The organism is Caldisericum insulae (assembly GCF_047785965.1).
GTDB lineage: Bacteria > Caldisericota > Caldisericia > Caldisericales > Caldisericaceae > Caldisericum > Caldisericum exile_A.
In genome coordinates, this window is record NZ_JBLOBF010000004.1 from 56,371 (window position 1) to 113,859 (window position 57,489).

The following is a 57,489-nucleotide window of genomic DNA, read 5'->3' on the forward strand; positions in this document are numbered from 1 at the left end:
CTATACATGTCTTTACAACATCGTTAAATTCTGCAATGCAAACTTTAAGTTCAACTGCTCATACCTCAACTGGTTCAGGTGGAGGATTTTCTGGTGGAGGTGGTGGCGGTGGTGGAGGATCAGGTGGAGGAGCAGGTTAAGCACAGAGTTTTTATTGCTCTCGGCTCAAATTTAGGCGACAAGCATAAGAATATTTTGGATGCAGTAAATTATCTTATTGAAGAGGGTGTGGATATAAGAAAAATTTCATCCATAATTGAAACTGCTCCTTACGGATTAACTGAGCAACCATCATTTTTAAACTGTGTTATTGAAGGCTATACGGAATTGTCTCCAAGAAAACTTCTTTTACTTCTTCTTGATATAGAAAAACGTCTTGGAAGAGTCCGCACAATTAAATGGGGACCCAGAACAATTGACCTTGATATAATATTTTACGATGATTTGGTTATTGATGAACCGGATTTGAAAGTTCCTCATCCAGATATGAAAAATAGGATTTTTGTCTTAAAGCCTTTGGTTGAAATTGAACCAGATTTTGTTCATCCTATTTTCAAGAAAAGTGTAAAACAACTCTTGGAAGATTTGGAGGGAAAATCAAAATGAGAATTGCAACATGGAATGTTAATTCAATAAGAAGCCGATTAGAGCATGTTAAAATATTTTTGAAAGATAACAATATTGATATTTTGGGAATGCAGGAGTTAAAAACGGAGGAAAAGCATTTTCCATTTGAGGATTTTAAATCACTTAATTATTATGTAGAAGTTTTTGGTCAAAAGGCCTACAATGGTGTCGCACTAATTTCAAGGTTTCAGTTTGAAAAAGTGGATAGAAATGTTCTTGTTGAATCAGAAGCAAGGACAATTTTAGGTGTTGTAAGAGGCATTCATATTCTCAATGTTTATTTTCCACACGGTGGCGAATATGGTTCGGAGAGATTTTTTTATAAACTTGAATTTTATCAAAAGATCAAAAACTACATTCTAAAAAACGATTTCTTAAATACAGATTTTATCCTTATGGGTGATTTTAATGTTGCAAAGGATCCAATTGATGTATGGGACCCTGTAGCGCTTAATGGCACAATAGGTTTTATGAAAGAAGAGCGTGAAGCAATTACTGATCTTATGAGTGTCGGTCTTATTGATGCGTTTAGGTATCTATATCCCGATGTTCAAGAGTTTACCTGGTGGGATTATACAGGTGGGAGTTTTAGAAGAAATTGGGGCATGCGTATTGATTATATTCTTATTTCAAAGAGTTTACTTCCAAAGTTAAAAAATTGCTATATTGAAAAGACATTTAGAAAGTTAGAAAAGCCTTCAGACCACGTACCTGTAGTTTTAGAACTTTTAGATTAGAAAGGAGAGTTCCTTATGTACGAAAAAGATTTTATAGTTGAACTTGCAAAGAAGACTGGTGAAATAATTAGAAATAATTTTAGAAAACACCTGGATGTGGAATATAAAGGGCCAAGGGATCTTGTTACAAATGTCGATAAGTATATTGATAACTTTGTGCGAGATAGTATTTTGAAAGCTTATCCAAGCTATGGAATTATCACCGAGGAAAACAAAGACTTGAATGAATTATCAAATAAAAAATTTATAATTGATCCTCTCGATGGAACTACAAATTTTGTTAAAGGCTATCCTCAGGTTGCAGTTTCTATTGCTTTTATGGAGGATTCTGAAATTACTTTCGGTGTTGTATATAATCCAATCCTTGAGGAATTATTTATAGGAGAGTTAGGACATGGTGCACTATTAAACTATAAACCAATTAAAGTTTCAAAAACTTCTGAATTTGAGGATGCTTTAATTGCAACAGGGTTTGTATATAAAGAGAGAAATGAAAAAACTTACAAGAGTTTTGAAAATATTCTTGAAGGTGCATTGTCTTTACGTTGCGATGGAAGTGCAGCACTTGACCTTTCCCATGTTGCAATGGGTATCTTTGATGGATACTATCAAAAGGGTATTCATATATGGGATATTGCTGCTGGTTCGCTCATTGTCAAGGAAGCAGGCGGAAGAGTTTCGACTTTTGATGGTAATACAAGTTTTCTTGAGGCAGACGAAATTCTTGCAACAAATGGAATTCTTCACGAAAGATTGATTCAATTTATAAACGGAGCTTAAGTCTTACCGAAAATTCCTACTCCTATCCACTCAGGTCCTGCATAAACTCCTATAACTGCACCACAAAGCATTTTCTCAATTGGGACATTAACGCTCTCCTTTAGCTTTTCTTCAAACTCTTTTACATCGCTATTTATTCCGTGAATTATCGCAAGTCTATCAATGCCTTTGGTATCACTGATTTCTTTAACAAATTTGAGAAGCACATCTTTTGCCTTATTCAAGGATCTTGCAACACTTTCTATTTTCACTTCGCCATTTGTAAAAGATAAAATTGGTTTTATATTTAGTATATCTCCGAGCAATCCCCCGGCTTTGCTGAGTCTTCCACCTTCAACAAGATATTTTAAGTGATATAAAACAAATCTATTGTAAATTCTATTTACTGCATTAACTGTTTCCTTATAAACTTCCTCAAATGGAAGGCCTTTTTCAATTAGTGAAAGTGCAAACTCTGCCAAAAATCTAAGAGAAAATGTTGTGCTCATTGAGTCTACAATTCGAATCTTGTTGGTTTTGAGTAATTCTATTGCAACTCTTGCAGAATTTATTGTCCCAGAAATCTTTTGGGAAAGATGAATTGAAATTATTTCGTGCCCTTCATCAATGAGAGGTTTGTATACTTCCATGAAATCCTGTGGGGAGGGTTGTGAAGTTTTGGGAAGCTCAGTTGATGAGGTAAGTCTTCTATAAAATTCCTCTACAGATATATCTGTTTCTTTAAATTCCTCATTTCCAAACCTTACTTTAAGTGGTACAACTTTTATATCGTACTTTTCTATGATTTCCTGTGGTATATAACCTGTTGAGTCAACGACTGTTTTAATCATATTAACCTCCTATGCTCAATTATATAGAAATTCACACTAAATTCACAAAAAACAATAAAATAATTTTATGAAATTTTAAACGTATAAGGATTTGTAAAGTGTTTTTACTACACTTGTTATTTTCTTAGAAATATGCTAAACTAAAGAGTTTAGGAAGGTGATGAGATGAAAATAAAAACATTAAATGGAGCCTTAATGTTTGCAAAAAATGTAATAAAAAAATATTTTGGTGAAAGTGTTTTAAAGGTGGTCCCGATAGAAAAAAATGCAGCAATTTTAGAGACCAAATATTCGTTATTTTTACTCTATTTTGTTGAGGATGTTGATAAAAGTTTTAGGCAAGCTTTTCCAGAAATTGCAAGACAGATTATGTGGGACGAAGGGATAAAAATAAGTAAGAAAGTGATTCTTGATTTTTTAAATAAACCAAACCCTGAGCATAAGAAACTTTCAGTCCTTATTGTTCTCCCAACAAGAGATATGTATCAAATTTCACCGTCATCTTTAGTGAATTTTTGTGAACTTGCGCGCCTTGAGGTTGAGGATAACGGGGTTTATTATTTCTTCCCGACTATTTTCCTCAAGAAGATTGAAGGTAATATTACACAGAAGGAAACGCGAACAAAAAATAAGCTTTCTTTAATTTCGCAAATAAACTCTTTGGATGATTTTGACTCAGAAGATCTTGAGCAAACAGCATCTTTTAAGGATTTTGATGTTGATTTTCTTGGAGAAATTGTAAGAAGTTTGCGAAGCATTGAAGAAAGACTTGAGTCAATTGAAAAATTGCTTAAGGAGAGGAATGGTTATGGTAGAAAAAATAGTTAAAACTTTAATTATAGTAATATTTCTTACTTTTGTCTTCCTATTTTCTTTTGGACATGTTTATACAATAACTGATACAGCAGACTATAAGATTTACCAGGTTCTTTCTTTCAAGGAACTCACCGTATCAGAAGTTTTATCGAAGGCGCATTTGACAACACGCCCCGAAGATATTGTTGTACCCAATTTAAATGAGTCTTTCGATTCCGGGAAAATAACAATTATGCGATCTCGTCCTATTGAAGTTACTATTGATAAGCAAACAAAAATTTATTATACAACTAAGGTAGTTGTTTCTGATTTCCTTGAAAGCATTGGCATTACGTTGGGAGACAAAGATTACATTAGTATTCCTCTTAACTCTGAGCTAAACTCAAACAAACTTATTATTAAGAGGTATCAAGAAAAAGAAAAAATTGTAAAGGTAAACATACCATACAAAACTATTTATGTAAAGGATCCAATGGTTGCAAGTGGTATGATTTATTTAAAGCAAGATGGAGAAAATGGCGTAAAAGAACTCCATTATAAGGAGATTTATTTTGGTGGCGATAAAATAAGAGAAGATTTTATTTATGAAAAAATTACAAAAATGCCTATTACTAAAACCTATGTTGAGGGCACAGCGAATCCGCCCAAAGAATATGTTAAGTCCTTTGATGCTATTGCAACTGCTTACTCACCAACTATTGGAGAAACAGATTCCAACCCTTGGATGACTGCATCAGGCTTACGAAGCAGCTTTGGTATTGTTGCAGTTGACCCTACAGTTATTCCTATGGGAACTCTCCTTTATGTTGAAGGTTATGGCTATGCTATTGCAGGTGATACGGGAGGCGCTATTAAAGGGAATAGAATAGATGTTTTTTTCTATTATCCCTATGAGGCAAGTAGGTGGGGTGTAAGAAAAGTAAGAGTTTATATTCTTGATGGTAAATGGAAATTTCAAGGGAAGTTAAATTACTGATAGATAAGTACAACTTTAAGGCATCAAAAAGATTAGGGCAGAATTTTCTTGTTTCTTCATCTGCCCTTAATTTTATTGTGGAAGCAATTAATCCCTCAAAAGATGAGTCTTATATAGAGATAGGTCCTGGTTTTGCATTTTTAACAAGAAATATTGCTCAATTTTCTAAACACATCTATGCAATAGAGTTGGATAAGAGATTTGTCCAATTTTACGAAGAAAATCCAATTCCAAATGTCTCTTTTATTTTGGCCGATGCACTTACCGTAGATTTTAACCAGTTTGATGCAAGTGAAATTTACGGAAATATTCCTTACTACATTACATCCGAGCTTATCATGAAAGTTGCAAAATCTAAACTTAGTCGAGCAGTGTTCCTTGTTCAGGATGAATTTGCAAAAAGATTAGTTTCAAATATAAAAACAAAAGATTATGGCTCAATAACTGTATTTGCAAAGTTTTTCTTTGAGGTAAAATTCCATAAGCGTTTCCCTCCGAATTTTTTTATTCCAAGGCCTGATGTGTATTCTTCTCTTATTGAGTTAAAAAGAATAAGAGAATTTAGAGAGACTTATCAAGGATTTTTGCAATTTGTTCACAAGGCGTTTAATCGTCGAAGAAAGAAACTTTTAACAACCTTAAGTGAGTTTTATAACTTTGATTTTTCAAAAATTTTTAAAGACCTTGGTTTAAATGAAAATGTCCGCCCAGAAGATGTTAGCGCAGATGAATTTTTTGCAATTTATTCTCTATTTGAGAAATTAAATACAGAACCTTGAATAAGTAATTTCTAATTTTCCATGATTTGTATTATAATTTCTTGACATGGAAGTATATTAATTACACTTCAAGGAGGTAGAATATGGCTTATAAAGTCGTGGAAGGTCTTTACTATTCAAAAAACGATGAGTGGGTTAAGGTAGAAGGGGATATTGCCGTTGTTGGTATCACCGATTATGCGCAAGATAAGTTGGGTGATGTTGTGTATGTAGGTGAAGTAACATTAGGGAAAAAGGTAAAGAAGGAAGATACTGTTACTACGGTTGAATCTGTAAAGGCTGCTTCTGACATTTATGCACCAATCTCTGGGGAAATTGTTGAAGTTAATAAAGCGGTTATCTCTGATCCATCGCTTCTTAATAAAGATCCGTACGGTGAAGGATGGCTTTTTAAGATCAAAATGGAAAATCCAGAAGAGTTAAAAGAGTTAATGGATGCAAAAGCATACGAAGAGTACAGAAGAGAATAGCCTATGAGGTACATTCCTAACACTAAGGAACAACTTGAGGAAATGCTAAAAGAAATTGGCGTTTCCTCATTTGAGGAACTTATTAGTGATATTCCAAAAGATTTAAGATTCAAGGGTGATTTAAAAATAAAAGGTCCTCTTTCTGAAGACGAACTAATAGCTTACATCAGAGGGATAGAGAGAGAAAATGTTGATTTTGCATCCTTAAAGCCTCTTGTAGGGGCAGGTTCTTATAAGCACTTTGTGCCTTCTGTTATTAAGACAATCCTTGCACGAGAAGAATTTTATACTGCATATACTCCATATCAACCTGAACTTGCGCAGGGTACGCTTCAAACTATGTTTGAAGTTCAAACACACCTATCAAGACTTACTGGTTTTGATGCTGTTGTTCCTTCTATATATGATGGCGCATCTGCAACTGCCGAAGCAGTTTTAATGGCAATGAGACTTACAGGAAAGAATAGGATTGTTGTTTCTAAATTGCTTCATCCACAATATATGGAAACAATAAAGACATATGTTGCACCCCACAAAACTGAAATTGTTGAAATTCCATACAAGGATAATCTAACTGATGTTAATGTTGTTAAAGATCTCTTAAATAAAGAAACCGCTGTTATTGTAGTTCAAAATCCAAACTTTTTTGGTGGTATTGAAGATGTCGAAGCGTTTTCAAAATTAGCACATGAGTTTGGCGCGCTCTCTCTACAGGTTGTTGTGGAAAGTTTAAGTCTTGCTCTCCTTAAATCACCAAAGGATTTAGGTGTTGATATTGTCTCTGGTGAAGCGCAGTCTTTTGGTATTGACCTTAATTTTGGTGGTCCTTATAACGGTTACCTTGCAACCAAAATGGATTTTATTAGACAGCTACCAGGAAGAATTGCAGGGGAGACAGTTGATAGAAATGGGAAACGTGCCTTTGTTATGACATTACGCTCAAGAGAACAAGATATAAAGCGTGAAAAGGCAACGTCGAATCTCTGTACGAGCCATAACTTAAATCTCTATGCAATTGATGCATATCTTTCTCTCTTTGGAAAAGAAGGTCTTTATAATTTGGCAACATATAACATAAAAGCCTCTCATTATTTAAGATCAAGACTTCTACAAACAGGACACTTTAAGGGTATTGATTATCCTTTCTTTAATGAATTTGTAGTTGAAACTGACCTTGAAGAACTTGAAATAAAAGAAAGATTGAAAAAAATTAGCGTAATTCCACCGCTTAAACTAAGCATTTTCTTTACTGGGCTTGTGAATTCATATCTTTTTGCTGTAACTGAAATCTTTAGCAAGGATGACCTTGATAGAATTGTAGAAACCTTAGGAAGGTGATACTATGAAACTCATATATGAAAAAAGCGTTAAAGGACGTGTTGGTTATTCGATAAAGAAAGACGAGTTTGATTATGCTGTAGAGGATTTAATTCCAGAATATGCACTATCAAAGGCTAAAAAGGAACTCCCTGAGGTTTCAGAAGTTGATGTTGTAAGACACTTTACAAAACTTTCGAAGTTGAATTACGGAGTTGACGATGGTTTTTATCCTTTGGGAAGTTGTACAATGAAGTACAATCCGAAGGTAAATGAATATCTTGCAAGTCTCAATAATTTTACGCAGGCTCATCCATTTTCTCCGCTTGAATTTGTTCAAGGTAACTTGAGGCTCATGTATGAACTTGAAGAGGCACTCAAGGAAATAACAGGTATGGATAGATTCACTCTTATGCCATCTGCAGGTGCTCATGGTGAACTTGTTGGTGTTCTTATCATGCGAAAGTATTTTGAAGATCAAGGCAAATCTCGAAGCAAAATGCTTGTCCCTGATTCTGCTCATGGCACAAACCCTGCTTCTTCTGCAATGGCTGGGTTTAAGGTTGTTGAGGTGAAGTCAAATGAAGTTGGAAATATTGATCTTGATGACCTTAAGGCTAAGATGGATGAAGATACTGCAGGTTTAATGCTTACTAACCCAAATACTGTTGGACTTTTTGAAAGACAAATTCAAGAAATTGCAGAGGTTGTTCATTCACAAGGTGGTCTTCTTTACTACGATGGTGCAAATCTCAATGCACTTTTGGGGATTGTTCGTCCTGGAGATGCAGGTTTTGATATAGTGCATCTTAACCTTCATAAAACCTTCTCAACTCCTCATGGTTCTGGAGGTCCTGGCTCTGGTGCTGTAGGTGTTAAAAAGAATCTTGCTGAATTTCTACCATCACCTTTGGTTTGTAATTGTGGAAAATACTTTGGGCTTGAGGAACCTCGTAAATCTATTGGCAGAGTAAAAGCCTTCTTTGGCAATTTTACGGTGCTTGTAAAGGCATATGCGTGGATTCTCTCAATGGGTAATGATGGCTTAAAAATGGTTTCAGAAACTTCTGTTATTAATGCAAATTATGTCCTTGCAAAACTCAAAAAGTATTATAGGCCTGCCTACGACAGATTCTGCATGCATGAGTGTGTCCTTACGGGAAGAGACTATAAAGAATACGGAGTTAAGACACTTGATATTGCAAAGAGGCTTATTGATTATGGCTTCCATCCCCCAACAATTTACTTCCCGCATTTCGAACCCTATGCTCAAGAAACAATCATGGTCGAGCCAACCGAATCTGAAGGAAAAGAGACAATTGACGAATTTATTGATGCAATGATAAAGATTTCTAATGAAGCTAAAACAAATCCAGAACTTCTTAAGGAAGCGCCTCATATAACTTATGTTTCAAGACCTGATGAGGTGAAAGCAAACAGAGAACCAATTTTAGTGTATAAAGAAAAATGAACATATATAAACTACAAAATGAAATTTCAGTGGCTCTCTCCGAGCCTCTGAAATATGTTGATTACGATAAAAACTTTAAGTTGCTTATTGCACCTGAAAATTTTGGTGACTTTTCACTGAACATATCCTTCAAGTTAGCAAAGGCATTAAAAAAGTCGCCGAAAGACATTTCAGATGAGCTTATAAAATACCTTAATCTTCCATATTTTGAAAACCTTTCAAATGATGGTGGCTATATAAACATAAAACTTGGAAATACATTTTACAAAGAATTCCTTAAAGAACTTTTAGATAAAAAAAGCAAATATTTCATAAAAGAACCTTTAGATAAAAAAATTCAGGTTGAATTCGTTTCCGCAAATCCCACAGGTCCACTTCATGTAGGAAACGGTCGTGGTGCTGTAATAGGTGATGTTGTTTCGAATGTTTTAAAGAGTCGTGGTTATGAAGTTGAAAAAGAATATTATGTAAATGATGCGGGAAACAAAATGGATCTGTTTGCACAATCTATCCGATACTGGTATCTTAAAAATTTTGGAAAAGAATTAGAGTTTCCCGAAGAAGGTTATGCAGGCGACTACATCAAGCGAATTGCCGATGTGCTTACAGAAATTTTCAAAGATAGATTTTTGCATTATGATTACAAGAAGCAAATTGAGGTTTTTAAAATTCTTGGCGAGTATATCCTTCTTGGAGATGCCAATTCTAATATTGAAGAACTTAAAACTCTTAGGAAAAATTTAAAATTTGACTTTCCAAGTATTTTAGAATCATTAAGGCTATTTGGTGTTTATTACGATAATGTTTTCTTTGAATCTTCACTTTATGAAGGGAAACTCGTAAAAGTAGAAGAAGATTTAGAAATTCCTGAGCGTCTTTCTCAAGTACTCTCTGTGTTAAAGGAAAGAAATCTTCTTTACAAGAAGGATGGTGCTTGGTGGTTTAAGGCGACTCAGTTTAAAGATGACAAGGATAGAGTTCTTGTAAAGGCAACGGGTGAGCCAACATATACCTTGACAGATATTGCATACCATGTTGATAAATTTAAACGTGGACACTCAAAAGCAATTGATGTTTGGGGTGCAGACCACTTTGGGCATGTTATTACGATGAAAGCACTTCTTGAAGGTGTTGGTATTGGCGGTGATTTTCTCGATGTAATCCTGTATCAAATCGTTCATTTCTTTGAAAATGGTGTTGAAGTAATGATGTCAAAGCATACAGGAAAATTTTACCCATTAAGCGATCTTATTGAAAAAGTTGGGAAAGATGCAGCAAGATTCTTTTTCCTTATGAAAAGTGCGGATACCCATCTTAATTTTGACATTGATCTTGCACTTAAACAATCGTTTGATAACCCTGTATTCTATGTACAGTATACCTATGCAAGGTTACACAATATCGTAGAAGAGGCAAAAAAAAGGGGTGTTGAGTTTTTGGATTTTGACTCTGCATTTAACGAACCTATAGATCCAGTTGAAAGAAGAATCTTTAATAGTATTTTCTATCTAAATTCAATACTTGATGATATTTCTTTAGATTACGCTGTTCATAGAATTCCCACTTTTACATTGGATATTGCAAGGGACATAAATTTCTTTTATCAAAATTACAGAGTTTTAGGTGAGGAAAACCCAAAAGTGAGGACAAAGCGTTTCATTTTAGTTAAGGCTTCTTTGATTGTTTTGGGCTTTCTTTTTGACCTAATGGGAATTGAGAAGAAAGAGCATATGTGAATGAAAGTTGCATCAATTGTTATTACTTACAATAGAAAAGAGCTTTTAAAAGAGTGTATTGAGTCAATTTTAGATGGTAAAATTGTCCCAGAAATAATTGTGGTTGATAACGCATCAACTGATGGGACTCAAGATTTAGTTCAAAGATATCCAGTTAAATATTTAAGACTTGATAAAAACTTAGGTCCCGCAGGTGGTGCCGAAACAGGACAGAGGTATGCTTATAAAAATGGATACGATTTTGTATGGATGCTTGATGATGATGTTATTGTTTCAAAGGATGCACTTTCAATGCTAATTGAATTTTACGATAAGTTACACATAGAATTTCAAAAGCTAATTTTAAGCTCAGTAACTTATGGCGATAGAGAGTTTTCAAAGCCATTTTACAATTTATTGCGCTACAACAACACTACAGGTATTACACAGAAAATAAGCGATAGAGAATTCCTCAAGGATTATTTTGAGTATGATATTGCGCCGATGAATGGGTTATTCCTTCCAAGATTTGTATTTGAATCTGTTGGTTTTTTTGATGGCAGATTGTGGGGTTGGTATGATGATACAGAATTTGTTTTAAGAGCAAGGAACGCTGGTTTTAGAGGCTTTGCTATTTCTAAAAGCAAGATTTACCATCCTATAGAATTTCGAAAACAGGTTAAAATGTTTGGAAAAACTTTTACATTGCTATCCAGCAGACCTTATAGAATGTATCTTGGCACAAGAAATAATATCGTTGTTCAGAAAAAGTTCCTCAAACCTGTTAATTTTTATCTGTTATTTCTCCCCTTGTTTATTTTTAAAAGATTTTTATCAATTATTTTCTTTTATGATGACAAAAAAGAATTTCTTAAACACTTTTTCCGTGGTATAATTGACGGATTGAAAGAGCGATTGGAGGTGCAAAGTGTATAAAAAATTTTTAGTATCAATTGTTTTGGTTATTTTTGTGCTTGCAATTCTTCTGGGATTGTACAAGATATTAAATCCTAAAAATAAAGAAATTTTGGCGCAGGGAAACTATATTGAGGCAACATTCCTTGCGGAAGCAATTAGACCTGAAACAGCAGAGATGATTAAAGTTGGAGACACTCTTTATGACTCCCAAGGGAAAAAATGCTTTAAGGTTACAGATGTAAAAGTTGTTCCAAGCGAGGCAAAATATGTTTACTACGATCAGAATCTTCTTTATGTTGAAAATACTTCAAAGCTAAAAGATGTTTATATTACAGCAAAGTCTTTGGACAAAAAATATGCGTGGGCATATCCTTATGGAAAAGATCTCATTATGGCAGGAGCCCATCTTGCACTTTATGGAGAAAACTGGAAGCTTTGGGTTACCGTGCTAACTGTTAAAGATGTAAAATAGTATGGAAAAGGTAAACTCTCTTTTAAGGAAGACATTTCTCTTCCTTATTGCGTTCTATCCTTGGATAAATTATGTTTTTAAAAAAGTTCCTAAACTTGGAAGTTTTTGGGATGACCTTTTGATTTTAACGTTCTTTTTGTTTTCAGTTTTTGTAGGTTATAAGAGGATTAAAGATCTTGTAATTCTACCAAGTGTATTATTTGCGATTCTTTTTGCAAGTGTATCTATTTTAGGTTTTGTATTTAATAATTACCTTTTCCTTGCATTTCAACACCAGTTTAGACTTTTGCTTGAGCCATTTTTTGTCTTTATTGCAGTATTTCTCATTAATCCAAACAAAGATGAAATACATTTTTACCTTAAATCTCTTGTTTTTTCATCAGTTTTGCTTGGTCTTCATGGCATATATCAATATGTAAAGAAAGTGCCAACTCCTGCACAGTGGGTTGATAAAGATCTTGAAGGAACATCTATTTATACAAGGGCTTTTTCTGTTGTAGGATCACCTAACGTCCTTGCAGGTTACCTTGAATTGGGTCTTCCTGTTGCTTTTTACTATGTGTTTGAACATAAAGATTATATAAAGAAAGCGTTATATTTAGTTGCATCTTTTTCAATTTTAGGCGGGTTGCTTTTGACATTTTCACGCGGTGGTTGGCTTGGTGCCTTTGGCTCACTTTTCACAGCGTTTGCAACATTTTCTCCTATAATTGCAATAAGCCTCGTTTTTTTGGGATTTTTTGCGATTTACATTATTCCTGTTTTGAGGCTTAGAATCATTTCTCTTGTTGACCCAAGTTATATTCAGAAGAGTCTTTATTCAGGTGGGCGTCTTTTTAGATGGAAGTATGGGCTTGTAAATGGATTTGAACGCCCTCTTTTTGGTTCAGGTCTTGGTACCTTCGGAAGTTCTGCAGGACAGAAGTACGGCTATTTTTCATATACCTCAATGGACAGCGTTTATGTGAATGTATTTGCTGAAACTGGTTTTTTAGGTATTATATCTTTTGTTCTCTTTATATCTTATGGTTTTGCAAACTTTGTATATAAGTTTTTCTCAGAGAAAAAACTCATTTATCTTTTTCTTGGAACTTCGATTCTTGCGATTTTAATTCATATATTTGTAGAAAACCTATTTGATGTATGGGGAATTACCCTCAATTTTTGGGTTATTTCTGCGCTTTCTGAGGTTTTGAATGACTAAGGATGTGCTTTTTTTATCTTCAAATAGGTATGGTGATTTTCCTTCAAGGAAAACAAGATTTTCGAAATATCTAAGCGAAAATGGCTTTAGAGTAGTTTATGTGGATTCACCACACACATATCTTGCATATCTAAAGAAAGATTTTAAGGTTGAAAAAATTAGGCTTGAAAAGGTTTCAGAGAATTTTTATGTATTAAGAACTTTTCCGATTCTTCCTTTTTTTAAAAAATACCCACTTTTTAATAAACTCGATGAGGAAATTTATTTTAGGATTATAACATCCTATCTAAACGAAATATCTTTTAAGCCGAACTTGGTTTTTACTTATATCCCCTTTTTTCCACAGGCTTTGAAACGTTTTGGCGCAAAGGTTATTTATGACTGCGTTGATGATCATGCAAGTTTTGGGGGACTAATTAATCCACAATTTGTAAATGAACTTGAAAGAAGAACAGTTAAAATTTCAGATGTGGTAATTACAACAGGGAATTCGCTGTTAAAAGAAAAACTTACAGCATTTGGAAAAGCGCCTATTCAAATTCCAAATGGTGTGGATTATGCACTTTTTTCGAAGTGGCTCGAAATAAAAGATGCATTAAAAATTAAAAAACAAATAGTTTATGTTGGAGCAATTTCGAGTTGGTTTGACCTTGAATTGATTAAATTTCTTTCGGAACATCTTTCTGATTTTGAAATATTGCTCATTGGCTTTACATCAGTTGATATATCTGCTCTTCTTACAGGGAAAAATATAAAGTTCCTGGGGAAATTGACACAGGAGAGCTTTGCTCCAATCTTATGGGAATCATCTGTTGCTATCATTCCATTTAAGCTAAACGATTTAACAAAAAAGATTGACCCACTTAAAGCTTATGAATATCTTGCTTCTGGTCTTCCAGTTGTTTCGACTCCTGTTGGAAATGTTAGTAGCCTTCCAATTTATGTGGCACAAACAAAAGAAGAATTTTTGCGCAAAGTAGAACTTGCAATTTCTGAAGATTCGATTGAAAAACGTGTAAAACGAGCGATCTATGCGAAAGAGTTTTCTTGGGAAAATCGAAATAGACAGATTTTGGATATTGTTGAGGAATTGATTCATTGAGGATTCTAAAAAATGGATAAGAGAAGAATTCTCAGAAGCCAAACAATAAAAGAAGCAGCAATTATCACAGCGATTGTGTCCTTGTTAAGTAAAATTGTGGGCTATGTGCGAGATATGCTTACTGCTAAATACTTTGGCACATCCCCACAAATGGATGCCTTTGAGGTTGCGCTTATTATTCCCAATATGATTTTAGGTATTTTTGCCTCTGGTATGCAAACTATTATTGTAAGAATGTATACCGAGAAAAAAGGACAAGGAAATGATAAGGGTAAAATTTTTGTAAGTCAACTCTTCTTCATTTATAGTGTTATCCTATTTTTTATAACACTTCTTCTTGTGATATTTAGTCCTGTATTTGTGAAGATAGTTGCATCAGGTTTAACTTCAGATAGATTTGCTTATGCGTCGGCATTCGTTAAAATGCTTGCTGTTTTTGGATTCCTTAACATTATGACAGGTTTCTTTACAGGAGTTTTTCAGGCAGAAAAACAATTTTTGTATCCTGCTGTTGCAGGTCTTGTTGCTAATTTTGTTATTCCCATTACTCTATTGTTACTTGCACCTAAAATTGGAATTTACAGTAGAGTTCTTGGTCAAGATCTATTTGGTTTGGTTTACTTTTTCTTACTCTTCTCTTTTTTGTATTTTAGATGGAAGTTTTTCAGGCAATACGATGTAAAAGAGATTGATTGGGCTGGTTTTAAGGAGTTTACAAATCTTATGATACCCGCAATGGTTGTTTCAGGAATGAGCGTGTTATATCAGATTGTTGATAAAACTGTTGCATCCTATCTACCATATGGTGCAATTGCCTCTCTTTCATATGCACAAACTGTTTATCTTATACCTTATTCACTTATCGGTGTTTCACTTACAACTGCAGTTTACCCTACACTTTCATCGCATGTGGTAAGTAAAAATAATGAAGAATATGCACGTCTTTTCAAAAAAGCCTTTTATGTCCTTGTTTTTATTATGATTCCATTTACGGTTTATTTTTCAGTCTGGGCACGCCCTATAGTAAGAGTTTTATTCGAAAGAGGTGCATTCAACGAATCTTCAGCGCTGTTAACAACTTCAAACGTTCTTATGTACTCTTTAGGACTCTTGGGTATTACCCTTGCGGATTTGTTTAGGAGGGCATTCTTTACTTATAAAGATACAAAAACTCCAATGTTTATAAGTTGGGTTAGCGTTGGCTTAAACCTTGTGTTAGACATAGTACTTGCAAAGATAATGGGAGCTCCTGGTATTGCTCTTGCAACAACTATTGTAACCTATATTTCCCTTGTGCAATACATCCTTTATAGCATAAATAGGCATTATTTCGATTCAAAATATTTAAGGAATCTTCTTTTAGAACTCTTTAAAGCGTTTTTTGTTGGTGCACTTATGGCAATCCTTGCGTATCTATCTTTGAGATTTATTCCGATAAAGGCACACGCTTTAACTGTATTTTTGAGAAGTATTGGGTTAGGTATAATCTTATTTATAATTTATGTTGGGATTGGTAAACTTGTAAGAAGTGAGATTTTTGATATTGCGTTTTCTTATGCTTTTGGTTTTTTAAAAACTACACTTAAAAGATTTAGGAGGTAATTATGAAAATAGCAATTGGTTCAGACCATGCAGGTTTTAGATTAAAAGAAATTATAAAAAATTTTTTAAAAACAAAGGGAGTTGACGTCGAAGATTTCGGAACTTATACAGAGGAAAGCGTTGATTACCCTGACTATGCCTTTAAAGTTGGAGAAGCAGTTTCAAAAGGCGATTTTGATTTTGGTATTCTTATCTGTGGAACAGGCGTAGGTATGAGTATATCTGCAAACAAGGTAAAGGGAATAAGAGCTTCACTTTGCAATGACCTTTATACAGCTCATGCATCACGTGAACATAATAATGCAAATATCCTCTGTATGGGTGGACGTGTTGTGGGAGATGAAGTTGCAAAAGAAATTGTTGATGTTTGGCTAAGCTCAAAATTTGAGGGCGGCAGACACGAACGAAGGATAAATAAGATTAGAGATTATGAAAACTCGTAAAATCGCAATTGATGGAGTTGCCTCTTCTGGTAAGTCAACCGTTGGGAGAATCCTTGCAGAACGCCTAAATTACGAATTTATTGATAGTGGTCTTCTTTATAGGCTTGCAACTCTTAACGCCGTTCTGAAGGGCCTTAAAAAAGAGGAATATCCTTTGGCAGTATCAGATTTTAACGTGGATATAAAAGAGGGAAAAATTTTTCTTAATGGAAATGAAGTTTCTCTTTCAAAATTGAGAGATAAAAGTATAGATGTACTTGTTTCTCCTGTATCCGAAGATCCGGCAGTACGTGAAGTAATAACTAAAGAACTTCAAAGAATTGCTGATAAGAGTAATGTTGTCATGGTTGGGCGCGATATTGGAACTGTAGTGCTACCAAATGCATTTTTAAAAATATTTCTTACAGCAACACTGGAAGAGCGTGCCTCGAGACGTTTTAAAGAACTTATTCTTAAAGGTGTAGACACAACATATCAAGAGGTTTATGAAAATTTGAAGATGCGTGATATTATCGATTCCTCAAGAAGTGTTGCCCCATTAACTGTGCCTGAAGATGCCTATGTAATTGATACGACAAATTTAACGATTGATGAAGTGATTACTTTAATAATGGAGTTTATAAAGGGTAAGGAATATGCTTTACGGAATTCTCAAAATTATAGCGATTCTCTATTTTAAAATATTTTATAACTTTAAAGTATTAGGAGTAGAACATTTACCAAAGGATAGTGGATATATTGTCTCTCCAAATCATACACATTGGCTTGACATTCCTCTTATTGGTGCTGCCTTACCAAAAAGGATGTATTCATTTGCAAAGAAAGAGCTTTTTGAAACCAAAATTTTTGTGCAAATTTTAAAATCACTTGGTGGTATTCCTGTAAATCGTGAAAAACCAGAATTATCTTCGATAAGGCTTTCATTAGAAGTACTTAAAAAAGGCTATCCATTGCTTCTTTTCCCAGAGGGGACAAGGTCTAAAACAGGAGAGCTTCTCAAAGGAAAAAGAGGTGCAGTTTATTTCTCAACTATTGCAAAAGTTCCTATAGTGCCTGCTTCCATTGTGGGGCTTGGAAGAAGGTTTATCCATGTAAAGCGGACAAAACTTGCCGTATATTTTGGAGAACCTATAAAACCTTACGAAATATTTAATCCCAATGATGAGGATTATTACGAAAAGGCGACAGATTATCTTATGGAGAAAATTCAGGAATGCATAATAAAGGCAGAAGAACTATCATAGTTGCAAAGTCGGTTGGTTTTTGTTCAGGTGTTGAGCGTGCAGTTAGCATTGTCGAAAACTTAACAAGACAATCAAAAGGCATTTTTACTGTAGACTCAATTCTCCATAATGAAAGAGAAATGGCACGTCTTAAGGCGCTAGGGGTGAAAGTAGCAAAGCCAAATGATTCAGGTGAATTTGTCGTTCTCCCAGCACATGGCGCAACAGATGAAGAAGTAGGAAATTTAAAGAAAAGATTTGAGAAAATTATCGATGTAACATGTCCCTTTGTTATAAGGACTATTAATATTATTAAGAAGCTTAAAAGTGAAGATTATAAAATTGTTGTTGTTGGTGAAAAAGGACATAGAGAAACAAAAGTACTTAAGGAAACCGCAGGAGAAAATCTTTTTGCTGTAATTTCGGATTTACACGAACTTAATCAATTTGAAAATGAACACTTACCAAAAATTGCCCTTGTATCCCAATCAACTGTTTCAAGATTCCTTGTGTTTAATGTCTCTCAATTTTTCCTAAAGCACTCTTTTGAATTTAGGTTCTTTGATACAATTTGCCCCGAAACAGTTAATAGGCAACAAGAAACAGAAGCTTTAGCACAATCAGTTGATTGCGTTATTGTAGTTGGTGGCAAACACTCTGCAAATACAAACAGGCTTTATGAAATTGCAATAAGGATAAATAAAAATACTTTCTTTGTAGAAGACGCAGAGGAATTAAAAAAATACGAGTTATCCAAATGCCTGAAAATTGGCATCGTTTCTGGTACATCAACGCCTGAATACATTATAAAGGAAATTGTAGAATTTCTTGAAGATCTTCCTTAGGATTTATGTTCTTGGAAGCTTCTTAAGCGTTTTTTCAATCTCGTTTATAGCAACAAGCGGGTCTTCAATATTTAATACTGCATTTTCAAAGGGGCATAATCCTGTTTTGTCACGATTTATGATATAGTCCGTTAATGTGCCAAATTCAAAATTAATTTTGTATCTTTCAAGAATCTCTTTACCACTTTTACTTAAAACATGTGCATAAATATAATGGGGTTTTAACAATACTGTAAGCATTGCTCCTGCTTTACCGACTATTCTATCCCCTATGTATAAGTTTTTTAAATTATCAACTTTGTTGAGGTTTTCTTTTACAAAGTTAAATATAGGAGAAATCCCTGACTTTGCATCCGAGTATATAAGTTCATTTTCCTCGAAAATAGCAAGATTAAGTTTTGCCTCAATAATTGCCTTTTTAACAAGGTTTTGAGGAGAGCAATTTTTCATTTATGCACCAGTAGTAAATTCCCTATGCACTTTCTTAAGAAGTTGTATAATTGGAAGACCTTGTGGACATTGCGCTTCACAATTCCCACATTCGATACACTCTGTTGCCTTAACTTTCTCAAATGAATATCTTTTTTCGCTCGTTCCATATTTTGAAAAAGATAGCCTTTATTGTATATGTCAAAGATACCAGGTATGTTAATTCCTACTGTACAAGGTTGACAGTATCCACACCCCGTGCATCCAATTGGACGCAATTCACTTATTAAATTTGCAGCTTTTTTATATGCCTCAAGTTCTGAATCTGTAAGCATTCCGATATAGGCTCTTTTTGCATATTCGATATTTTCTTTTACTTGTTCCATCGTGCTCATTCCACTTAGAACAAGTGAGACTTCTTGCATATTCCACAAAAAGTCAAAACCCCATTCAACAATTGGGCGATTAGGATTAACGCTTTTAAAAACTTCCTCAACTCTTGGTGGTAGGTTTGCAAGTTCGCCACCTCTTAAAGGCTCCATTATAATTACTGCAAGTCCTTTTTCGTGTGCATATTTCAATCCTTTTAGCCCCGCTTGGTATTCTGTATCAAGGTAGTTTAACTGAATTTGAGCAAAAGTCCAGTTTGGATAATAATCAACAATACTTTTAAAGACTGGAAATTCGTCGTGGAATGAAAATCCGAGATACTTAATATACCCTTCTTTTATTTTCTTCTCTGCCCACGATACTGCTTCTACCTCAACCATTTTTTGGAAAAGTCCTTTATCAAGCGTGTGAAGTAAATAAAAATCAATATAATCCGTTTGAAGTTTCTTTAGTTGTTCGAAGAGATATTTATCGAGATCGCTTTTTTCGTTTATAAGCCAAGTTGGGAGTTTTGTTGCAATGTTTGTCTTTTTTCTGTAGCCGTCTTTTAATGCAAGTCCAACTACAATTTCTGAATTACCACCATGATATGGATAAGCCGTATCCACGTAATTAAGTCCGTTATCGATTGCAAAGCGAATCATTTTTATTGCTTCGTCTGTATTTATTTTCGAGTTATCTCCTCCAATCGTGGGTAGTCTCATTGTACCAAATCCAAGAGGGAATAAGTATTCTTCGGTTTTCCCAAATTTTCTTAGAGACATTTTGCCACCTTCTTTCAAAATTGTTTTCTAATTATACAATAATATTGCAATTATTTAAACAAGGAGGTAAAAATGGCAGAGTACAAAAGATTTGTTATGGAGTTTGGATTTGGTGTTGATTCCCACGGGCAGGATCCAACGAATGCATGCATCAAGGCAGTTAAAGATGCAATCTCTCGAGTGTATATTATCGGTCTTCTTGAATTGAATATAAAGGATTTTAAAATTGATGCACTTCTTGGTGTACCTTATCCAGAAAATGTTGATATGAATCGCCTTATGGAAGCGTTTCCCATCAAAAAGAATCTATCCATAAAGGTTATAAAGGGTGGTCTAATAGATTATGGTGCGATTATGGAGGAGTTTAACGATAAAAATACTGAAATTATTATGGCAGTTGCAAGCATTACGGTGAGTGTTAAGATTTAAATTTTAACTTCTTTTGCAAGATCGTAAATTATTGGGAATTCAATAAAACCACCCGTAAGAGCAACCAAAAACCCGATAAACGAAGCTATTAGGCAAAGGATAAGAATAATGCTACCTAAAATTTTTCCAAAAATTGGAAAGTAGTAAATTGTCGAGCCCATTATTTCCAAAAGGAAAAGTATAAAACCCTGTTTTGCGTGTTCTTTAACAAAAGGACTATCTTTTACAAGCAAAAGAGGAAGGATAAAAAGTATTGAAACATAACTAATGCATGCAACATATCTATTTTTATTTATGTCTTCTATATCAAACTTTTCCACACTTTATTTTACCAAAAACTTTACTTTTACTAAATCTATTTGTTGAAGATTTTTATGATTGTATCAAGTTCTTCAACTTTAAAAATTTTTAGCAAAATAAAATACGAAATAATAAAGACTACCGCGCTTATGGTAAATGATACAAGTATATTTAGTGTTTTTGCATTTCCGATAAATCTTATTGCAATGTTATAAATAAAATACATTAAAATTACGCTTACTAAACTTGGAACAGTAATCTTCAAAACTGAGATGAAAAATTCCCCAAGTTTTATATGTGTTTTAATCTCAAGTGCAATCAAAAATGCAATTGTTTCTATAATAATCCCTATGCTTATTGCAAAAGGTATTCCAGCGTGTCCAAATACTTTAACAAGAGGATAAAAAAGTAGAATGTTAATTACCGCAATAACAACTGAAACAAGAAGTACAAGATACATCTCTTTCAGGGCATAAAGTACTCTCATCGCAAGGGTTGTAATCATAAGGGCAAAAATACCTATTGAGAAATACTTAAATGCAAGCGTTGTAAGAATAACTGCTTCTTCGTTAAAAGCGCCACGCTTAAAAACAATTTGTACAATAGGATTTGCAAACGCAAAAGATACAACTGTTATCGGTATGCCAAGAATAAGTGCAAATTCAGCGCTTCTTCTAAAAATTTGTGATAACCGATCAAAATTACCGGTGATAGCAGCCTCAGATAAAAAAGGATAATAGGCAGTTGCAATTGGTACAGTAAGTAAACTTACCCAGAGTTGTCTTAATTTGTTTGCGTATTGAATGGATGCAATACTTCCCTCAGAAAGGGTTGAAGCGATCCTATTTGAAAGGAGCGTTACAAAATAATTTGTTAGTTGTAAAAGAATTAAAGGTAAGGATAAAACAAAAAGGCGACTTAAAAGGTTTCTGCTTACCGAGAAATACATACCAAATTTCAAGTTTAGATACTTTTTGGAGTAATATGCCATTACAAGAAATTGTAAGAGAAGCCCAATATTCATTCCTATTACGTATGAATAAATTCCAAATGTTTTATGAAAGAATACAAGACCAAAAATTGTGAACAAATTTGCAAGAAGTGGTGTAAATGCTGTTATAAAAAAGTGTTTCTTTGACTGGGCAACACCAAAAAGAAATCCAACAATTGCCCACAAAAAAGCAGATATTGAAACAAAATCTATGAGTTTTCCCATTATATTACGCAGAGTTTCATCCTTGAATCCCGGTGCAAGAATATTTACAAGCGCATTCGAAGAAACCATAAGAACTATTGCTAAAATTAAAAATATAATAAATAGTAAATTGAAAAGTGCACTTAAGTCTTTTTCAGCCTTTACTCTATCATTTGCAATTTCCTCAAGAAAAAGCGGAATGAAAGATACAACAATTGCAGAGGTCATCAAGTTTTGAAAAATTGAATTAATAGGTAACGTTGCAGATAACGCATCAACACTTTTAGAAACACCAAAATAGTTACTGAGGAAAAGGTCTCTTACAAATCCCAAAAGTTTACTTATCACATTTGAAAGAGCAAATAAAATCGAGGCAATCTCTGGTGTTTGTGTTCTCTTCATAATGTAATTATACACAAAAACTAACTTTCTGATTCAGATTTTAAAGAATTTTCATATGGAGGGATTGAGATATTATACTTTTCGATCTTAATAGGGTTTCTTTAGCAGGATATGTAATTCTATAACACATAGCCTTCCGCAAATTTTCTACTATTTCCACTAAAAATGTAAGACGATATACAAGTCTATAACTTAATAAACTTATTTTTTTAAGTAAGGCATTCCTGAATATATCTAAAGGCGTAAAGACTTATAGAAGGTATTGCAAAAAATGCATTTTATGAGAAAATATGTTGATATGAATTTGTTGATTAATACTTTTAGAGACATAAGTGCAATGACAATTATTCTCAATGTTGTGGATATACTCATTGTGAGTCTTATCTTTTATGTTATTCTAAGAGCTATTCAAAACACAAGAACACTTCAACTTGCAGAGGGTATAGCGTTATATTTTGTAGGAGTATTTTTGGTTTCGTATCTTTCGGACAAGATTGGATTAACGACTCTTCATTTTCTTGCAAGTAATTTAATCACTTACTCTTTTATGTTTCTCCCTTATCTTTTGGTTGTTGTATTTCAGCCTGAGTTGAGGAAATGGTTCACAGGTTTAGGTAAAAATATTAAACTTCAAGAATCTCTTGAAGGAGAAGAGGATTATAGAACCGTTGTTGAAGAAATTGTAAAAAGCGTTAATACAATGTCCTTAAATAAGATTGGGGCACTCATTGTTGTAGAAAGGGAAGTTCCTCTTTCTGAATATATGGAGACAGGAGTTGAGATCGGGGCAAAGGTCAAAGCAGAAACTCTTATCACAATATTTTTTCCAAATTCTCCTCTTCATGATGGAGCAACAATTATAAGAGGCGATAAGATTGCAGCAGCTCGGTGTGTGCTTCCTCTTTCTATGGATAAGGAGCTTGAAAAAGAAGATATAGGCACAAGGCATAGGGCAGCTTGTGGGATAACAGAGGAAAGTGATGCTGTTGCCATTGTTGTGTCTGAAGAGACTGGTATAATTTCTCTTGCAGTGCGTGGAAAACTAACTCGTTATCTTAGCCCACTTGAACTAAGAGGGATGCTTTTAGTTATGATAAGGCCGGTTTTAAAAGTAAAGGATAAGGTGAAAAAAGGATGAAATTTTTAAGTAAGATTTTCAATATAAAAGTGATTGCAGTAATTTTTGCAATTGGCTTATGGTATTATGTAAGCGTAACTCAAGGCCCTGTTATATCTAAGACTTTTAAAAACGTTCCAGTTGTTCCTATAAACGTCCCAAGCGAGTCATATATTTCAAATGCTCTTCAAACTGTATCTGTTGTTGCAGAAGGGCCAAGTAAGGTTATTCTTGGGCTGAAGGATTCAGATTTTGTTGCGACTGTTAACTTGTTAAATAAAAAAGAAGGCGAATTCCTTGTAGATGTTGAAGTTACACCGCCTTCCTCTGCTATAAGGATAAAATCTTTTACGCCTGACAAAATAAAGGTAGTTCTTGAAAGTATTTCAAGTAAAAAATTTCCAGTAGTTTCAGAATTTATCAATGCAACGCAAACAACCCAGTTTTTCCCCTCACTTCCTATTGTTTCGCCAAGTTCAGTTGTTGCATTTGGACCTAGCTCTGAACTCTCAAAGATAAAACGAGTATACATTTCAATAGATGTCTCAAAGATTACAGGTAATACAACAGTTGTACTACCAGTTCAGGTTGAAACAATTGATGGATCAAATTTGCAGAATGTCTACTTAAACCCTTCTTCTGTTGTTGCTGAAGTTAAGGTTTCGGAAGAGAATACCATCGTCACAGTTCCAATTGTTCCTACAATTCAAAATTCTCCTCCTCAAGGTTTTGGAATTAAGTCAATATCTATACAGCCTTCCGTTATCACTATTTCAGGTCCAATTAGCTTAGTCACAAATATTAAATCTGTGACAACTGATCCAATTGATGTATCTCTTTTAACTTCAAAAACCGATTTTACAGTAAAACTTAGTAAAATTGATAATGTAACCTTCCCTGTTAATACCTGTAAAGTTACAGTTGATGTAAGTCCAATTGTTTCAAAGACCTTTACGGTACAAGTAAAAGTTGTGGCTCCTCAAGGAAGACAGTATAGCGTTTCACAAGAAAGTATAAATGTTATAATAGCTGGATTTAAAGAGGTAATTGATACTATTACTTCGGACATGATTAGATGCACGGTTGACGCTACTACACTTGATATTGGTACATACACACTCCCCATCATTGTTTCAGGGCTACCTCAAAATGTAATCCTTCAAACAATTACGCCAACAAGTGTTGAGGTTAAAATATACTGATGAACTATAAAATTTGTTATGAGGGAATTCCCCTCAAGATTTACACAAAAGAGAACAAAATATATAAAATTGAATTTTTAAATAAGTGCGAGGAGAATAATTCGAAGTTTCTTAACGAATTTATAAGGTTGCTTAAAGAGGGAAAAGGACTTTTGTCTATTGATTTTGAAAGCATTAATCCTTCAATTCGTCAAGTTCTTGAGGAAGTTTATAAAATCCCATATGGAGCAGTTGCAACATACGGATACATCTCTAAAAAAGTCTTTAATACCAATAACTATGCACGTTTTGTTGGCTCTGCTTTATCAAAAAATCCTATACCTGTTCTTATCCCATGCCATAGGGTAGTTGATCGAAATTTAAGGCTTCACGGTTTTTCAGGTGGGCTAACACTTAAGGAAAAGCTTCTTAAAATTGAAGGAATTGAAATAAAAAATGGAAGAGTTGACAAACGTTTTCTTGTTAATCTCTAAACCATATGGAATTACCTCGAGGAAATTTTTAAACGAAATTTCAAGGGTTCTGGGAGAAAAGCGAGTTGGTCACCTTGGGACTCTTGACCCAATGGCAACAGGATTGTTGTTTGTTGCTCTCGGAAAATACACAAGGCTTTTGCCGTATGTAAATCTTGAAACAAAAGAATACGTAATTGAGATAACTTTTGGAATTGAGACCGACACATGGGACATAACTGGGAGAGTCGTTAGAGCTTATGATGTTTTGGTAAAAGAAGAAGATGTTTTAAGGGCATTACCTAAATTTGTTGGTAAGATAAAACAGCGCATTCCATTTTTTTCAGCTAAAAAACTCAGAGGCGTTGAACTCTATAAACTTGCAAGAAAAGAAACTTTTATTGAAACCTTCAAAGACGTTGAGATTCTCGGAATTGAATATATGGGCTTTAAAAATAATAAACTCGTTTTAAGGGTAACTTCAAGTTCAGGTACATATATGCGTTCGCTTGCTTATGAACTTGGGCTTATGCTTGGAGTTCCTTCAACGCTTTCTGCAATTACACGTACTAAGATTGGAAATCTCTCAATTTCTATGGCAACTACTATAAATAGATTAAGGCAAGGCGATTTTTCAAAAGGGCTTGTCCCACCACAAGCAGTAATTAACATGCCTATTATTGTTGTTGATGGAGATGCATTTAAATTAGGAAAATCCGAGCCGTTAAACCAGGCGATTGTTCTTGACAAAACCTATAATGTAATTGGTATAGGTGAAATAAAAGGTATCTTAAAACCGAAGGTTGTAATCGATGAAGATAATAGAGTTTCGTAGAAGTATCTCTAAGAAAACTGCTGTTGCAATTGGTATGTTTGATGGTGTTCATCTTGGACACAAGGTCCTTATTTCACAATTATTAAGTAAAAGCGAAGAAAAAAACCTCTGTCCTGTTATCTATACTTTTTCTAATCACCCGATTAAAGAGGCAAGAAGGAAACTTCTTACAACACTAAACGAAAAGTTATATATCTTTGAAAAGCTAAATGTAGAAAATGTATATATTGCAGACCTCGAAGCAAACCTTATGGAGATGTCTCCTGAAGAGTTTGTAAGAGAAGAACTCGTCAAAACTCTTAACTGCAAATTTATTGTTATTGGTGAAGATTTTAGATTTGGTTATAAGAAGTCAGGTGATGCGAATACTCTTAAAGAGCTTGGACAAATTTATAATTTTGATGTAATAATCGCAAATAAAGTCTTAAAAGATGGTGTTGCTATTTCAAGTTCCCTAATTCATGATCTCATTTTAAATGGGAGCATTGAAGAGGGGAATAACCTTTTGGGGCATCCATATTTTATTCAAGGTACTGTTGAAAAAGGTAAAGGCCTTGGACGACATCTCGGATTCCCAACCGCAAATCTTAATTATGAAAATGGCAATAAACTACTTCCCAAAAATGGCGTATATATTACGATTGGAAATTACAACGGCACTCTTTTAAAAGGAGTTACAAATGTTGGTTTTAATCCTACCTTTGAGGAAAAGAAAAATATAAAAATTGAATCGCATTTTTTGGATGTCGAATATAATTTCTATGGGAAATTCCTGAGGCTCTATTTTATAAAACGATTGAGAGACGAGATAAAGTACGAAAAGGTTCAAGACTTAAGAAATCAAGTAATGATAGATATAGAAAGCACAAGAGAGTTCTTTAAAGATAATCCTATTGAAAGTATACACATCATCTAAACTTTTCATAATTCTATCACAATTTTGTTTTAAAATTTTGGCGGAGGTGATAAAGATGAAAATGAGAAACCTATTAGTTGTTAGCGCACTTGTTTTGGCACTTTTTTTGGGAAGTGTTGCTTTTGTTAACGCTGGCACAGGAAATGGCGGTACCTCAAACTTCACAGGAAGACTAAAAGCGGCATTTGAAAGAGGCTTTAAACTTGGTGTAAAATACAACCTTAACCAGGACATTGCAAATTATTTGGGAATGACTTTAGATCAACTTAAAACCGAATTACATTCAGGTAAGTCCCTTGTAACAATTGCAACAGAGCACGGAAAAACTGAATCAGACCTTGTTAACTTCATTGTCTCAAAAGAAAAAGCATTCCTTGATGATGCATTGAAGAGCGGAAAGATTACCCAAGACCAATACAACAAAATGATTTCAAACCTTGAAGCAAAGGTAAAAGAAAGAGTTGAAAAAATTGCTCCAACAAAAAAGGAATTAAAAGATGCCTTTGAGAAAGGCTTTAGGAAAGGTGTGAGATTTGGCTTTAACCAGGACATTGCAAATTATTTGGGAATGACTTTGGATCAACTTAAAACCGAATTACATTCAGGTAAGTCCCTTGTAACAATTGCAACAGAGCACGGAAAAACTGAATCAGACCTTGTTAACTTCATTGTCTCAAAAGAAAAAGCATTCCTTGATGATGCATTGAAGAGCGGAAAGATTACCCAAGACCAATACAACAAAATGATTTCAAACCTTGAAGCAAAGGTAAAAGAAAGAGTTGAAAAAGTGCCGCAAGTTAAAACACCTAATCCGTAGTTAAAAAGTGCTACCTATACTTTCTTCATGCTTCACCTCCTTGCCAAACTGCAAGGAGGCTTTTTAATTTCTATGTTTAATTTAAGTGCTTGTAAAATTTTTAAAAAAGAGTTATAATATCCTTCGTGTGAAAAAGTAATAACTTAAAAGAGGTGATAAGTATGTATATAGTGGTGGTGGGGTGTGGGCGATTGGGTTCTCAATTGGCATCAATTGCATCAAAAGATGGTCACGATGTTGCAGTAATAAGTAGAAATCCAGCTGAATTCAAAAGGCTTGGCCCTGATTTTAACGGTATGACAGTAGAAGGTGTCGAGTTTGATATTGACACCTTAAGAGAGGCTGGCATCGAAAAGGCCGATGCCTTTGCTGCGGTAACAGGCGATGATAACACAAATATTATGGCAGCACAAGTTGCAAAAAATGTTTTTAATGTTCCAATTATCACAGCAAGAGTTTTTGATCCCGAGAAGTACAAAACTTTTCTTGCCCTTGGAATTGATGCCATATGCCCAACAACATTAGGTGCTTCTTCTATTTACAGTAAATTTTTATTAAAAGATAAGAGGACACACTTTTTATTCTATAATGACAAGCTTGAATTAATTGAAATTGTTTATCGTGGAGAGCAAAAAACAAGTGTGAAAAAATTGGAATCGCTTGGCGATTTTAAAGTTGTTTCAGTGACAGAAAAAAACATTACGCATATTGCAAAAGAAGATACAATCATAAATCCAGGGAGTTCTTTGTTAATAGCGGTTTTGGTTGAGAATTATAACAGTATTAAAAAGATTTTCAACTTATAGAGGTGGGGTATGTATATCGTAATAGGTGGTGGGGGGAAGATAGGTTCATTCCTTGCCCAAAGTCTATCTTCAAAGAAGCATAGAGTAGTTGTTATTGAGAAAGACGAAGAGAAAGCTAAATATTTATCCGAGACTTTACAAAATGTAGTTGTTATTGTTGGTGATACTTCTGATGTTATTACATTGAGCCAAATTGATCTTGATAATGCTGATAGATTCATTGCTGCAACTGGTAGAGACGAGGATAATCTTGTTGCTTGTGGACTTGTGAAAACTCTGTTTAAAGTTCCAATAACAATTGCAAGAATTAACGATCCGAGAAACGAAAAAGTCGCAAGGGCCTTTAATGTTGATATTACAATTAATGTGACAGAATTTCTTGTAAAAATGGCCGAGGAAGGCATTATATATTCTGATTTAATTCCTCTTATTGCTATCGGAAAAGGTAATTTTGTGATTGTAGAGGTTAAAATAGATGAGCATTCAAAAGTGGTTAATAAACAGATAAAAGATCTCAATCTTCCAGAAGGAGCTTTAATTGTTACTATTGTTAGAGACAGTAATCTCATTCTTCCTTCGGGAAAAGAATCAATTCTGAATGGTGATCATCTTGTTTTACTTGTTAAGCCAGAAGTTGAGAGCGAATTAAGGGAGATTTTAAACCATGAAAGAAAAAATTAATAATCTCATAGGGATTATTTTGGAGACTTTATTTGCTTTAATTCTTCTGTTGATTGGTTTTTTGATTTCTGTTTTTGTTGGAAAGTGAGGGATTCCAATGGAAAGAGTAATAAATCTTGATGATTTAAAAGTTGTCCTTTATTACACTGGAAGAATAACTATTATAGTTGGTCTTATTATGATTATTCCTCTAATTGTCGGGATACTTTTTGCTGAGTGGCCGGCAGTTATAGATTTCTTATTTTCTATTGCTTTATCATTAGTGGTTGGTTATCTTTTTATGATCATAGGAAGGACACATTATATACCGAGAATTTTTCATGCAATGACTATTGCAGCTTTTTCCTGGATTATTGCTATGATACTTGCTGCTGTTCCTTACTATTTAAGTGGCCATATGAACTCTTTTCTTGATGCCTGTTTTGATACGATGAGTGGTTTTACAACGACTGGTTTAATTCTTATACAGGATCTTGAGCATGTTTCTGTTGCACTTAACACTTGGAGACATCTCGTTACATACACAGGTGGTCAGGGTATTGCTGTGCTTGCCCTGACTTTCTTAATTACACCTAGTTCTTACGCATATAAGATTATGATTGGAGAAGGGAAAGAACAAGTTTTGCCCAATGTGAAACATACTGCCTCACAAATTTGGAAAATTAGCAATATCTATCTTCTTTTGGGAACAATTATGCTTGCTATAGTTGCTTATAAAAATGGCATACGTCCACAAATGGCAATTATGCATGGTATGTGGATTTTTATGTCAGCATGGAGTACAGGAGGATTTGCACCATACAGCCAAAATATACTTTACTATCATAGTGTAGCATTCTATGTTATCTCTTTAGTATTTGCAATCATTGGATCGATGAACTTTGCAACTCATTATGCAATATGGAGTGGAAATTTTAAAGAAATTTTTAAAAATATCGAATTAAAATCATTTTCAATCACGCTAACCTTGACTTCTTTTGTTGCTATCGCTGCACTTGGGTTTGGCAAAATATATAAAGGTGCTTCTTCTCTCTTTAATATGGTATTTTTCCAAATGGTTTCTGCTCATACAACAACAGGACTTAGCACGATTTACTCGGCTTCGTTCTTGAGAGAGTGGAATGAGCTTGCTTTACTTGCAGCTATAACTGCAATGGCAATAGGTGGAAGTGCAAGTTCAACTGCAGGTGGATTCAAGGGAATTAGAGTTGGAATAATCTTTAAGGCAATTATAAGAGAGATTAGAAACTTTGTTGCACCTGAGAATGCTGTAATTACATCAAAGATTCACCATATAAGAGATATAGTGCTTGAAGATAGTTTAGTAAAAAGTGCCGCCTTAATAATCGTTTTATATGCTGTCACTTATTTTTTTGGTGCATTAGTTGGCGTTGCTTATGGCTATCCTTTTATTCAATCTCTTTTTGAATCTGTTTCAGCTGCAAGCAACACTGGTTTAAGCATCGGAGTGACATCTGTTACAATGCCAACATTATTAAAAGTAGTTTATATTTTTGAAATGTGGATTGGACGCCTTGAATTTATATCTGTATTAGTATTTATCTCTTTCATATTTAAATTGGTTTCATTGAGAGGTTTAATATGGAAATAAAAAGAATTTATATTATTTTCATTTTTGTCGGGATACTTATCTTTAGCCTCATTGCATTTAATTCGTTAAAAGCTGAGACAAATACATATAGTGTAGCTGATCTTATATTTAATGCCCAAAAATATGATGGCAAAACAGTTTTGATACAAGGCGAAGTGGTAGGCGATGTAATGGAGAGAAGTGATGGAGTTTGGTTAAACGTTGACGATAAAGGTGCAGTGATTGGGGTATTTTTGCCATATGAAATTTTTAAGCAGGTAAAAATAACCTATACTGGGGATTATAAACATGTTGGTGATACTATTTTAGTGGAGGGGATTTTCCATAGAACTTGGGCACAACACAATGGTGAAAAGAGCATTGAAGGAACAAATATTAGAGTGGTAACTGTAGGAAGAGAAGGGCCTTTAATAATAAGTAAGTCTCGTTTAATTTTAACAATAGGAATGTTTATCCTCCTATTTGTCTTGATTGTTGTTTACCACTTCAATACTCTCAAATCAAAAATTGATTTATTTCTTAAAAGAAGCCATGAAAGTTAAAAAAGCATAAGCTTCTGTGTTTCTATTCTTACCCGAAGAAGAAACATAGCCATTGTTACCTGGATTCCAGTCAAAATATAAAGTTCTACTATAGGTGGATCAGCTAACACTGCAAGCGTAATAGTTATTACTATTAACTTTAACTGTAGTTGGTCCTGATATCGAGGCTATTGCTCCTTTAACCTAATTGGAAAACAAAGTTATAAGAAAGGAAACTTCCTATTCAACATAACTCTCCTCCTTAATTTTCCAAATTAAATGCAAATATCCTCCTAGCTGAATATTTCCTGATTGATTGCTAAACTTTACAAATAGTGCGTTATCTCCAAGTTTTGTAATAACTTATGTTGTATAATTTAAATTAGGCATTCAACCTTCATTTAAAATGCCGCTTTGGGAGGGTAGTGTGGTAGGAACTTCTTTTGGATCTTGGTAGAAAGAGATGAGTTTTGCCATAAAAGGAAGGAGACGCGGTTCATCTTTATTCCCTACAAATGAGAAAGTGGCTTCCAAATATCATTAGGAACAGTAAGCACCCATATCAGACTCTACAGAAATGATATAGTTTTTTTTGTTATGTAAATCAGTATATGAGAACCTATCATAATACAGAGAACGTGTTTTACCATTTATGTTAAGAGTAATTATGGTGCCGTAAGAAAGAATTTCAACCACAGATGTCTTTTCGTTAGTAATTCTAGGATAATAAATTTCAACTCTATGTGTCATCATAATGATTTGTCCGCTTATTGCATCGATACCTACAATCTCTGCTCCAAAGTCCTTTGCAACATCATAATCCATGGTAACAGGTATATAAAGAACTTTATGATCGCAGTCAAGGAAAGCACCTTGCAAATTACCTTTTTCAATATCAAGTGGATAATCATCTATAAAGATATTTTGATAGCTTACCATAATTCCCGTAAGAGCATCTATTTTAAGAATTTTCAAAAACATTATTAGTTTGTAATTTTTGGTTGAGGCTTTATAATTAATTAGACTGAAGGAAAATGGGGCATTGAATAATGAGATGAGGATTCAATAACAAGCTCTAATATTATAGAGAAAATGGAGGAGATATGATTATACAAAAATTTTCCGTTAACAATCATCCAATTCAAACTTTACTTTCATGGGTTTCAAGCAATGAAATTGCAGTACCAGAAATCCAACGTCCGTTTGTGTGGGATGCAATCCATGTGCGAGACTTAATAGATTCGCTTTATCGAGGATATCCAATTGGCTATCTTATCACATGGCAAAACCCAAATGTTAAATTAAGAGATGGCACAATGTCAAAAGGAAAGAAGATCCTTATTGATGGGCAGCAGAGGGTAACAGCCCTTATGGCTGCGTTGTTAGGGAAAGAAATACTTAATAAGGATTATAAAAAGCACAGGATTATTATTGCCTTTAATCCAGTTGAGCAAAAATTTGAGGTTTCTAACCCGTTTATTCAAAGAGATAAGAGGTGGATTCCAGATATATCAGTGGTATTTTCGCCTGAATTTAGAACTCTTGAAAAATTAAAAGAATATTGCAATATAAATCCAGATGTAAAAGAAGACGACATTTTAAATGCTCTTGATTCACTGAAAAGTATCATCAACATTCCTATCGGTTTAATTGAACTAAATTCAGAACTTGACATAAACGAGGTAACAGAGATTTTCATTAGGATTAATTCCTCGGGTGTTATACTAAGCCAAGCAGATTTTGCAATGTCAAAGATTGCTGTGGATGAGAAGTACGGAGGAAATACTCTACGAAAAGCGATAGATTATTTTTGTTATCTTGCTACAACTCCTGAATTTTACAGTCAGATAAAAGAAAACGATAAAGAATTTACAAATACGGAATACTTTAATAAGATGGCGTGGCTCAAAGATGATAGAGATGATTTGTTTGATCCATCATATACGGATGTGCTGAGGATATCTTTCACCTACAAGTTTAAACGTGGTAGATTAGAAGATCTTGTATCTCTTCTTTCTGGAAGAGACTTTGAAACCCGACAATACAAAGAGGAAATTGTTGAAGGATCCTTCTCAATGCTTAAAGAAGGAATAATGGACTTCATGAATGAAAATAACTTCAAAAAATTCTCAATGATCATTCGTTCTGCTGGATTTATTGATAGTTCAATGATTCGCTCTCAAACTGCACTTGATTTTGCGTATACCCTGTATCTTTTTTTAAAAGCGAAAGGAATAAACCAATCAGTCATTGAATCTTATGTAAGAAAATGGTTTGTGCTTTCGATACTAACAAGTCGATATTCTTCTTCCCCAGAGACTACCTTTGATTATGATATTAAAAGAATTGATTCTGATCCGTTTAATTATATGGATAATGTATTGCTTGCAGAACTTTCAGACAGCTTTTTTGAAATTTCACTGCCACAGCAGTTGGATACTTCGGTAGGAAGTAGTCCGTTTTTTAATGTATTCCTTGCAACACAGGTTAAGTTCAACGACAAAGGATTCCTTTCAAAGGACATTACCGTGAAAGATCTCATTGCAATAAAAGGTGACGTTCATCATATCTATCCAAGAAATTATCTTAAAAAACTCGGTTATAACAGAGGAATGTATAATCAGATTGCAAATTATGTTATGGCACAAAGCGAAATAAACATTGCAATCGGTGATAAGGAGCCCAAGAAGTATTTCGCAGAACTTAGAGAACAATGTAATAGCAAGGAGCTAAAGTACGGTGGTATAACAGATTTTGAAATGCTCAAGGAAAACCTTAAAATGAATTGCATTCCACTTGAATTACTTGATGCTGAGATGAGTTATGAGGATTTCCTGAAGGGAAGAAGAAAACTTATGTCGAATAAGATTAAAGAATATTTTAAAACTCTATAAAAAGTGAGGCTGGAATACAATAAAGTTTTTTAGAAAGAAGTTTGTTTAAAAGGTTTAAAAAGTTTGTTTTTGGTTATTTTCTTCTTAGGTTAAACATAATTTTTGAATGTTTATTAAATATGATATTTAGGTAATTTTTAAGGGGTCCACATGGACCCCTTAAAGTTATGTATTTTGTGTTTTTTTACATCGTTAAAGCAAGGATTGCCTTTACTGTGTGGAGCCTGTTTTCTGCTTCATCGTAGATAACAGAGTGAGGCCCGTCAATAACCGCATCTGTAACCTCAAAGCCTCTGTCTGCAGGCAAACAGTGCATGTAGATTGCATTCTTCTTTGCAAGATTCATTCTTCTTTCATCTGCAATCCAATCTTTGTATTTCTCTGCGATTTTCTTCATCTCTTCGATATTATTCTGAGCATAAACATATGCACCCCAAGATTTTGGATAAACAATATCAGCATCTTTGAATGCTTCGTCCATGTCGTGGACAACTTCAAATTTTACACCTGCTTCCTCCGCATTTCTTCTTGCTATCTCCATTGCCTCAGGTAAAAGTTCAAATTCGGGTGGCATTGCAAGTGTTACATCAAGACCAAATCTTGGCATAGCCATGATAAGTCCCTGAGGAACTGCAAGTGGTTTTGCATGGCTTTTTGCATATGCCCAGGAAATTACAAATTTTCTACCCCTAAGATCGTTATGGAATTTTTCTTTTATTGTCATAATATCGGCAAGGATTTGAAGTGGGTGATCCCAGTCAGATTCAAGATTGATAACTGGAACAGTTGCCCATTTAGCAACTTCTTCCATATACTTTTGTCCTACCCCAAGATAAATATCATCCCTTATTGCAATACCATGTCCATAACGTGAAAGAATAATTCCTATTTCTTTTGCAGTGTCACCGTGTGAAATCTGAGAGGATTCTTCTGTGATGTAGTGGGCATGCCCTCCAAGTTGTGTCATTGCTGCCTCGGTTGAATTCCTTGTCCTTGTGGATTTATCTTTAAAAATCATAAAAAGTGTTTTGTAAAGTAAGTATGGAGTAGGTTCACCTAATGTAAACCTCTGTTTTAATTCAAAGGCAAGGTCTAATGCTTGTTCTAATTCTTCGAGTGTCCAATCATTTGTTGTAAGAAAATCTCTTCCTTTTAATTTGCTATTCATATTATCCTCCTTCCGTTTTTTATCCCAATTTTTCTTTTAACTTAAATGGCATTAGAGCATAAAATGCTGTTGCCTTTGGTAGATCTGAAAGTCTTACATATTCATCAACTGCATGTGCAAGCCATTCATCACCAGGACCGAAGCCTATTGTAGGTATATTGAGTTTTCCCATTGATGTAACACCATTTGTTGAGAAAATCCAACGGGAAATCTTTACCTCTTCGCCTGGGCGAACTTCTTTTGCTGTTTCAAAACCAGCCTGAACTAATGGATGAGATTCTTCAAGTACCCATGTAGGGAAATATTTTTCTTGCGAAATTAAACGGCCTTTCCATGATTTTGTCTCATACTTAAGGACTCTTACTTCAGAATTCTTAGGATCGGCAAGTGCAGATTCAATTTCTCTAAGAGCTGTTTCTTTTGTTTCGCCTACTGTAAGTCTTCTATCAATAAATATGCGAGATTCGTATGGCACAGAATTAATTGAAGGTGCCTTTGACTCAATATGAGAGACAACTGCTGTACCTTTTCCAAGGAACGGATCTTCCTTAAATGTTTTTGTAAGTTCTTCAATGTTTAGAACTGTTTTTGCCATCTTATAGATTGCATTATCACCTTTATCGGGATGTGCTGCATGGGAGGATTTTCCTTTTACGATAACTTCAAGTTCTACTCTTCCCCTGTGCCCCCGATATACATCAAGACTTGTTGGCTCTCCCAAGACAACGAAATCGGGCTTCAAAACTTCTGTAAATGTGTGATACATTGAAAGTCCATCGCAGTCCTCTTCCTGAACCGAACCCATTACATATAGACTTACATTTTCTGGAATTCCAACCTCTTTTAGGATTTTCGCACCATAAATCATGCATCCTATTGCAACCTTCTCATCAGATGAGCCTCTTCCGTAGAGTTTTCCGTCTTTTATAATACCACCAAACGGATCAACAGACCAGTTCTCTTTGTCTTCTGCCCAAACTGTGTCGATATGTGCATCGTAGAGCAGTTTTATGGGACCTGAGCCAACTCGTCCAATGATGTTTCCTGTTTCATCAATAATAACTTCATCAAAACCTAATTCTTTCATCTTTTTTTCAAGGAGTTTTACAAGCTCACCTTCTTCTCCAGAATAGGACTTTGTTCTAACGATGTCCTGAGCGAAGGCAATAATTTCAGGCTCATACTTTTTTACAAGCTCTTCAATTTTTTCTTTCATCTTTTACCTCACTCCCTTATGATTGTTGTTCCTGCTTTTCCTTCCAGTGTTTCAAGGTATTTTGAAGTAAGTGATATGTAAGCTTTCTTTCCTCCACCTTCCAAGAATTTAATGCATGCAAGAATCTTCGGCCCCATACTTCCTGGTGGGAAGTGTCCTTCTGCATAAAGCTTCTTTGCTTCTTCAAGGGTAAGATACCTCAAATCTACCTGGTTTGGTTTTTGATAGTTGAGTTTTGCCCCGTCTTCACCTGTGAAAATTGTTAAAGTTACATCCAAGTCTTCACCGTGATCCTTTGCCCACTTTATAAGCATTGTTCCAAGAAGTGCAGATGCAAGGTCTTTATCTATGACTGCCTCAACTCCACGGTAAATTTTTGCATTCTTTCCATCTTTAAAAACCATTCCATAGTTTGCTTTATAATTTCCCTCCTCATCAGGTTCTACTTCAACAACGGGAATTCCACCACCGCCAACAGTTATTGGTATAAAACCTGCCTCAATTGCATTGACTATTGCTTCGAATTCAACTATATCAAGTGGCTCAGGAGATGGAACAACTTTTCTCCAAATCTCATTTCCCTTGTCATCCTTTTTATAAAGTTTCATAACCCAACCATCTTTTTTCATTCTCTCTTCTGCTTCCTCTTTTGTGTATGAAGGGCCAATGTATTTGGTTGGGTTTTGGAATCCTGGATCGTTTTTGTCAACTACAACCTGCGTAACAATCCCAACGATTGTCTTATTGATACCTCGAGCTCTTAATTCATTTCCTAAAATTTGAGCAATCATGTACCCCATTGCGCCTTGTGTATCTGCACCTGCAACATCCAGAGGAATGGGCGGAAGAATTGGCCTTGAATATTCGCTTCTTAAAAACACATTTCCAACTTGTGGGCCATTTCCATGTGTAATTACGTAGGTGTCATTTGGGAACGCTTCAACAATTTTTGCGATGTGCTTTGAGGTTTCGTGAGTTCTTGCCCATTGCATTGCAATATCAGGAATAATGGGCTTGCCTTTTTCGTCAGTTAATCCCACCGGGGAAACTTCGTTTCCACCAAACGCAAAGATTCTTACTTCTTTTCCCATAGATTTCTCCTTTCAATAGTTTTTTAACAGTATAATATTGTAAAGAAATTTTTAAAATAGTCAAATAGTATGTTTGATAAAGATAAAATATTTGCTAAAATAGAAAAATTGCATTGCGAGGTGGATTATGAATAGTAGAGATATAAGGGAAGGTTTTCTGAAATATTTTGAGAGTAAGGGACACCTAAGGCTTAAAAGTTTTCCACTTGTTCCACAAGATCCAACACTTCTTTTTACTGCAGCAGGTATGGTGCCTTTAAAGTCATATTTTCTTGGTGAAGAAATTCCTCCTTCAAGACGCATTACTACGGTTCAAAAGTGTGTAAGGACAAACGACATTGAGAATGTTGGGAATACTCCAAGACATCATACATTTTTTGAAATGCTTGGAAACTTCTCTATTGGCGATTACTTTAAGGAAGAGGCAATTGCTTTTGCGATGGAATTTATTCTTGACTTTTTAAAGTTGCCAAAAGATAGATTGTGGGTAACAATATATAAAGATGACCTTGAAACAAAAGAGATCTGGAAAAAGCATGGAATCCCTGAAGATAGAATAATACCTCTTGGTGAAGAGGACAATTTTTGGATGATGGGACCAGTTGGTCCTTGTGGACCTTGTTCTGAAATCTACTACGATAGAGGCGCAATTAATGAGAAAGAAGAGGTTGAACTTCCTGGATCATCTGAACGAAGGTTTCTTGAATTCTGGAACCTTGTGTTTACACAGTACGATAGACAAATCGATGGGACTTTAAAACCTCTTCCAAGAAAAAACATCGATACTGGTATGGGACTTGAACGTATCACAAGTATTATAGAAGGAGTTGATTCTGATTTTGAAACTGATCTATTTATGCCGATAATTGAGCATATAGAAAAGCTATCTGGGGTTGCATATAAAACTTCAGAAAAATCAATTCGTGCAATGCGTGCAATCTCAGATCACGCAAGAGCTGCAACCTTTCTTATAGGAGATCATGTAATACCAAGTAACGAAAAACGTGGTTATGTTTTAAGAAGGCTTATTCGTAGAGCAATGCTTTTTGGAAGATCAATTAATCTTACGGAACCCTTTCTATACAAACTTGCTCAAACTGTCTCTGATCTGATGGGTGATATTTATCCAGAGGTGAGGGAAAATCTTACTTATATTCAGTCAGTTTTGAAAGACGAAGAAACTAAATTCAATTCTACACTTAAAGATGGTCTTTACTATCTTGACAATGTAATTGAGGATTTCAAGAAAAAGGGTATTAAAGAAATTCCAGGAGATGTAGTATTTTATCTTTATGATACATTGGGTGTACCTGTCGAAATAACAGAGCTTGCTCTCAAAGAAGTTGGCTTTACCTACAATAAGGAGCGCTTTGAGGAGCTTCTTGAAAATCAAAAAGAAAAAGCAAGAGCATCTTTTAAGGGAAGCGAGGTATTTCTTGAAAGAGTATCATTCGGTGCAGTAAAGAATATTGTTGGAAATGTCGAGTTTGTTGGCTATGATACACTTGAAACAGTTGCAACTCTAAAATCCATAATTGTTGATGGAAATCTTGTTGAAAGCACTAAAGATACTCATGCAGTTCTTGTTTTTGACAAAACACCATTCTACGCAGAAAAGGGTGGTCAAGTTGGAGATACAGGTACAATAAAAGGTGAAAATTTTGAATTTGAAGTGTATGATACCCAAGCGCCAGTTGAGGGACTCATTGTCCACATAGGAAAGCTAAAGGGATTTGCTAAAATTGGGGACATTGCAACGCTTACTGTTAATTCTTTAAGAAGACAGGCCATAAAAAGAGCGCATACTTCAACACATATACTGCAGGCAGTTTTAAGAAGACACTATGGTGAGAACGTAATGCAACAGGGTTCTGAAGTTAAGGACGACGAATTTAGATTTGACTTTAACTTTCAAGGAACATTTGAACCTGAAGAGTTATTTAATATTGAAAGAGAAATTAATGAAATTGTACTAAGGAACCATAAAGTTAATGTCCACATTATGCCATTTAGCAAAGCAAAAGAGTTTGGTGCACTTGCATTTTTTGAGGAGAAATATGGTGAGGTTGTGCGTGTTATTGAAGTTGAAGGGATAAGTAAGGAGCTTTGTGGCGGAACACATGTCTCCAATACAACCGAAATTGGTCTTGTTGTTCTTATGCAACCCAAAACCGTTGCTTCAGGTATTAAGAGGATTGAAGGTTTGACTGGACTTAAAGCATACGATTATTTAATAAATAAAAGGAAACTTATAAATATTCTCGAAAGTACTCTCAAAACTCAGGAAGATAAACTTGTTAGAAGAAGTGAAGAAATCCAAATAAGGGTTAAGGAGCTTGAAAAAGAACTTACAAACCTCAAATCTAAAATTCTTGAGGGAACAATCAAAAATCTCAAACCAACCATCAAAATTAAGGAGATACCTCTATATGTTTATGATTTTAACGAGGGTAATCTTAATGATCTTAGAAAGGCATATGATTTATCTAAGAAATTCCTAAAAGTTGGAACAGTTATCTTTGTTTCAAAGTTTAATGGTACCTCCTTTATACTTGTGGGAAGTCTTGATGATAAGCTTTCAAGCCTTGAGGTCCTCGAAAAGGTTAAGGATGTAATTCCTCTAAAAGGTGGCGGAAATGAACGTATTGCACAGGGTAGTTTTGATGGTAAAATAGAGGTAGAAAAAATTATAAATGTATTGGGTGGTTGATTTTGGAGCAGTTAAGACCAATTTTGGCGCTTGATGTTGGAAATGTAAATATTGGTATTGCAATCTCTGACAAGGAGCGAATTTTCGCAATGCCTTTGGCTGTTATAAAGCGTGATGGGAATGAAATTGAGGTGATTAAAAACATAATAACTGAAAGAGAGGTCGAAGAGATTGTTGTTGGTCTTCCTAAAACTCTAAGTGGTACAATTGGACCACAAGCGAATATTGTACTTGATTTTTTAGATGAACTGAAGAAGGTGCTCCCTGAAGTAAAATTTGTAACCTGGGACGAGCGATATACAAGTGTTATCACTCATAAGATGCTTCGCTTTCAGGGAATTAGATCAAAAAAAGAACGTAAAATAAAGGACAAGTTCGAAGCACTTTTAATTCTTGAAAGTTATCTCGAATTTTTAAGGAGGCAGAAACGAGAAGAAGAAAATGGTTAGTCCTTGTATCTGTATTGTCAGTAGTGGTTATTGTTGTGCTTGTTGGACTTTCATTTTTTGAGCCTTTTTTAGTTTTTAAAAATGCAAAAATTCTTGAGCTTGACAAAGGATGTACCACAAGAGACATTGCTTTTATTTTAAAGGATAAGGGTGTTATTTGGGAACCGTACTCTTTTATTTTTTGGTCAAAGGTGTTAAACTATGACTCAAAATTAAAAATTGGTATTTACGATTTAAAACCTGTTTCAAATATGAGTGAACTCCTTTTGGCGCTTTCAAAAGGGGGACGTCCTAAGGAGCTAACTATTACAATTCCCGAGGGATTTACCTCAATGGATATAGCGGAACGCCTCTACAATAACGGTATAGTTAGGGATAAAGATCTATTTTTAAAGTATATCAAACCATACGAGGGGTATCTATTTCCGGATACGTATAATTTTTATGAAGATATGCAGTATGAAACGATTCTAAAAAAGTTTTTAGATAGATTTAATGAAGTTGTGCCTCAAAATTACGACGAATTAGCAAAGAAAAAAGGTCTAACAAAGAAACAAGCGATAATTCTTGCTTCACTTGTTGAAAAGGAGGCAAAATTCGACGAAGACAGGCCCATTGTTGCATCGGTGTTTCTAAATAGGCTTGCAATTGGAATGCCTCTTCAAGCGGATTCAACGATTCTATATGCATTAGGTATCCATAAGGAATGGCTTACAAAGGAAGACTACCAGATTGACTCGCCATATAATACTTATAAATATGTGGGACTTCCTCCTACTCCTATTTGTAATCCTGGACTGAAATCGATAATTGCAGTAGTTGAAGCGCCAAAGACTGATTACTATTATTTTATGACAACGCCTGAGGGAAAGGCAATTTTTTCAAAGACACTTGCAGAGCATGAAGCTAATCTAAGAAAGTATTATGGAGGAGTATAAATGGAGGATTTAAAAGAAGTTAAATCAAGAGAAGTAGTTAGAAGAATAAAGATGAAAAAAGAATGGATTTGGTTTGTGCAGGCAATTTTTGAAGATACCCATATGGCAGCAATTACCCTTGGAGATTCTGAAAGTCTTACATTTTTTTATGATAAGAAAAACGAAGACTTCATAAATGAATACCTCTCAAGAATTTTTGAGTTTTTAGAAAAAGAAGGTTTGTAGCTTAAAAACCATTTTTTCGCAAAGACAACTTTATAGAAGTCAAAGATTACTTAACGTAGCATTAAACCATGTTTTAGGTTTAAAAATCATTTTCCGTAAGTTAAATTGTTTTTCCGTTTCTAAAGGAATTAGCCTTTAGACTTCATCTTTTCAATGGGTTTACGATTGAAATAAGTTTAAGTGTATTGAAGACCTCTTCAAAACGCTTTTAAAAAATCAAAAAAATATTAGAATATAATTTAGAAAGATGGGGATTTTTTGAAATTAAAAAAATGGCATGGAAGGAAGGAGGTTTTAATGAAAGCTGTATTAAAGAAGGAAAGGAATGTTGGCTTTGTGATTGAGAATGTCCCAATTCCTACAATTGGGGACGATGAAATCCTTGTAAAGGTTGAGGTTGCATCAATTTGTGGAACTGATGTCCATATATACGATTGGAATGAATGGGCCCAAAATAGGATCAATCCACCTTTGATCGTTGGCCACGAGTTTGCAGGTGTGGTTGTTGAAAAAGGATCGGAAGTTAAACGTATCAATGTTGGTGATTTTGTCTCCGCAGAAACCCATATATATTGTAATCATTGTGATGTGTGTCTTATGAATCATAGAGAAGTTTGTAGAAACTTAAAAATTTTAGGTGTTGATACAAATGGTGCCTTTGCAGAATATATTAAAATTCCTGAGCGTGTTGCTTGGGTGAATCCAAAGGAAATTCCACATAAATTTGCTTCTATTCAAGAACCACTTGGAAATGCAGTTGACACAGTCCTTTCAGAGGATATCTCTGGAAAAACTGTTCTTGTAACAGGTGCTGGGCCAATTGGACTCCTTGCTATTGGCGTTGCAAGAGTATTTGGCGCAACAAAAATTATTGCATCTGACTTATCAAACTACCACCTTGAAATAGCTAAAAGGATGGGTGCAGATGTTGTGGTTAATCCTAAAGAAACAAACCTCAGAGAAGTTGTGCTTAATGAAACTCACGGGCTTGGGGTCGATGTTTCCCTTGAAATGTCTGGTGCAAAGTCTGCTCTTTCTGATGCATTAAAACTTACTAAATTTCTTGGAAGGGTTTCACTTTTAGGACTTTTTGATAACGGTGTTGAAATTAATCTTACAGACGATGTAATTTTCAAAAAATTGCGAATCTACGGGATTACAGGGAGAAGAATTTTTGAAACTTGGCAAATTGTTTCGGATTTACTTAGAAGTAGGAGACTTGATGTCTCACCTGTAATAACTCATGAATTTAAGCTTGAAGAAGTTGAAAAAGGTATAGAACTCATGAAGAGTCATCAATCAGGAAAAATTTTATTGTATCCATAATTTAAGGAGGCAAAAAATATGAATAAATTTGAATTTTTAGAAAAAGAACTTAACGAACTGAAGGAAAAGGGGACTTACAATACAATACGTGTACTTGAAAGTGCACAGGGACCATGGGTTGTAATTAATGGAAGAAAAATGCTTAATCTCTGTGCAAATAACTATCTTGGGCTTATAACAAACGAAGAGGTAAAAAACGCTGCAATTGAGGGTGTAAAAGAATTTGGCGTTGGTGCAGGTGCTGTAAGAACGATTGCAGGCACATTAAAGCTCCATGAGGAACTTGAGAGAAAGCTTGCTGAATTTAAGCATGCGGAGGCAGTGATTCTTCTTCAATCAGGTATTCTTGCAAATATTGCAACAATTCCTCTTGTTGTTGGTGAAGGCGACCTTATATTCTCTGATGAATTAAACCACGCTTCAATTATTGATGGATGTAGGTTAAGTAAGGCAACGATTGTCCGATACAAGCACCTTGATATGGCAGATTTAAAGGCAAAACTTGAGGATTACAAGGACTACAACGTAAAAAAACTCATCGTAACAGATGGTGTATTTAGTATGGATGGAGATATTGCACCACTTCCAGATATTGTTGAGCTTGCCGAAAAATATAGTGCAATTACAATGGTTGATGATGCTCATGGTGAAGGCGTGCTTGGTGATCATGGAAGAGGCATACTTGATTATTTCCATCTTGAAGGGAAGATTGATATTGATGTTGGCACTCTTTCTAAGGCATTTGGTGTTATTGGGGGATATGTTGCAGGAAATAAAACTCTTATAGAATATATGAAGCAAAGAGCACGTCCATTCTTGTTTTCAACACCTCTATCACCTGCAGATACATCTGCCCTAATAAAAGTTGTGGAAATCCTTTCAAGAGATGATTCATTGGTTAAAAAACTTTGGGAGAATGGAAATTATATTAAAGAGCAATTCAAATCATACGGTTTCAATATCGGACATTCACAAACTCCAATTACACCTGTTATAATTGGGGAAGAAAAAACTGCAATGGAATTTAGCAAAATGCTCTTTGATGAAGGAGTTTTTGCACAGGGTATTGTTTACCCAACTGTTCCAAAAGGAACAGGAAGAATTAGAGTTATGGTATCAGCTTCACATACAAAAGATGACCTTGATTTTGGAGTAAAAAAGTTTGTTGAAATTGGAAGAAAACTGGGGGTAATTAAATGATATCAGCAATTGTTTTGGGTGCAGGTATTGGAAAAAGAATGCACTCACAATTACCGAAAGTTCTTCATAAGATCTGTGGAAGAGAAATGATTTTTTATGCAATTGATTCTGTAAAGGATGTTGCCGATAACGGTGTAGTCGTTGTGATAAATGAGGCAATACCAAAAGAGATTTTTGAAGGTTATGAAATAAAAGTTCAAAAAAAACCTCTTGGAACAGGTGATGCTGTAAAGGTTGCAATAGATGGTCTTGATACTGACCTTGTGCTTATAACAACAGGCGATAATCCACTCTTTGAAAGAGAAGATATCCTTGGCTTTTATAACTTCTTTAAGGAAACAAACTCTGATGTTGCATTTATCTCCGCAGAATCTGATGACCCAACAAATCTTGGAAGAGTTGTAAGAATTGGAAACGAATTTTTGAAGATTGTAGAAGAGACAGATGCAACAAATGAAGAGAAGGTTATAAAAGAGATTAATACAGGTGTTTATCTATTTAAATTTGAGCAACTTAAAAAGCTTTTAGAAAAGATCAGCAATAAAAATGCCCAAGGTGAGTATTATCTTACAGATGCTTTAAAGATTGCGAAGGAAGAAGGTCTTAAGGTTTCCGTTTATAAACTTCCAAAGAAGCTTCCAATTTATGGTATAAATAATAGATATGAGCTTTCAATTGCAGAAAAAATAATTCAGGAAAAGATTTTAAAGAAGCATATGCTTAACGGTGTTACGATACATAATCCTGAAACCCAGAAGATCGATTACTTTGTTGAGATAGAGAATGATACAGAAATTCTTCCAGGATGCCTTTTGGAGGGAAAGACAAAAATTGAATCTAATTGTGTTATAGGGCCATTTGCACAAATTGTTGATTCTCATATATCCAAAGGAAGCACTGTTAAACAATCGGTTGTTCTTAGTTCTTATGTTGGTGAAAATTGCTCTATTGGTCCATTTGCCTATGTGCGACCTGAAAATCTCCTCGTTAAGAATGTTAAGATTGGTACATTTGTTGAGGTAAAGAAGTCAAAATTTGATGAGGGAGCAAAAGTCCCTCATCTTTCTTATATTGGAGACGCAACTATTGGAAAAAACGTAAATATTGGGGCAGGCACCATTACCTGTAATTTTTCAGGGCTTGAAGGCAATAAGAAAAATCCAACATACATTGAAGACGATGTATTTATTGGCTCACATTCAACTCTTGTTGCACCACTTGTTATTCGAAGAGGAGCTTATACTGCAGCAGGTTCAGTTATAACTCAAGAAGTACCAGAAGATTCTCTTGCAATAGCAAGAGCACAACAGGTAAATAAAATTGGATGGGTTAAGAGGAGGAAGGGGCAAAATGGTTAAAGAGATCATTACAATGGACGAAGTGAAGATTTTTACAGGAAACTCAAATGTACCTCTTGCAGAGTCAATTGCATCTTATCTCAACATGAAGCTAAGCCCAGCAATCGTTTCAAGATTCCCTGATGGGGAAATACAGGTGAGGTGTCTTGAGTCAGTGAGGGGAAAAGATGTGTTTATAATTCAATCAACACAAACACCTGCAGAAAATTTACTTGAATTGCTGATAATGATTGATGCTGTAAAACGTGCCTCTGCAAGAAGCATCTCTGCTGTAATTCCTTTCTTTGGTTATGCAAGACAGGATAGAAAGACGAAATCGAGGGAGCCAATTTCTGCAAAACTCGTTGCAAATCTCATAACAACTGCAGGTGCCACAAGGGTTATCTCGGTAGACTTACATGCAGCACAAATTCAGGGTTTTTTTGATATTCCAACTGACAACCTTACGGCAGTTTTAATTCTTGGAAAATACTTTAGAGAAAAGAATCTTGAAAATCCAGTTGTTGTGGCACCAGATGTAGGTGCTGTACAAAGGGCAACTGCATTTGCACAAGAAATCCCACATGCAACGCAAGCGATATTTGTAAAAAAGAGATTAAGCCCCGAGGAGGTTGAAACTTCAAGGCTCATTGGAGAAGTTGAAGGGAAAAATGTAATTCTTGTTGATGATGCAATTCATACTGGAAACACTCTTATAAGTGCAGCAAAGGAGGTCTTAAGGCGCGGTGCAAAAGAAGTTTATGCAACGGCAACCCATGGCATATTTACTCAAGACTCTCTTAAAAATCTCGAAGAATCTCCAATAAAAGAAATTGTTGTAACTGATACTCTTCCCGTTTTAAGCAGACCAAATTTACCTGGGAAAGTAAAGGTTTTAAGTGTTGCACCACTTATAGCTGAAGCGATAAGAAGAATATTAATGCATGAATCTGTATCTGAACTTTTTGAAAAAAAGTAATTTTTGATATAATATAAGGCTAAATTGTTTATTGAGGAGGAATAGATATGAAAAGAGTTTCCTTAAATGCAGAAAGAAGAGAAGTTACAACAAAGGGTGATACAAACAAAATAAGAAGAGAAGGTAAGATACCTGCTGTTGTTTATGGTAAAATTACCGAAACCTTCTATGTAGCGGTAAACTATAAGGACTTTACAAAAATTGAGCATGAAGTTGGTAGATCTGCAATTTTTGATTTAAATGTTGAAGGAAAAACTTATCCTTCAATTATAAAAGAGATTCAAATTGACCCAATTAAGAGAAATATAATTCATATTGATTTTGAAGCAGTCGATCTCTCAAAACCTGTCTATATGACAATTCCTTTAACTTTTGTTGGTGAAGCAATTGGTGTAAAGAAGGGTGGTATCCTTGATCCATCTTTACACGAAATTGAGGTTGAAGGACTTCTTACTGATCTTCCAGATAAGGTTGAAGTTGATGTATCCAATCTTGATATTAAGGATGTCATTTATGTAAAAGATTTGAATCTTGGAGATAAGGTTAAGATTTACTCTGATCCAGATGCTGTAGTGGTATCGGTTGTAACACCTACAACTGAAGAGGTTGTAGCACCTGCTTCAACTGAGGCACAGAGCGTAGCACAACCTACAGAAGCAAAGGCAGAAACAAAAACTGAGTCATCTAAGGAAGGAGCAAAGGAGAAATAAGATTATTGAAATATATTCGACAGGCTACCCAGAGCAATGGGGTAGCCATATTTTTTAAAGCCATATTTTTAAAGGTGTAAAATGAGAGTTCTTTTTTTAGGAGATATTTTTGCAGAACCTGGAAGAACAGCTGTGAAAGAAGGACTTCCAAAAATTTTAGATGAGTATCATCCGCATATTGTGATTGCAAACGGTGAAAATGCTGCACATGGTGCGGGAATCACTTATGAAATTGCACTTGAGTTGCATTCTTATGGGATTGATGTTATAACTGGCGGAAATCATTCCTTCGATAAGAAAGTTCTTTGGGATAAGTTTTATTTACTCCCTTACTTGTTGCGTCCTGCAAATTATCCTCAGGGAGCGCTCGGAAGAGGTTATGTGATTGTTGAAAAAAAGGATTTTAAAGTTGGAGTTTTAAACCTTCAGGGTCGAGTTGAGATGCAACCAATTGACTCGCCGTTTTCAGTTGGCGACAAAATCATAGAGGAATTAAAATCAATAACACCTTATATTATCGTTGATTTCCATGCGGAAGCAACCGCAGAAAAAGAAGCTCTTGGTTTTTATTTTGATGGAAGGGTTTCAGCAGTTATTGGCACTCATACGCATGTCCAAACAGGCGATGAAAGGATACTCCCCAAAGGTACTGCATATATAACTGACGTTGGAATGTGTGGCGTTGAAGATTCGGTAATTGGTCTCGATAAAGAAGTTGCCTTGAAAAGGTTTATTACAGGTATGCCATGGAACTTTGAACCAGCAAAAGGAAATGCAACTTTACATTTTGTTGTGATTGATATTGATTCGTCAGGAAAAGCAGTCCAAATTTTAAGAGGAAAGTGGAAAAAGATTTAGGTAGTCTTGTTGATTTAATACCTCAAACTATTAAAAACTTATTTAACCCTCATAAGACGTATCTTGTTGGTGGTGCTGTAAGAGATTTCTTACTTCAAAAAGATTTTTTTGATTTTGATTTTATTGTACCAAAAGAAGATTTCAATCTACTTTCAACAAAACTTTCAAATCTCAAATATATAGTTCTTAATAGGGAAATGTTTCCTTTATATAGGGTATTTTTTGATCGTTTTACTTTTGATTTTACCTACTATGTTGATCTTGAGACTGATATCCAAAAAAGGGATTTTACAATCAATGCAATCTACTTAAATTTGGGAAATTTAGAGATTATTTCACATCCAAAATCATTTTACGATCTTAAGGATGGTATTTTGCGGGTATGCTCAATTAACTCAATAAGAGATGACCCTGTTCGTTTTATGAGGGCGTTCAGGTTTTTGTCGCAGTTTCATCTTGAAATTGAAGAGAACACGAAAAATATTCTTAAAGATTCGAAAGATCTGTATTTTAACGTAAAAAAAGAGCGTGCAAGATTTGAACTTTTGAAATTTTTGAAAGGTGATATTGATGATATTAAAAACGCTTTGATACAAGTGTTTGCTGATTTTGATTTTTCGTTTTTATGCCGTATCCATTTTTCAGAATTGCTTCCAGATCTTCGAAGGAATTTGAATAAAGATTCAACATATCTTGATATCCTCAAGGCTTATTTTCTGGGTCAAGAGTATCCACAGTTCAGATTTGGATTAACAGAAAAAGAATTAGAGTATATAGAATATATTGATGAAAAAATAATTCCGAATTTTGAAAGTTTGTTTGAGGCGTTTTACCGTAAAAAAGATAAGGTTGAGTTTCTGTTGCTAAACATTGTTGCAAATTTTGAGGAAGAGATTTTACCAAAATACATTGAAATTTTAAGATTATGGAAAAAAACCAAAGTGAGGTTTAGTGAAGTTGAAAGATTTGCAAGCGAAAATAATCTTTCAATAGATAGAGCTTATAAAGAAGTTTTGAGAGGAGAATTGTTTAAAATCTATGAGGACATTTGCCATAGTTAACTTTGGATGTCAGATGAATGAATACGAAAGTGAAAAATTTAGAGAAGTATTTTACGATTTTGGATTGGTCGAGGTTTCAAGTATTGAGGAAGCGGATGTCGTACTTTTTAATAGCTGCGCTGTGCGAGAAAAATCCGAGCAAAAACTCATAAGTTCAGTAGGATATGCAAGGTCTCTTTACGAAAAATACGGAAGGCCTTATGTAATCGTAGCAGGATGTGTTGCATCTATCAAGGAGAGAAAAATTAAAGAAGTTGCACGTGATAGCCTTTTTATGCTTTCGAAAGGTTATGAACTTATTTATGAGCGTGTTAATGAATTAAGAAGCGAGCTTTCAAAATATTTAAATGCTAATAATTCGCTTAATAAGGTTGAGGTTCACAGAGTTTTTGCGTATGTTCCTGTCATTTTTGGTTGTAACAGTTTTTGCGCTTATTGTATTGTACCTGCAACAAAAGGACGTGAAAAATCGAGACCAATTAATGAAGTATTGGACGAAGTAAAAAGTCTTGTTGATCAAGGGGTAAAAGAAATAGTTCTCTTAGGTCAAAATATAAATCATTATGGTTACGATTTAGGAAAGCAGGAAGGTTTTATTGAACTTCTTGAAGAAGTTGGTCGTATTCCTAATCTTAAAAGATTACGTTATCTTACACCACATCCAGCATATTTTACAAAGGAACTTGTAAAAAGAATGCGTCGAATTAACACTCTTATGCCTCATTTCCATTTGCCTGTTCAGTCGGGATCAAATAAGATACTGTCTCTTATGAAAAGAGGATATACAAAAGAGCATTACCTTGAGATAATTGAAACGATTAAGAAAGAATTTCCAGAAGCATCAATTACAACTGATATTATTGTAGGCTTCCCAAACGAATCAGAAGAAGATTTCCTTGAAACTATTAATCTTGTTAAAACCGTTCAATTTGATAAAAGTTTTATCGCAGCTTATTCAAAACGCCCTAATACACCTGCAGCAACGATGGAAGGGCAGATTGACCCAAAAACAAAAAAAGAAAGACTTAACTACCTTCTTAAAATACAAAATGAAATAAGTCTTGAGAAGAACAAGGCATATATTGGTGGTACTTATGAAGTGCTTGTTGAAAATGTAAAAGGAAACAAAGCTTTTGGAAGAATCCCGCAAGATAAACTTGTGATTTTTGAAAGTAGTTTTGAGGTTCATCCTGGCGATTTAGCCAATGTCCTTATTACCGACGCTGACTTTATACATTTAAGAGGAAAGGCATAACAAGGAAAAGATTTACAATTTCGATAATCCTGTAAGTGACTACACTTCGCCAATTTGTCATTCATTGCAAATCGATGTGAAGAATTGCAACTAAACATAATGATTAATATTTACTATTTTCTAATGTGTTTGTAGAGAGTCTTTCTTCTCTCTCATTTTTTTCCTGCATTTAATAGCAGATACCCCAAATGGAAGAGGGTTCTCATTACTCGAAGGGGTAAAAGCCCCTTCGAACTACCACAGAAAGAGTAGATTTCTATTAATCGAAGGGGTAAAAGCCCCCCTTCGAACTTCCCCAAAAGGCGGAGATTTCTCCATTACTCGAAGGGGTATTTACCCCTTCGAACTTTCCCAAAAGGTGGAGATTTCTCCTCACTACGTTCGTCGAAATGACTCGTTGCGTCATTCTGAAGCCGCTTATTTGTCATTCCGAAGTGGCGTAGCCACGAGGAATCTCCTCAGTTTTGGGGGAGTATTGAGAGGGCGGTTTGTTGCCCCTCAAAATAATTGTCATATCGAGCGAAGCGAGATATCTCCTCTGTTTGCATTGGAGTGGGTAAAAGTCCCCCTTCGAACTACCCCAAAAGGCGGAGATTTCTCATTTAATCGAAGGGGTAAAAGTCCCCCTTCGACCATTAGAAAAGGGGGTGCCCCCTTTCTAACTTATCCCCAAGGAAAAATTATTATTTGGGGGAGTATTGAGGGGGTTGTTGCCCCCTCAAAATATGGAGATTTCTCCTCACTACGTTCGTCGAAATGACTCGTTGCGTCATTCTGAAGCCGCTTATTTGTCATTCCGAAGTGGCGTAGCCACGAGGAATCTCCTCAGTTTTGGGGAGTTTTGAGGGTGCGGTTTGTTGCCCCTCAAAATATGGAGATTTCTCCTCACTACGTTCGTCGAAATGACAATCATTGGAAGTGGGGATACCTCTATCAACCCTTCCCTTTAAGACAAAAATAATATATTTGACTTGTGTTTCTTATTTTGAATGATCGTAGCGACAGAGGACTTTTAATATTTAGTTCATTGGATGTAATTTTTAAATGAAAAATAGGTCTTTTAGGCTGAAAATTATAGTTATAACTTGAATAGTTTTGATTCTAAATTTTCTCGAATATCTTCGGGAAGAGTTTCGATAAATTTATCGGTAACCTTGTAATAGATTTTTCCTTCAAAAAATTCCTTTTCTATATAGCCTAACTTTAGAAGCTCGTTTATAACTCTTGCGCTGTTTACGCCTCGAATTTTATCAATTTCATCTTTTGTTCTCTTCTTTTTAAGAATTAACCCTATAACCTCTATTAAGTTTTTTGATAGAGTTATCTTTTTCTTCTTGATGAATTTCTCAAAAAATCTTCTATATTTTGCATTCGGTATCATTCGAACTTTATTTTTTTCAAATGCAAGATTTATACCAGTTTCCTTGAGGTTATTTTCAAGTTCTGAAAGAAGTTCAAGAATACTTCTTTTATCTAGTCCAATAATTGATGCAATCTTGTCAATACTAACCGGTTTTACAGACACAAATAAAATCGATTCAATTGCGTAAAGGTATTCTTCCCTCTTCATTGAGCCTCAAAATGATCGGTGAAAAATGATCTTCTTGTAATATCTTCAAAAAGTTGTTTTTTGCAAGTATAAGCACCGCAAGAAATGTTGCAATGACCTCTATTTTAGAATTGCACTCTTCAATAAGTTTTCTAAAATCAATCTCTATAAACTGGGTGAGCTTTTCTTTTAGTTTTTCAATAATGTAAGCTACGGAAACTTGCTCAACAGAAATAGTTTTATTTTCATAATATTTTTCTCTTTGAAGCACTTCTTTCACAATTTTTTCAAGACGAGAAATTGGGATTTCATTTGATGATACCTTTTCAACAAATGTTCTTCTGATTACAGTTTTTTCAACGGATTTTTCGAGTACTTCAATAATATCGTCAATGTTTTCTTCATGAAGAGTTTTCTTTCCCTGTTCCTTTAGTCCCAAAAGATACAATAGAAGTTCTGATTTTAACTCAAGAAGAGTTGCCAAGAGCAAAATTTTTTCACTTAATTCAAAATTGTCAATCCTTTGAAGCTCATTTGAGACCAACTCCAAAATTGAAATACTTAAAAGGGAATTCTTGTTTCGTTTTGCTTCGTAAACAATCTCCTCAAGGCTCATTTTAGATTCATCTTTGTTAGTGCTTCATCAAGTGTTGCATTTGCCACATAAGATGCATTCTTGGAACCTTCTTCGAAGACATCCTCGACTTTGTCGATCTCTTTTTTAAGTTCCTCTCGTTTTTGTCGAATTGGTCTTAAATATTCGTTCAATTTATTTGCAAGATTCTTTTTGCATGCAACACAACCAAGTGCTCCAGATCTACAATCTCTCTCAATATCGTTTACTTCAGCTTTATTAAAAATCTTGTGGTATGTGAATACATTGCACACCTCAGGGTGTCCTTTGTCATGTAATCTTATCTTTTCAGGATCAGTAATTGCTCTCATTATTTTCTTTGTTGTGTCCTCCTCTGTATCTGCAATCTTTATATCATTTTCAAGACTCTTTGACATCTTTTTACCATCAATGCCTGGCACATACGGAAACTCTGTAAGAAGTGCCTGTGGTTCGACAAAGAGCTCACCATAAAGATAATTAAATCTTCTTACGATTTCTCTTGTCATTTCAAGGTGCGGCAGTTGATCTTTACCCACGGGAACATACTTAGCTTTATATAGAATAATATCTGATGCCATAAGAACAGGATAACCAAGCAGTCCATAGGATGCGTTTTCCTTAAGGTCAAGGTCTTTAATCATCTCTTTTACTGTTGGATTTCTCTCAAGCCACGAAATTGGAACGATCATTGAAAGAAGTAAGTGTAAGTAAGTATGTGCTGGGACTTTCGATTGAATAAAAAGTGTAGCCTTTTTTGGATCAATACCTGCGGCAAGCCAATCAAGCATTACTGCAATCCTATTTTTCTTGAAATCTTCTGTGTGCTCGTAGTTTGTTGTGAGTACATGCAAATCTGCAATGAAGAAATAACTTTTATAAGTTTCTTGAAGCTTTTTAAGGTTGTCAATAACACCTACAAGGTGCCCTATGTGGAGCTCTCCTGTTGAACGCATTCCTGTAACTACAACATCCATTATTCTCCTCCTACTTTAAAAATGGATTTTTCCAATAAGATTTATTATGGGTGAAACTGCCTTAGAAAAGAAATAATTAAATCTAAAAAATGGAATTGAAATAATAATAACAAGGAAAATTATCCCATAGTAATTTAACGCATCATCGTAGAGAAATCTAAGGGGATTTTTTGTAAGGGCGAATATTATTTTTGAACCATCAAGCGGTGGAATAGGAATAAGGTTAAATATTGCAAGGTATATACTTAATACAATAATATACCTTGCAAGTTCAACGAAATATCCAAAGCCTGTAAGTACTATTGGGTTAACGCTCATCCAGTTAAAAAGCGGTGCAAGTAAAAATGCTGTAATAAGATTTGCAAGAGGCCCTGCAAGAGAGACAAAAATCATTCCTTTTCTGAGGTTTCTTAATGCAGTAAAATCAACAGGAACAGGTTTTCCCCAGCCAAATCTAAAAATAACAAGTGAAAGTAGCCCTATTGGATCAATATGCCTTAGTGGATTTAAAGATAGTCTTCCCTCTTCTTTTGCTGTGGTATCTCCCATTTTGTAAGCAACATAGGCATGTCCAAACTCATGTATCGTAAGAACAATCAATACGGCAGGTATCACATACAACAATTCACTTATATATTGATTTATGTAATTCATCTCTATCATCTCCTTAAAGCATTTTACTCTATACTCAACAATTATACACATGAAACGCTATTTTTAAAATTTTTGATGTTTTATTTAAAAATCTTGCTAAAATAGTAAAGTATGGAAGAAAAAATAGTTGTTATTCTTGGGCCAACAGCAACCCATAAAAGTGATATTGCCTTAGAACTTGTTAAGGATTTTCCTCTTGAGATTGTATCTGCTGACTCAATGCAGTTTTATAAGGGTATGGACATAGGCACTGCAAAGGTATCGAAAGAAATAAGAGAAAAAATTCCACACCACTTTATAGACATAATTGATGTATCTCAAAATTATAGTGTTGGGCAATACAAAAGGGAATTTTTGAAATTAGTCCAAGAAATTTACAAGAATAAAAAGATTCCTCTTATTGTTGGGGGCTCTGGGCTCTACATAAGAGCAATTACTGAGAATTTTCCAGTCGAGGAATCTCCATCTCCCGATATCGATTTGCGAAGAGAACTTGAAGGGAAATCTTTAGATGAGATAAAAAAACTTGCAGAAAGTATAGACTTTGATGCAGCTTCAAGAGTTTTTGATAAAAAACGCCTCATAAGAATAATTGAATACTACAAAAAGACGGGCAAGAAAATTTCGGAAGTAAAAAATCCTTCAGTTAAGTTTAGGTTCTTAAAAATTGGTCTTATAAAGCCCAGGGAAATTCTCTATAGAGACATAGAAAAACGTGTGGATAAAATGATTGAACTTGGTTTTGTAGAAGAAGTTAAGAGTTTAAAAGAGAAGTATGCTCAATGGTCAAAAACAGCAAGGCAAGCAATAGGATATAAGGAAATTCTTGATTATCTTGAGGGACAAATCACATTTGATGAAGCGATTGAACTTATTAAGAAAAACACGCGACATCTTGCAAAAAGGCAGATCACATGGTTCAAAAAAGAGAAGGATGTTTTGTGGTTTGACTCAACAGATATTCAACTAATCATAAATGAAATTAAAAGATTGGTAGGTGATTTTGTAAATGATGATTGAGGACCGCTTTATAGAATTAGGAAAAACTTCAGAACTATCACTTAAAGAGCACTTTGAAAAGGTAGATTTAATTCGAGAAAAAAATTTTTTAAAGGTTCTTGATGCTTTTCAAAATGTAAAACTCCACGATTCTGATTTAAACTACACTTCTGGTTATGGCTATAATGATATTGGTCGTGAAAAGACTGAGGCAGTTTTTGCAAGAATTTTTGGTGGCGAAGATGCACTTGTTCGTCCTCAAATTATTTCTGGGACTCATGCAATTTCTATAACTCTTTTTGGACTTTTAAGACCAGGCGATTTGCTTGTCTATGCAAGCGGTAAACCCTACGAAACAGGCGAAGGCATTATAGGGATTCGTGAAGTTGAAGGCTCGCTTAAAGAGTCTAGTGTTAAATACGGTGAATTTAATTTTAGAAATGGTTTTGATGAGAATCTCGTAAAGAATGCAAAAGTTTTAGTCTTTCAGAGATCTAAAGGGTATACTTTTACTGATTCGATAACAATAGATGAACTTGAAAATGCAATAAAGATTGTAAAATCAATTAATCCTCAAACAATTATTATGGTTGATAATTGTTATGGTGAATTTGTGGAAGACAGGGAACCTGGTGATGTTGGCGCTGATGTTGTTGTTGGGTCTTTAATCAAAAATGTAGGTGGTGGAATTGCAATAACAGGGGGATATATTGTTGGGAAAAAGGATCTTATCCAAAAAATCTCAACAAGACTTACTGCACCAGGTGTTGGGAAAGAAATCGGTCCAATGCTTGGGCTTACTCGAAATATTCTTCAGGGGATTTACTTTGCTCCACTTGTGGTTTCAAATGCTTTAAAAGGTGTAATATTTGCTTCAAAAATCTTTGAAGATTATGGATTTGAAGTGAAGCCTAGATACTTTGAAAAGAGAACCGATATAGTGCAGGCAATAAAGTTTGGAAGTGAGGAACTGCTTATAAAATTTGCGCAGTCTATTCAACGTTTTTCACCAATTGATTCTGACGCAGAAATTGAGTCTGCGCCACTTCCAGGCTATGGAAATAAAGTTATTATGGCTGCTGGTACCTTTGTGCAGGGTTCTTCAATAGAATTATCATGTGATGCACCGATTGTTCCACCTTACATTGGTTATCTTCAAGGTGGTATATACTACGAACACACAAAATTTGCGAGTTTATATGCACTACAAGAAGTCTTAAAAATTTCTAAAAAATAAAAATGGCTTGATTACTAATTTTATTGACAAAATTTTGGCTTAAAAAAATCTTAAAGAAATTGCATAAAAACTATTGCATTTTTTACAATTTTTGATATAAATACACCGATAAGGTTATAAACCTTACCACCTCCCTGCAAAAAACACTCTTGCTTAAAGAGTGGGAACGCAGGAAATTTAAAAGGAGAAGGACAACTCCTTTAAGAAACCCTACGGCTGGACTGGTCGGATGTTATGCCTGCGCAGGCAGGAAGCCCCTCGTTAAGCAGGGTGGCTGTCACTAATTCTTTGGAAGGGGGTGGCTGAAATGCGCACAGAAGGTAAACACATTATTATGGATGCATCTGGTTGCAATCCAGAGCTCCTAAATGATTTGAATTACCTAAGGTCGCTTCTTGTAGAAGCGGCACAGAAAGCTAATGCAACAGTTTTGAACGTTGCATTTCACCATTTTACTCCTCAGGGAGTTAGTGGGGTGGTGGTAATTTCCGAATCTCACCTCTCAATCCACACGTGGCCTGAATATGGCTATGCTGCGTTGGATTTTTACACATGCGGAGACATCGATCCTAAGGTTGCCTGTGAGTATGTTGCAGAACATCTCAAAGCAAAATACGTTCAGACAACAGAAGTTTCCCGTGGAGAGGAACGCGAAGGGAAGTACCTGCACAAAATTCGTTCAGTAAGAACAAAGGTTTATGGAAAAGAATTATCTTTACTTCCATGACAGGTTTGGGGGTGCAGAAGAACATCTTCATGGCGTCAGAAAGATTATTTATGAGGTGAGGACTCCCTACCAGCTTATCCAAGTGGTAGAGAGTCCTACCTTTGGGAAGATGCTTATTATT

60 protein-coding genes and 1 pseudogene (2 of these 61 cut by a window edge) are annotated in these 57,489 nt (G+C 34.8%); 48 read left to right on the plus strand and 13 right to left on the minus strand.

What is annotated here, in order from left to right; all coding sequences use genetic code 11:
- The 4 genes in view from ACMV0E_RS04065 to ACMV0E_RS04080 are tightly spaced (at most 15 nt apart) and all read left to right on the plus strand, a layout consistent with a single transcriptional unit that may run on beyond the window.
- Window positions 1-140, plus strand: the final stretch of a protein-coding gene (locus tag ACMV0E_RS04065) for a DUF2207 domain-containing protein (protein ID WP_416085091.1). Its footprint begins 1,669 nt before the window's first position; 140 of the gene's 1,809 nt are visible here — the last part of the coding sequence; the start codon falls outside the window, past its left edge; its stop codon occupies window positions 138-140.
- Window positions 124-606 carry a 2-amino-4-hydroxy-6-hydroxymethyldihydropteridine diphosphokinase gene (gene folK, locus ACMV0E_RS04070; protein WP_416085092.1) on the plus strand — a complete coding sequence of 161 codons (483 nt, stop codon included), beginning with the start codon at window positions 124-126 and terminating at the stop codon, window positions 604-606. Before ACMV0E_RS04065 ends, folK begins: the two co-directional genes overlap by 17 nt.
- On the plus strand, window positions 603-1,364 hold the full coding sequence (xth, locus tag ACMV0E_RS04075; protein WP_416085093.1) for an exodeoxyribonuclease III: 762 nt from the start codon (window positions 603-605) through the stop codon (window positions 1,362-1,364). Before folK ends, xth begins: the two co-directional genes overlap by 4 nt.
- 15 nt (window positions 1,365-1,379) lie before the next feature.
- Complete coding sequence (locus tag ACMV0E_RS04080; protein WP_416085094.1) at window positions 1,380-2,144, plus strand: inositol monophosphatase family protein; 765 nt, start codon at window positions 1,380-1,382, stop codon at window positions 2,142-2,144.
- Here the strand turns inward: ACMV0E_RS04080 and ACMV0E_RS04085 are convergent.
- Window positions 2,141-2,974 (minus strand): DegV family protein, encoded by an 834-nt coding sequence (locus ACMV0E_RS04085; protein ID WP_416085095.1) that lies wholly within the window; start codon window positions 2,972-2,974, stop codon window positions 2,141-2,143. The two genes, ACMV0E_RS04080 and ACMV0E_RS04085, sit on opposite strands and share 4 nt — an antisense overlap.
- 165 nt (window positions 2,975-3,139) lie before the next feature.
- Here ACMV0E_RS04085 and ACMV0E_RS04090 point away from each other — a divergent pair, with 165 nt between their 5' ends.
- The 16 genes from ACMV0E_RS04090 to ispH all read left to right on the plus strand — a co-directional run bounded on the left by ACMV0E_RS04090 (window position 3,140) and on the right by ispH (window position 18,327).
- Window positions 3,140-3,802, plus strand: coding sequence for a hypothetical protein (locus tag ACMV0E_RS04090; protein ID WP_416085096.1), 663 nt, complete (start codon window positions 3,140-3,142; stop codon window positions 3,800-3,802).
- Entirely contained in the window at window positions 3,783-4,766 is a 984-nt protein-coding gene (locus ACMV0E_RS04095) for a resuscitation-promoting factor (protein ID WP_416085097.1), read from the plus strand. The genes ACMV0E_RS04090 and ACMV0E_RS04095 overlap by 20 nt, the downstream gene beginning before the upstream one ends.
- Window positions 4,736-5,545: a 16S rRNA (adenine(1518)-N(6)/adenine(1519)-N(6))-dimethyltransferase RsmA gene (gene rsmA / locus ACMV0E_RS04100; RefSeq protein WP_416085098.1), complete on the plus strand. Its 810-nt coding sequence runs from the start codon at window positions 4,736-4,738 to the stop codon at window positions 5,543-5,545. Before ACMV0E_RS04095 ends, rsmA begins: the two co-directional genes overlap by 31 nt.
- 83 nt (window positions 5,546-5,628) lie before the next feature.
- Window positions 5,629-6,015 carry a glycine cleavage system protein GcvH gene (gcvH, locus tag ACMV0E_RS04105; protein WP_416085099.1) on the plus strand — a complete coding sequence of 129 codons (387 nt, stop codon included), beginning with the start codon at window positions 5,629-5,631 and terminating at the stop codon, window positions 6,013-6,015.
- Between the two features lie 3 nt (window positions 6,016-6,018).
- A complete protein-coding gene (gcvPA, locus tag ACMV0E_RS04110) occupies window positions 6,019-7,353 on the plus strand; it encodes an aminomethyl-transferring glycine dehydrogenase subunit GcvPA (RefSeq protein WP_416085100.1) in 1,335 nt (444 codons plus the stop codon).
- 4 nt (window positions 7,354-7,357) lie between these two features.
- A complete protein-coding gene (gcvPB, locus tag ACMV0E_RS04115; RefSeq protein WP_416085101.1) occupies window positions 7,358-8,803 on the plus strand; it encodes an aminomethyl-transferring glycine dehydrogenase subunit GcvPB in 1,446 nt (481 codons plus the stop codon).
- Entirely contained in the window at window positions 8,800-10,539 is a 1,740-nt protein-coding gene (gene argS / locus ACMV0E_RS04120) for an arginine--tRNA ligase (protein ID WP_416085102.1), read from the plus strand. Before gcvPB ends, argS begins: the two co-directional genes overlap by 4 nt.
- Entirely contained in the window at window positions 10,540-11,454 is a 915-nt protein-coding gene (locus ACMV0E_RS04125) for a glycosyltransferase (RefSeq protein ID WP_416085103.1), read from the plus strand.
- Window positions 11,447-11,908 (plus strand): DUF4330 family protein, encoded by a 462-nt coding sequence (locus ACMV0E_RS04130; protein ID WP_416085104.1) that lies wholly within the window; start codon window positions 11,447-11,449, stop codon window positions 11,906-11,908. Before ACMV0E_RS04125 ends, ACMV0E_RS04130 begins: the two co-directional genes overlap by 8 nt.
- 1 nt (window position 11,909) lies before the next feature.
- The gene (locus ACMV0E_RS04135; protein ID WP_416085105.1) at window positions 11,910-13,112 is read left to right on the plus strand and encodes an O-antigen ligase family protein; all 1,203 of its coding nucleotides are present in this window, start codon (window positions 11,910-11,912) and stop codon (window positions 13,110-13,112) included.
- On the plus strand, window positions 13,105-14,214 hold the full coding sequence (locus ACMV0E_RS04140; RefSeq protein ID WP_416085106.1) for a glycosyltransferase: 1,110 nt from the start codon (window positions 13,105-13,107) through the stop codon (window positions 14,212-14,214). The genes ACMV0E_RS04135 and ACMV0E_RS04140 overlap by 8 nt, the downstream gene beginning before the upstream one ends.
- Window positions 14,215-14,226: 12 nt before the next feature.
- On the plus strand, window positions 14,227-15,816 hold the full coding sequence (gene murJ, locus ACMV0E_RS04145; RefSeq protein ID WP_416085107.1) for a murein biosynthesis integral membrane protein MurJ: 1,590 nt from the start codon (window positions 14,227-14,229) through the stop codon (window positions 15,814-15,816).
- A 2-nt stretch (window positions 15,817-15,818) separates the two neighbouring features.
- Window positions 15,819-16,259 carry a ribose 5-phosphate isomerase B gene (gene rpiB / locus ACMV0E_RS04150; protein WP_416085108.1) on the plus strand — a complete coding sequence of 147 codons (441 nt, stop codon included), beginning with the start codon at window positions 15,819-15,821 and terminating at the stop codon, window positions 16,257-16,259.
- Window positions 16,246-16,938, plus strand: coding sequence for a (d)CMP kinase (cmk, locus tag ACMV0E_RS04155; RefSeq protein ID WP_416085109.1), 693 nt, complete (start codon window positions 16,246-16,248; stop codon window positions 16,936-16,938). Before rpiB ends, cmk begins: the two co-directional genes overlap by 14 nt.
- The gene (locus tag ACMV0E_RS04160; RefSeq protein WP_416085110.1) at window positions 16,895-17,503 is read left to right on the plus strand and encodes a lysophospholipid acyltransferase family protein; all 609 of its coding nucleotides are present in this window, start codon (window positions 16,895-16,897) and stop codon (window positions 17,501-17,503) included. The genes cmk and ACMV0E_RS04160 overlap by 44 nt, the downstream gene beginning before the upstream one ends.
- Window positions 17,473-18,327 (plus strand): 4-hydroxy-3-methylbut-2-enyl diphosphate reductase, encoded by an 855-nt coding sequence (ispH, locus tag ACMV0E_RS04165; RefSeq protein WP_416085111.1) that lies wholly within the window; start codon window positions 17,473-17,475, stop codon window positions 18,325-18,327. The genes ACMV0E_RS04160 and ispH overlap by 31 nt, the downstream gene beginning before the upstream one ends.
- 3 nt (window positions 18,328-18,330) lie before the next feature.
- Here the strand turns inward: ispH and ACMV0E_RS04170 are convergent, their stop codons facing one another.
- Complete coding sequence (locus tag ACMV0E_RS04170; protein WP_416085112.1) at window positions 18,331-18,777, minus strand: DUF1893 domain-containing protein; 447 nt, start codon at window positions 18,775-18,777, stop codon at window positions 18,331-18,333.
- Window positions 18,778-19,910: pseudogene (locus ACMV0E_RS04175) on the minus strand (aldo/keto reductase).
- A 72-nt stretch (window positions 19,911-19,982) separates the two neighbouring features.
- Here ACMV0E_RS04175 and ACMV0E_RS04180 point away from each other — a divergent pair.
- Entirely contained in the window at window positions 19,983-20,339 is a 357-nt protein-coding gene (locus ACMV0E_RS04180) for a Lin0512 family protein (RefSeq protein ID WP_416085113.1), read from the plus strand.
- On the opposite strand, the gene ACMV0E_RS04185 is transcribed toward ACMV0E_RS04180, so the two are convergent.
- Window positions 20,336-20,659, minus strand: coding sequence for a hypothetical protein (locus tag ACMV0E_RS04185; RefSeq protein ID WP_416085114.1), 324 nt, complete (start codon window positions 20,657-20,659; stop codon window positions 20,336-20,338). The genes ACMV0E_RS04180 and ACMV0E_RS04185 overlap by 4 nt on opposite strands.
- 35 nt (window positions 20,660-20,694) lie before the next feature.
- A complete protein-coding gene (gene murJ, locus ACMV0E_RS04190; RefSeq protein ID WP_416085115.1) occupies window positions 20,695-22,236 on the minus strand; it encodes a murein biosynthesis integral membrane protein MurJ in 1,542 nt (513 codons plus the stop codon).
- Window positions 22,237-22,534: 298 nt separating this feature from the next.
- On the opposite strand from murJ (ACMV0E_RS04190), the gene cdaA reads away from it, so the two are divergent.
- The 10 genes from cdaA (at window position 22,535) to ACMV0E_RS04240 (ending at window position 31,216) form a co-directional block, all read left to right on the plus strand.
- Entirely contained in the window at window positions 22,535-23,374 is an 840-nt protein-coding gene (gene cdaA / locus ACMV0E_RS04195) for a diadenylate cyclase CdaA (protein ID WP_416085116.1), read from the plus strand.
- Window positions 23,371-24,555, plus strand: coding sequence for a CdaR family protein (locus ACMV0E_RS04200; RefSeq protein ID WP_416085117.1), 1,185 nt, complete (start codon window positions 23,371-23,373; stop codon window positions 24,553-24,555). The genes cdaA and ACMV0E_RS04200 overlap by 4 nt, the downstream gene beginning before the upstream one ends.
- The gene (locus ACMV0E_RS04205) at window positions 24,555-25,028 is read left to right on the plus strand and encodes a methylated-DNA--[protein]-cysteine S-methyltransferase (RefSeq protein ID WP_416085118.1); all 474 of its coding nucleotides are present in this window, start codon (window positions 24,555-24,557) and stop codon (window positions 25,026-25,028) included. The genes ACMV0E_RS04200 and ACMV0E_RS04205 overlap by 1 nt, the downstream gene beginning before the upstream one ends.
- Window positions 24,991-25,842 (plus strand): tRNA pseudouridine(55) synthase TruB, encoded by an 852-nt coding sequence (truB, locus tag ACMV0E_RS04210; protein ID WP_416085119.1) that lies wholly within the window; start codon window positions 24,991-24,993, stop codon window positions 25,840-25,842. The genes ACMV0E_RS04205 and truB overlap by 38 nt, the downstream gene beginning before the upstream one ends.
- Entirely contained in the window at window positions 25,820-26,758 is a 939-nt protein-coding gene (locus ACMV0E_RS04215; RefSeq protein WP_416085120.1) for a bifunctional riboflavin kinase/FAD synthetase, read from the plus strand. Before truB ends, ACMV0E_RS04215 begins: the two co-directional genes overlap by 23 nt.
- A 55-nt stretch (window positions 26,759-26,813) precedes the next feature.
- Window positions 26,814-27,575, plus strand: a complete 762-nt coding sequence (locus tag ACMV0E_RS04220) for a PspC-like choline-binding domain-containing protein (RefSeq protein ID WP_416085121.1) — start codon at window positions 26,814-26,816, stop codon at window positions 27,573-27,575.
- Window positions 27,576-27,736: 161 nt separating this feature from the next.
- Window positions 27,737-28,381: a potassium channel family protein gene (locus tag ACMV0E_RS04225; protein WP_416085122.1), complete on the plus strand. Its 645-nt coding sequence runs from the start codon at window positions 27,737-27,739 to the stop codon at window positions 28,379-28,381.
- Window positions 28,382-28,390: 9 nt separating this feature from the next.
- Window positions 28,391-29,062, plus strand: coding sequence for a potassium channel family protein (locus ACMV0E_RS04230; RefSeq protein WP_416085123.1), 672 nt, complete (start codon window positions 28,391-28,393; stop codon window positions 29,060-29,062).
- 97 nt (window positions 29,063-29,159) lie between these two features.
- Entirely contained in the window at window positions 29,160-30,674 is a 1,515-nt protein-coding gene (locus ACMV0E_RS04235) for a TrkH family potassium uptake protein (RefSeq protein ID WP_416085124.1), read from the plus strand.
- A complete protein-coding gene (locus tag ACMV0E_RS04240; protein WP_416085125.1) occupies window positions 30,665-31,216 on the plus strand; it encodes a hypothetical protein in 552 nt (183 codons plus the stop codon). Before ACMV0E_RS04235 ends, ACMV0E_RS04240 begins: the two co-directional genes overlap by 10 nt.
- A gap of 519 nt (window positions 31,217-31,735) precedes the next feature.
- Here ACMV0E_RS04240 and ACMV0E_RS04245 read toward each other — a convergent pair.
- Window positions 31,736-32,176, minus strand: a complete 441-nt coding sequence (locus ACMV0E_RS04245) for a hypothetical protein (RefSeq protein WP_416085126.1) — start codon at window positions 32,174-32,176, stop codon at window positions 31,736-31,738.
- A 122-nt stretch (window positions 32,177-32,298) separates the two neighbouring features.
- Between ACMV0E_RS04245 and ACMV0E_RS04250 the strand changes: the two genes are divergently transcribed.
- Window positions 32,299-34,089, plus strand: a complete 1,791-nt coding sequence (locus tag ACMV0E_RS04250; RefSeq protein WP_416085127.1) for a GmrSD restriction endonuclease domain-containing protein — start codon at window positions 32,299-32,301, stop codon at window positions 34,087-34,089.
- A 184-nt stretch (window positions 34,090-34,273) separates the two neighbouring features.
- Here ACMV0E_RS04250 and ACMV0E_RS04255 read toward each other — a convergent pair whose 3' ends face one another.
- The 3 genes from ACMV0E_RS04255 to ACMV0E_RS04265 are packed head-to-tail and all read right to left on the minus strand — an operon-like array spanning window position 34,274 to window position 37,564.
- Entirely contained in the window at window positions 34,274-35,257 is a 984-nt protein-coding gene (locus tag ACMV0E_RS04255) for an ornithine carbamoyltransferase (protein WP_416085128.1), read from the minus strand.
- A 19-nt stretch (window positions 35,258-35,276) separates the two neighbouring features.
- Window positions 35,277-36,473, minus strand: a complete 1,197-nt coding sequence (locus ACMV0E_RS04260) for a YgeY family selenium metabolism-linked hydrolase (protein WP_416085129.1) — start codon at window positions 36,471-36,473, stop codon at window positions 35,277-35,279.
- An 8-nt stretch (window positions 36,474-36,481) separates the two neighbouring features.
- Window positions 36,482-37,564 (minus strand): carbamate kinase, encoded by a 1,083-nt coding sequence (locus ACMV0E_RS04265; RefSeq protein ID WP_416085130.1) that lies wholly within the window; start codon window positions 37,562-37,564, stop codon window positions 36,482-36,484.
- Between the two features lie 127 nt (window positions 37,565-37,691).
- Here ACMV0E_RS04265 and alaS point away from each other — a divergent pair, with 127 nt between their 5' ends.
- The 12 genes from alaS (at window position 37,692) to miaB (ending at window position 50,612) form a co-directional block, all read left to right on the plus strand.
- Entirely contained in the window at window positions 37,692-40,274 is a 2,583-nt protein-coding gene (gene alaS / locus ACMV0E_RS04270) for an alanine--tRNA ligase (RefSeq protein ID WP_416085131.1), read from the plus strand.
- 2 nt (window positions 40,275-40,276) lie between these two features.
- A complete protein-coding gene (ruvX, locus tag ACMV0E_RS04275) occupies window positions 40,277-40,723 on the plus strand; it encodes a Holliday junction resolvase RuvX (protein WP_416085132.1) in 447 nt (148 codons plus the stop codon).
- A 14-nt stretch (window positions 40,724-40,737) separates the two neighbouring features.
- Entirely contained in the window at window positions 40,738-41,661 is a 924-nt protein-coding gene (gene mltG / locus ACMV0E_RS04280; protein WP_416085133.1) for an endolytic transglycosylase MltG, read from the plus strand.
- Window positions 41,662-41,886 carry a hypothetical protein gene (locus tag ACMV0E_RS04285; RefSeq protein WP_416085134.1) on the plus strand — a complete coding sequence of 75 codons (225 nt, stop codon included), beginning with the start codon at window positions 41,662-41,664 and terminating at the stop codon, window positions 41,884-41,886.
- A 297-nt stretch (window positions 41,887-42,183) separates the two neighbouring features.
- Window positions 42,184-43,212: an L-threonine 3-dehydrogenase gene (gene tdh / locus ACMV0E_RS04290; RefSeq protein WP_416085135.1), complete on the plus strand. Its 1,029-nt coding sequence runs from the start codon at window positions 42,184-42,186 to the stop codon at window positions 43,210-43,212.
- 18 nt (window positions 43,213-43,230) lie between these two features.
- Window positions 43,231-44,412 (plus strand): glycine C-acetyltransferase, encoded by a 1,182-nt coding sequence (locus tag ACMV0E_RS04295; RefSeq protein ID WP_416085136.1) that lies wholly within the window; start codon window positions 43,231-43,233, stop codon window positions 44,410-44,412.
- Window positions 44,409-45,770, plus strand: a complete 1,362-nt coding sequence (glmU, locus tag ACMV0E_RS04300; protein ID WP_416085137.1) for a bifunctional UDP-N-acetylglucosamine diphosphorylase/glucosamine-1-phosphate N-acetyltransferase GlmU — start codon at window positions 44,409-44,411, stop codon at window positions 45,768-45,770. The genes ACMV0E_RS04295 and glmU overlap by 4 nt, the downstream gene beginning before the upstream one ends.
- Window positions 45,763-46,728: a ribose-phosphate diphosphokinase gene (locus ACMV0E_RS04305; RefSeq protein ID WP_416085138.1), complete on the plus strand. Its 966-nt coding sequence runs from the start codon at window positions 45,763-45,765 to the stop codon at window positions 46,726-46,728. Before glmU ends, ACMV0E_RS04305 begins: the two co-directional genes overlap by 8 nt.
- 47 nt (window positions 46,729-46,775) lie before the next feature.
- Window positions 46,776-47,438, plus strand: a complete 663-nt coding sequence (locus tag ACMV0E_RS04310) for a 50S ribosomal protein L25/general stress protein Ctc (RefSeq protein ID WP_416085139.1) — start codon at window positions 46,776-46,778, stop codon at window positions 47,436-47,438.
- 81 nt (window positions 47,439-47,519) lie between these two features.
- Window positions 47,520-48,296 (plus strand): TIGR00282 family metallophosphoesterase, encoded by a 777-nt coding sequence (locus ACMV0E_RS04315; RefSeq protein ID WP_416085140.1) that lies wholly within the window; start codon window positions 47,520-47,522, stop codon window positions 48,294-48,296.
- The gene (locus ACMV0E_RS04320; RefSeq protein ID WP_416085141.1) at window positions 48,281-49,357 is read left to right on the plus strand and encodes a tRNA nucleotidyltransferase/poly(A) polymerase family protein; all 1,077 of its coding nucleotides are present in this window, start codon (window positions 48,281-48,283) and stop codon (window positions 49,355-49,357) included. Before ACMV0E_RS04315 ends, ACMV0E_RS04320 begins: the two co-directional genes overlap by 16 nt.
- Complete coding sequence (miaB, locus tag ACMV0E_RS04325) at window positions 49,335-50,612, plus strand: tRNA (N6-isopentenyl adenosine(37)-C2)-methylthiotransferase MiaB (RefSeq protein ID WP_416085142.1); 1,278 nt, start codon at window positions 49,335-49,337, stop codon at window positions 50,610-50,612. Before ACMV0E_RS04320 ends, miaB begins: the two co-directional genes overlap by 23 nt.
- A 1,078-nt stretch (window positions 50,613-51,690) precedes the next feature.
- Here miaB and scpB read toward each other — a convergent pair.
- Genes scpB through ACMV0E_RS04345 form a run of 4 tightly spaced genes read right to left on the minus strand, consistent with a single transcriptional unit; the run spans window position 51,691 to window position 54,405 of the window.
- On the minus strand, window positions 51,691-52,182 hold the full coding sequence (scpB, locus tag ACMV0E_RS04330; protein ID WP_416085143.1) for an SMC-Scp complex subunit ScpB: 492 nt from the start codon (window positions 52,180-52,182) through the stop codon (window positions 51,691-51,693).
- On the minus strand, window positions 52,151-52,777 hold the full coding sequence (locus ACMV0E_RS04335) for a segregation/condensation protein A (protein ID WP_416085144.1): 627 nt from the start codon (window positions 52,775-52,777) through the stop codon (window positions 52,151-52,153). The genes scpB and ACMV0E_RS04335 overlap by 32 nt, the downstream gene beginning before the upstream one ends.
- Entirely contained in the window at window positions 52,774-53,751 is a 978-nt protein-coding gene (trpS, locus tag ACMV0E_RS04340; RefSeq protein WP_416085145.1) for a tryptophan--tRNA ligase, read from the minus strand. The genes ACMV0E_RS04335 and trpS overlap by 4 nt, the downstream gene beginning before the upstream one ends.
- Before the next feature lie 15 nt (window positions 53,752-53,766).
- Window positions 53,767-54,405 carry a site-2 protease family protein gene (locus tag ACMV0E_RS04345; protein ID WP_416085146.1) on the minus strand — a complete coding sequence of 213 codons (639 nt, stop codon included), beginning with the start codon at window positions 54,403-54,405 and terminating at the stop codon, window positions 53,767-53,769.
- Window positions 54,406-54,516: 111 nt separating this feature from the next.
- On the opposite strand from ACMV0E_RS04345, the gene miaA reads away from it, so the two are divergent.
- The 4 genes from miaA to ACMV0E_RS04365 form a co-directional block, all read left to right on the plus strand.
- A complete protein-coding gene (gene miaA, locus ACMV0E_RS04350; RefSeq protein WP_416085147.1) occupies window positions 54,517-55,425 on the plus strand; it encodes a tRNA (adenosine(37)-N6)-dimethylallyltransferase MiaA in 909 nt (302 codons plus the stop codon).
- Window positions 55,415-56,641: a methionine gamma-lyase family protein gene (locus ACMV0E_RS04355; protein ID WP_416085148.1), complete on the plus strand. Its 1,227-nt coding sequence runs from the start codon at window positions 55,415-55,417 to the stop codon at window positions 56,639-56,641. Before miaA ends, ACMV0E_RS04355 begins: the two co-directional genes overlap by 11 nt.
- Before the next feature lie 307 nt (window positions 56,642-56,948).
- Window positions 56,949-57,368: an adenosylmethionine decarboxylase gene (gene speD / locus ACMV0E_RS04360; protein ID WP_416085149.1), complete on the plus strand. Its 420-nt coding sequence runs from the start codon at window positions 56,949-56,951 to the stop codon at window positions 57,366-57,368.
- Window positions 57,340-57,489 carry the start of a spermine/spermidine synthase domain-containing protein gene (locus tag ACMV0E_RS04365; protein WP_416085150.1) on the plus strand. It continues 783 nt past the right edge of the window, so 150 of the gene's 933 nt are visible here — the first part of the coding sequence; the start codon lies at window positions 57,340-57,342; its stop codon lies off the right edge, out of view. Before speD ends, ACMV0E_RS04365 begins: the two co-directional genes overlap by 29 nt.

Bases quoted from the DNA above. Each gene is read 5' to 3' on its own strand.
- xth (WP_416085093.1), top strand. From the start codon at position 603: ATGAGAATTGCAACATGGAATGTTAATTCAATAAGAAGCCGATTAGAG.
- ACMV0E_RS04080 (WP_416085094.1), top strand. From the start codon at position 1,380: ATGTACGAAAAAGATTTTATAGTTGAACTTGCAAAGAAGACTGGTGAA.
- ACMV0E_RS04085 (WP_416085095.1), bottom strand. From the start codon at position 2,974: ATGATTAAAACAGTCGTTGACTCAACAGGTTATATACCACAGGAAATC.
- ACMV0E_RS04090 (WP_416085096.1), top strand. From the start codon at position 3,140: ATGAAAATAAAAACATTAAATGGAGCCTTAATGTTTGCAAAAAATGTA.
- ACMV0E_RS04095 (WP_416085097.1), top strand. From the start codon at position 3,783: ATGGTAGAAAAAATAGTTAAAACTTTAATTATAGTAATATTTCTTACT.
- rsmA (WP_416085098.1), top strand. From the start codon at position 4,736: ATGGAAATTTCAAGGGAAGTTAAATTACTGATAGATAAGTACAACTTT.
- gcvH (WP_416085099.1), top strand. From the start codon at position 5,629: ATGGCTTATAAAGTCGTGGAAGGTCTTTACTATTCAAAAAACGATGAG.
- gcvPA (WP_416085100.1), top strand. From the start codon at position 6,019: ATGAGGTACATTCCTAACACTAAGGAACAACTTGAGGAAATGCTAAAA.
- gcvPB (WP_416085101.1), top strand. From the start codon at position 7,358: ATGAAACTCATATATGAAAAAAGCGTTAAAGGACGTGTTGGTTATTCG.
- argS (WP_416085102.1), top strand. From the start codon at position 8,800: ATGAACATATATAAACTACAAAATGAAATTTCAGTGGCTCTCTCCGAG.
- ACMV0E_RS04125 (WP_416085103.1), top strand. From the start codon at position 10,540: ATGAAAGTTGCATCAATTGTTATTACTTACAATAGAAAAGAGCTTTTA.
- ACMV0E_RS04135 (WP_416085105.1), top strand. From the start codon at position 11,910: ATGGAAAAGGTAAACTCTCTTTTAAGGAAGACATTTCTCTTCCTTATT.
- ACMV0E_RS04140 (WP_416085106.1), top strand. From the start codon at position 13,105: ATGACTAAGGATGTGCTTTTTTTATCTTCAAATAGGTATGGTGATTTT.
- murJ (WP_416085107.1), top strand. From the start codon at position 14,227: ATGGATAAGAGAAGAATTCTCAGAAGCCAAACAATAAAAGAAGCAGCA.
- rpiB (WP_416085108.1), top strand. From the start codon at position 15,819: ATGAAAATAGCAATTGGTTCAGACCATGCAGGTTTTAGATTAAAAGAA.
- cmk (WP_416085109.1), top strand. From the start codon at position 16,246: ATGAAAACTCGTAAAATCGCAATTGATGGAGTTGCCTCTTCTGGTAAG.
- ACMV0E_RS04160 (WP_416085110.1), top strand. From the start codon at position 16,895: ATGCTTTACGGAATTCTCAAAATTATAGCGATTCTCTATTTTAAAATA.
- ispH (WP_416085111.1), top strand. From the start codon at position 17,473: ATGCATAATAAAGGCAGAAGAACTATCATAGTTGCAAAGTCGGTTGGT.
- ACMV0E_RS04170 (WP_416085112.1), bottom strand. From the start codon at position 18,777: ATGAAAAATTGCTCTCCTCAAAACCTTGTTAAAAAGGCAATTATTGAG.
- ACMV0E_RS04180 (WP_416085113.1), top strand. From the start codon at position 19,983: ATGGCAGAGTACAAAAGATTTGTTATGGAGTTTGGATTTGGTGTTGAT.
- murJ (WP_416085115.1), bottom strand. From the start codon at position 22,236: ATGAAGAGAACACAAACACCAGAGATTGCCTCGATTTTATTTGCTCTT.
- cdaA (WP_416085116.1), top strand. From the start codon at position 22,535: ATGAATTTGTTGATTAATACTTTTAGAGACATAAGTGCAATGACAATT.
- ACMV0E_RS04200 (WP_416085117.1), top strand. From the start codon at position 23,371: ATGAAATTTTTAAGTAAGATTTTCAATATAAAAGTGATTGCAGTAATT.
- ACMV0E_RS04205 (WP_416085118.1), top strand. From the start codon at position 24,555: ATGAACTATAAAATTTGTTATGAGGGAATTCCCCTCAAGATTTACACA.
- truB (WP_416085119.1), top strand. From the start codon at position 24,991: ATGGAAGAGTTGACAAACGTTTTCTTGTTAATCTCTAAACCATATGGA.
- ACMV0E_RS04215 (WP_416085120.1), top strand. From the start codon at position 25,820: ATGAAGATAATAGAGTTTCGTAGAAGTATCTCTAAGAAAACTGCTGTT.
- ACMV0E_RS04220 (WP_416085121.1), top strand. From the start codon at position 26,814: ATGAAAATGAGAAACCTATTAGTTGTTAGCGCACTTGTTTTGGCACTT.
- ACMV0E_RS04225 (WP_416085122.1), top strand. From the start codon at position 27,737: ATGTATATAGTGGTGGTGGGGTGTGGGCGATTGGGTTCTCAATTGGCA.
- ACMV0E_RS04230 (WP_416085123.1), top strand. From the start codon at position 28,391: ATGTATATCGTAATAGGTGGTGGGGGGAAGATAGGTTCATTCCTTGCC.
- ACMV0E_RS04235 (WP_416085124.1), top strand. From the start codon at position 29,160: ATGGAAAGAGTAATAAATCTTGATGATTTAAAAGTTGTCCTTTATTAC.
- ACMV0E_RS04240 (WP_416085125.1), top strand. From the start codon at position 30,665: ATGGAAATAAAAAGAATTTATATTATTTTCATTTTTGTCGGGATACTT.
- ACMV0E_RS04245 (WP_416085126.1), bottom strand. From the start codon at position 32,176: ATGTTTTTGAAAATTCTTAAAATAGATGCTCTTACGGGAATTATGGTA.
- ACMV0E_RS04250 (WP_416085127.1), top strand. From the start codon at position 32,299: ATGATTATACAAAAATTTTCCGTTAACAATCATCCAATTCAAACTTTA.
- ACMV0E_RS04255 (WP_416085128.1), bottom strand. From the start codon at position 35,257: ATGAATAGCAAATTAAAAGGAAGAGATTTTCTTACAACAAATGATTGG.
- ACMV0E_RS04260 (WP_416085129.1), bottom strand. From the start codon at position 36,473: ATGAAAGAAAAAATTGAAGAGCTTGTAAAAAAGTATGAGCCTGAAATT.
- ACMV0E_RS04265 (WP_416085130.1), bottom strand. From the start codon at position 37,564: ATGGGAAAAGAAGTAAGAATCTTTGCGTTTGGTGGAAACGAAGTTTCC.
- alaS (WP_416085131.1), top strand. From the start codon at position 37,692: ATGAATAGTAGAGATATAAGGGAAGGTTTTCTGAAATATTTTGAGAGT.
- ACMV0E_RS04285 (WP_416085134.1), top strand. From the start codon at position 41,662: ATGGAGGATTTAAAAGAAGTTAAATCAAGAGAAGTAGTTAGAAGAATA.
- tdh (WP_416085135.1), top strand. From the start codon at position 42,184: ATGAAAGCTGTATTAAAGAAGGAAAGGAATGTTGGCTTTGTGATTGAG.
- ACMV0E_RS04295 (WP_416085136.1), top strand. From the start codon at position 43,231: ATGAATAAATTTGAATTTTTAGAAAAAGAACTTAACGAACTGAAGGAA.
- glmU (WP_416085137.1), top strand. From the start codon at position 44,409: ATGATATCAGCAATTGTTTTGGGTGCAGGTATTGGAAAAAGAATGCAC.
- ACMV0E_RS04305 (WP_416085138.1), top strand. From the start codon at position 45,763: ATGGTTAAAGAGATCATTACAATGGACGAAGTGAAGATTTTTACAGGA.
- ACMV0E_RS04310 (WP_416085139.1), top strand. From the start codon at position 46,776: ATGAAAAGAGTTTCCTTAAATGCAGAAAGAAGAGAAGTTACAACAAAG.
- ACMV0E_RS04315 (WP_416085140.1), top strand. From the start codon at position 47,520: ATGAGAGTTCTTTTTTTAGGAGATATTTTTGCAGAACCTGGAAGAACA.
- miaB (WP_416085142.1), top strand. From the start codon at position 49,335: ATGAGGACATTTGCCATAGTTAACTTTGGATGTCAGATGAATGAATAC.
- scpB (WP_416085143.1), bottom strand. From the start codon at position 52,182: ATGAAGAGGGAAGAATACCTTTACGCAATTGAATCGATTTTATTTGTG.
- ACMV0E_RS04335 (WP_416085144.1), bottom strand. From the start codon at position 52,777: ATGAGCCTTGAGGAGATTGTTTACGAAGCAAAACGAAACAAGAATTCC.
- trpS (WP_416085145.1), bottom strand. From the start codon at position 53,751: ATGGATGTTGTAGTTACAGGAATGCGTTCAACAGGAGAGCTCCACATA.
- ACMV0E_RS04345 (WP_416085146.1), bottom strand. From the start codon at position 54,405: ATGAATTACATAAATCAATATATAAGTGAATTGTTGTATGTGATACCT.
- miaA (WP_416085147.1), top strand. From the start codon at position 54,517: ATGGAAGAAAAAATAGTTGTTATTCTTGGGCCAACAGCAACCCATAAA.
- ACMV0E_RS04355 (WP_416085148.1), top strand. From the start codon at position 55,415: ATGATGATTGAGGACCGCTTTATAGAATTAGGAAAAACTTCAGAACTA.
- speD (WP_416085149.1), top strand. From the start codon at position 56,949: ATGCGCACAGAAGGTAAACACATTATTATGGATGCATCTGGTTGCAAT.